Origin of the sequence: Pseudoalteromonas sp. 10-33, assembly GCF_001469195.1 — a bacterium.
In the GTDB taxonomy this organism is placed as follows: Bacteria; Pseudomonadota; Gammaproteobacteria; order Enterobacterales; family Alteromonadaceae; genus Pseudoalteromonas.
This window is the reverse complement of sequence record NZ_LOFI01000024.1, coordinates 1-57,671: the sequence shown is the minus strand read 5'-3', so window position 1 is coordinate 57,671 and position 57,671 is coordinate 1. Positions and strand designations below refer to the sequence as shown.

At 40.4% G+C, this 57,671-nt stretch carries 53 protein-coding genes, 4 tRNA genes and 1 riboswitch (1 of these 58 running past the window's edge); of the genes, 41 read left to right on the top strand and 16 right to left on the bottom strand.

What is annotated here, in order from left to right; all coding sequences use genetic code 11:
- The 7 genes from ATS76_RS12670 to rraB all read left to right on the top strand — a co-directional run.
- Positions 1-234, top strand: the end of a protein-coding gene (locus tag ATS76_RS12670) for a metallophosphoesterase (protein ID WP_058552438.1). Its footprint begins 552 nt before the window's first position; 234 of the gene's 786 nt are visible here — the last part of the coding sequence; its start codon lies off the left edge, out of view; its stop codon occupies positions 232-234.
- Positions 219-779, top strand: coding sequence for a YqiA/YcfP family alpha/beta fold hydrolase (locus ATS76_RS12665; RefSeq protein ID WP_058552437.1), 561 nt, complete (start codon positions 219-221; stop codon positions 777-779). Before ATS76_RS12670 ends, ATS76_RS12665 begins: the two co-directional genes overlap by 16 nt.
- A 42-nt stretch (positions 780-821) precedes the next feature.
- Positions 822-2,711 (top strand): DNA topoisomerase IV subunit B, encoded by a 1,890-nt coding sequence (parE, locus tag ATS76_RS12660; protein ID WP_058552436.1) that lies wholly within the window; start codon positions 822-824, stop codon positions 2,709-2,711.
- Positions 2,712-2,740: 29 nt separating this feature from the next.
- Entirely contained in the window at positions 2,741-3,835 is a 1,095-nt protein-coding gene (locus ATS76_RS12655; protein WP_058552435.1) for a PQQ-dependent sugar dehydrogenase, read from the top strand.
- 10 nt (positions 3,836-3,845) lie between these two features.
- The gene (gene parC, locus ATS76_RS12650) at positions 3,846-6,143 is read left to right on the top strand and encodes a DNA topoisomerase IV subunit A (RefSeq protein WP_058552434.1); all 2,298 of its coding nucleotides are present in this window, start codon (positions 3,846-3,848) and stop codon (positions 6,141-6,143) included.
- A 225-nt stretch (positions 6,144-6,368) separates the two neighbouring features.
- Positions 6,369-7,082: a 1-acylglycerol-3-phosphate O-acyltransferase gene (locus ATS76_RS12645; protein WP_058552433.1), complete on the top strand. Its 714-nt coding sequence runs from the start codon at positions 6,369-6,371 to the stop codon at positions 7,080-7,082.
- On the top strand, positions 7,082-7,417 hold the full coding sequence (rraB, locus tag ATS76_RS12640; RefSeq protein WP_058552432.1) for a ribonuclease E inhibitor RraB: 336 nt from the start codon (positions 7,082-7,084) through the stop codon (positions 7,415-7,417). Before ATS76_RS12645 ends, rraB begins: the two co-directional genes overlap by 1 nt.
- A gap of 218 nt (positions 7,418-7,635) precedes the next feature.
- Here rraB and ATS76_RS12635 read toward each other — a convergent pair whose 3' ends face one another.
- On the bottom strand, positions 7,636-8,607 hold the full coding sequence (locus tag ATS76_RS12635; protein ID WP_058552431.1) for a zinc transporter ZntB: 972 nt from the start codon (positions 8,605-8,607) through the stop codon (positions 7,636-7,638).
- A gap of 269 nt (positions 8,608-8,876) precedes the next feature.
- On the opposite strand from ATS76_RS12635, the gene ATS76_RS12630 reads away from it, so the two are divergent.
- The 3 genes from ATS76_RS12630 to ATS76_RS12620 all read left to right on the top strand — a co-directional run bounded on the left by ATS76_RS12630 (position 8,877) and on the right by ATS76_RS12620 (position 11,323).
- Entirely contained in the window at positions 8,877-9,299 is a 423-nt protein-coding gene (locus ATS76_RS12630; RefSeq protein ID WP_058552430.1) for an ATP-dependent zinc protease family protein, read from the top strand.
- 73 nt (positions 9,300-9,372) lie between these two features.
- A complete protein-coding gene (gene rimK, locus ATS76_RS12625; protein WP_058405848.1) occupies positions 9,373-10,278 on the top strand; it encodes a 30S ribosomal protein S6--L-glutamate ligase in 906 nt (301 codons plus the stop codon).
- Positions 10,265-11,323 (top strand): succinylglutamate desuccinylase/aspartoacylase family protein, encoded by a 1,059-nt coding sequence (locus ATS76_RS12620; protein ID WP_058405849.1) that lies wholly within the window; start codon positions 10,265-10,267, stop codon positions 11,321-11,323. The genes rimK and ATS76_RS12620 overlap by 14 nt, the downstream gene beginning before the upstream one ends.
- 60 nt (positions 11,324-11,383) lie before the next feature.
- On the opposite strand, the gene ATS76_RS12615 is transcribed toward ATS76_RS12620, so the two are convergent.
- The 4 genes from ATS76_RS12615 to recQ all read right to left on the bottom strand — a co-directional run bounded on the left by ATS76_RS12615 (position 11,384) and on the right by recQ (position 16,100).
- Complete coding sequence (locus ATS76_RS12615) at positions 11,384-11,956, bottom strand: mechanosensitive ion channel domain-containing protein (RefSeq protein ID WP_058552429.1); 573 nt, start codon at positions 11,954-11,956, stop codon at positions 11,384-11,386.
- Between the two features lie 120 nt (positions 11,957-12,076).
- Positions 12,077-13,786, bottom strand: a complete 1,710-nt coding sequence (locus ATS76_RS12610) for a BamA/TamA family outer membrane protein (RefSeq protein ID WP_058552428.1) — start codon at positions 13,784-13,786, stop codon at positions 12,077-12,079.
- Positions 13,787-13,984: 198 nt separating this feature from the next.
- Positions 13,985-14,269, bottom strand: a complete 285-nt coding sequence (locus ATS76_RS12605) for a DUF3630 family protein (protein ID WP_008128966.1) — start codon at positions 14,267-14,269, stop codon at positions 13,985-13,987.
- Between the two features lie 7 nt (positions 14,270-14,276).
- The gene (recQ, locus tag ATS76_RS12600) at positions 14,277-16,100 is read right to left on the bottom strand and encodes a DNA helicase RecQ (RefSeq protein ID WP_058552427.1); all 1,824 of its coding nucleotides are present in this window, start codon (positions 16,098-16,100) and stop codon (positions 14,277-14,279) included.
- A gap of 107 nt (positions 16,101-16,207) precedes the next feature.
- Between recQ and ATS76_RS12595 the strand changes: the two genes are divergently transcribed.
- Both ATS76_RS12595 and rarD read left to right on the top strand, forming a co-directional pair.
- Complete coding sequence (locus ATS76_RS12595) at positions 16,208-16,663, top strand: thioesterase family protein (protein WP_006793162.1); 456 nt, start codon at positions 16,208-16,210, stop codon at positions 16,661-16,663.
- Positions 16,664-16,714: 51 nt separating this feature from the next.
- Positions 16,715-17,635, top strand: coding sequence for an EamA family transporter RarD (rarD, locus tag ATS76_RS12590; protein ID WP_058552426.1), 921 nt, complete (start codon positions 16,715-16,717; stop codon positions 17,633-17,635).
- Positions 17,636-17,643: 8 nt separating this feature from the next.
- Here the strand turns inward: rarD and ATS76_RS12585 are convergent, their stop codons facing one another.
- On the bottom strand, positions 17,644-18,879 hold the full coding sequence (locus tag ATS76_RS12585; RefSeq protein ID WP_058552425.1) for a GGDEF domain-containing response regulator: 1,236 nt from the start codon (positions 18,877-18,879) through the stop codon (positions 17,644-17,646).
- A gap of 85 nt (positions 18,880-18,964) precedes the next feature.
- Positions 18,965-19,339: a DUF413 domain-containing protein gene (locus tag ATS76_RS12580; RefSeq protein ID WP_006793159.1), complete on the bottom strand. Its 375-nt coding sequence runs from the start codon at positions 19,337-19,339 to the stop codon at positions 18,965-18,967.
- A gap of 91 nt (positions 19,340-19,430) precedes the next feature.
- Here ATS76_RS12580 and ATS76_RS12575 point away from each other — a divergent pair, with 91 nt between their 5' ends.
- From ATS76_RS12575 to ung, 8 genes are all read left to right on the top strand, one after another.
- Positions 19,431-20,285 (top strand): LysR family transcriptional regulator, encoded by an 855-nt coding sequence (locus ATS76_RS12575; RefSeq protein WP_058552424.1) that lies wholly within the window; start codon positions 19,431-19,433, stop codon positions 20,283-20,285.
- A 185-nt stretch (positions 20,286-20,470) separates the two neighbouring features.
- The gene (locus tag ATS76_RS12570; protein WP_058405857.1) at positions 20,471-21,400 is read left to right on the top strand and encodes a porin; all 930 of its coding nucleotides are present in this window, start codon (positions 20,471-20,473) and stop codon (positions 21,398-21,400) included.
- Between the two features lie 47 nt (positions 21,401-21,447).
- Positions 21,448-21,586, top strand: a riboswitch (cobalamin riboswitch).
- Positions 21,587-21,662: 76 nt separating this feature from the next.
- Positions 21,663-22,463, top strand: coding sequence for an ABC transporter ATP-binding protein (locus ATS76_RS12565; protein WP_058552423.1), 801 nt, complete (start codon positions 21,663-21,665; stop codon positions 22,461-22,463).
- A 1-nt stretch (position 22,464) separates the two neighbouring features.
- Positions 22,465-23,469: a FecCD family ABC transporter permease gene (locus ATS76_RS12560; RefSeq protein ID WP_058552601.1), complete on the top strand. Its 1,005-nt coding sequence runs from the start codon at positions 22,465-22,467 to the stop codon at positions 23,467-23,469.
- A gap of 2 nt (positions 23,470-23,471) precedes the next feature.
- On the top strand, positions 23,472-24,953 hold the full coding sequence (locus ATS76_RS12555; RefSeq protein WP_058552422.1) for a cobyric acid synthase: 1,482 nt from the start codon (positions 23,472-23,474) through the stop codon (positions 24,951-24,953).
- Positions 24,946-25,545, top strand: a complete 600-nt coding sequence (gene cobO / locus ATS76_RS12550; RefSeq protein WP_058405860.1) for a cob(I)yrinic acid a,c-diamide adenosyltransferase — start codon at positions 24,946-24,948, stop codon at positions 25,543-25,545. The genes ATS76_RS12555 and cobO overlap by 8 nt, the downstream gene beginning before the upstream one ends.
- The gene (locus ATS76_RS12545; RefSeq protein WP_058552421.1) at positions 25,545-26,405 is read left to right on the top strand and encodes a cobalamin-binding protein; all 861 of its coding nucleotides are present in this window, start codon (positions 25,545-25,547) and stop codon (positions 26,403-26,405) included. The genes cobO and ATS76_RS12545 overlap by 1 nt, the downstream gene beginning before the upstream one ends.
- A complete protein-coding gene (ung, locus tag ATS76_RS12540) occupies positions 26,402-27,064 on the top strand; it encodes a uracil-DNA glycosylase (protein ID WP_058552420.1) in 663 nt (220 codons plus the stop codon). Before ATS76_RS12545 ends, ung begins: the two co-directional genes overlap by 4 nt.
- Positions 27,065-27,133: 69 nt before the next feature.
- On the opposite strand, the gene ATS76_RS12535 is transcribed toward ung, so the two are convergent.
- Both ATS76_RS12535 and tal read right to left on the bottom strand, forming a co-directional pair.
- Positions 27,134-27,322, bottom strand: coding sequence for a DUF3545 family protein (locus ATS76_RS12535; RefSeq protein ID WP_006793150.1), 189 nt, complete (start codon positions 27,320-27,322; stop codon positions 27,134-27,136).
- Positions 27,323-27,619: 297 nt separating this feature from the next.
- The gene (gene tal / locus ATS76_RS12530) at positions 27,620-28,570 is read right to left on the bottom strand and encodes a transaldolase (RefSeq protein ID WP_058552419.1); all 951 of its coding nucleotides are present in this window, start codon (positions 28,568-28,570) and stop codon (positions 27,620-27,622) included.
- A gap of 221 nt (positions 28,571-28,791) precedes the next feature.
- Between tal and yaaA the strand changes: the two genes are divergently transcribed.
- A complete protein-coding gene (yaaA, locus tag ATS76_RS12525; protein WP_058552418.1) occupies positions 28,792-29,571 on the top strand; it encodes a peroxide stress protein YaaA in 780 nt (259 codons plus the stop codon).
- 125 nt (positions 29,572-29,696) lie between these two features.
- Complete coding sequence (locus tag ATS76_RS12520; RefSeq protein ID WP_058552600.1) at positions 29,697-30,653, top strand: mechanosensitive ion channel family protein; 957 nt, start codon at positions 29,697-29,699, stop codon at positions 30,651-30,653.
- Positions 30,654-31,496: 843 nt separating this feature from the next.
- Here the strand turns inward: ATS76_RS12520 and ATS76_RS12515 are convergent.
- Positions 31,497-31,817, bottom strand: a complete 321-nt coding sequence (locus ATS76_RS12515; protein WP_006793146.1) for a BON domain-containing protein — start codon at positions 31,815-31,817, stop codon at positions 31,497-31,499.
- Positions 31,818-32,057: 240 nt separating this feature from the next.
- Positions 32,058-33,284, bottom strand: coding sequence for an ATP-dependent RNA helicase SrmB (gene srmB / locus ATS76_RS12510; RefSeq protein WP_058405865.1), 1,227 nt, complete (start codon positions 33,282-33,284; stop codon positions 32,058-32,060).
- A gap of 75 nt (positions 33,285-33,359) precedes the next feature.
- On the opposite strand from srmB, the gene ATS76_RS12505 reads away from it, so the two are divergent.
- Together ATS76_RS12505 and ATS76_RS12500 are read left to right on the top strand one after the other, a co-directional pair.
- Complete coding sequence (locus ATS76_RS12505) at positions 33,360-34,061, top strand: tRNA1(Val) (adenine(37)-N6)-methyltransferase (RefSeq protein ID WP_058552417.1); 702 nt, start codon at positions 33,360-33,362, stop codon at positions 34,059-34,061.
- Between the two features lie 151 nt (positions 34,062-34,212).
- Positions 34,213-36,222 carry an alpha-amylase gene (locus ATS76_RS12500; protein WP_058552416.1) on the top strand — a complete coding sequence of 670 codons (2,010 nt, stop codon included), beginning with the start codon at positions 34,213-34,215 and terminating at the stop codon, positions 36,220-36,222.
- A gap of 92 nt (positions 36,223-36,314) precedes the next feature.
- On the opposite strand, the gene fldB is transcribed toward ATS76_RS12500, so the two are convergent.
- On the bottom strand, positions 36,315-36,836 hold the full coding sequence (fldB, locus tag ATS76_RS12495) for a flavodoxin FldB (RefSeq protein WP_058552415.1): 522 nt from the start codon (positions 36,834-36,836) through the stop codon (positions 36,315-36,317).
- 94 nt (positions 36,837-36,930) lie between these two features.
- Between fldB and xerD the strand changes: the two genes are divergently transcribed.
- The 14 genes from xerD (at position 36,931) to ATS76_RS12425 (ending at position 53,357) form a co-directional block, all read left to right on the top strand.
- The gene (gene xerD / locus ATS76_RS12490; RefSeq protein ID WP_058552414.1) at positions 36,931-37,857 is read left to right on the top strand and encodes a site-specific tyrosine recombinase XerD; all 927 of its coding nucleotides are present in this window, start codon (positions 36,931-36,933) and stop codon (positions 37,855-37,857) included.
- 62 nt (positions 37,858-37,919) lie between these two features.
- On the top strand, positions 37,920-38,648 hold the full coding sequence (gene dsbC, locus ATS76_RS12485; RefSeq protein WP_058552413.1) for a bifunctional protein-disulfide isomerase/oxidoreductase DsbC: 729 nt from the start codon (positions 37,920-37,922) through the stop codon (positions 38,646-38,648).
- An 80-nt stretch (positions 38,649-38,728) separates the two neighbouring features.
- Positions 38,729-40,450 (top strand): single-stranded-DNA-specific exonuclease RecJ, encoded by a 1,722-nt coding sequence (gene recJ / locus ATS76_RS12480; RefSeq protein WP_058552412.1) that lies wholly within the window; start codon positions 38,729-38,731, stop codon positions 40,448-40,450.
- A 144-nt stretch (positions 40,451-40,594) separates the two neighbouring features.
- Positions 40,595-41,693 (top strand): peptide chain release factor 2 gene (gene prfB, locus ATS76_RS12475; protein ID WP_152995648.1). Its coding sequence is split into 2 segments (ribosomal slippage): positions 40,595-40,669 and positions 40,671-41,693, totalling 1,098 coding nucleotides; the frame shifts between segments, so codons are not numbered across the junction.
- Positions 41,694-41,719: 26 nt separating this feature from the next.
- Positions 41,720-43,255, top strand: coding sequence for a lysine--tRNA ligase (gene lysS, locus ATS76_RS12470; RefSeq protein ID WP_058552411.1), 1,536 nt, complete (start codon positions 41,720-41,722; stop codon positions 43,253-43,255).
- 280 nt (positions 43,256-43,535) lie between these two features.
- The gene (locus ATS76_RS12465; RefSeq protein WP_058552410.1) at positions 43,536-43,718 is read left to right on the top strand and encodes a hypothetical protein; all 183 of its coding nucleotides are present in this window, start codon (positions 43,536-43,538) and stop codon (positions 43,716-43,718) included.
- 128 nt (positions 43,719-43,846) lie between these two features.
- Positions 43,847-43,939, top strand: a tRNA-Ser gene (locus tag ATS76_RS12460).
- A gap of 35 nt (positions 43,940-43,974) precedes the next feature.
- Positions 43,975-44,051: transfer RNA gene (locus ATS76_RS12455), tRNA-Arg, on the top strand.
- Positions 44,052-44,200: 149 nt separating this feature from the next.
- Positions 44,201-44,277: transfer RNA gene (locus ATS76_RS12450), tRNA-Arg, on the top strand.
- A gap of 49 nt (positions 44,278-44,326) precedes the next feature.
- A tRNA-Arg gene (locus ATS76_RS12445) sits at positions 44,327-44,403 on the top strand.
- Positions 44,404-44,771: 368 nt separating this feature from the next.
- Positions 44,772-45,947 carry an exo-beta-N-acetylmuramidase NamZ family protein gene (locus ATS76_RS12440; protein ID WP_058552409.1) on the top strand — a complete coding sequence of 392 codons (1,176 nt, stop codon included), beginning with the start codon at positions 44,772-44,774 and terminating at the stop codon, positions 45,945-45,947.
- A 9-nt stretch (positions 45,948-45,956) separates the two neighbouring features.
- Positions 45,957-47,609, top strand: coding sequence for a penicillin binding protein PBP4B (pbp4b, locus tag ATS76_RS12435; protein ID WP_058552408.1), 1,653 nt, complete (start codon positions 45,957-45,959; stop codon positions 47,607-47,609).
- Between the two features lie 177 nt (positions 47,610-47,786).
- On the top strand, positions 47,787-49,163 hold the full coding sequence (locus tag ATS76_RS12430; protein WP_058404842.1) for a Na+/H+ antiporter NhaC family protein: 1,377 nt from the start codon (positions 47,787-47,789) through the stop codon (positions 49,161-49,163).
- 294 nt (positions 49,164-49,457) lie between these two features.
- Positions 49,458-53,357, top strand: a complete 3,900-nt coding sequence (locus ATS76_RS12425; RefSeq protein WP_058552407.1) for a YobI family P-loop NTPase — start codon at positions 49,458-49,460, stop codon at positions 53,355-53,357.
- A 53-nt stretch (positions 53,358-53,410) separates the two neighbouring features.
- Here ATS76_RS12425 and ATS76_RS12420 read toward each other — a convergent pair whose 3' ends face one another.
- The 3 genes from ATS76_RS12420 to ATS76_RS12410 are packed head-to-tail and all read right to left on the bottom strand — an operon-like array spanning position 53,411 to position 55,249.
- Positions 53,411-54,022: a hypothetical protein gene (locus ATS76_RS12420; RefSeq protein ID WP_058552406.1), complete on the bottom strand. Its 612-nt coding sequence runs from the start codon at positions 54,020-54,022 to the stop codon at positions 53,411-53,413.
- Positions 54,009-54,599 carry an RNA polymerase sigma factor gene (locus ATS76_RS12415; protein WP_058552405.1) on the bottom strand — a complete coding sequence of 197 codons (591 nt, stop codon included), beginning with the start codon at positions 54,597-54,599 and terminating at the stop codon, positions 54,009-54,011. The genes ATS76_RS12420 and ATS76_RS12415 overlap by 14 nt, the downstream gene beginning before the upstream one ends.
- Before the next feature lie 14 nt (positions 54,600-54,613).
- Positions 54,614-55,249 (bottom strand): energy transducer TonB, encoded by a 636-nt coding sequence (locus tag ATS76_RS12410; RefSeq protein ID WP_058552404.1) that lies wholly within the window; start codon positions 55,247-55,249, stop codon positions 54,614-54,616.
- 145 nt (positions 55,250-55,394) lie between these two features.
- Here ATS76_RS12410 and ATS76_RS12405 point away from each other — a divergent pair, with 145 nt between their 5' ends.
- The 3 genes from ATS76_RS12405 to ATS76_RS12395 all read left to right on the top strand — a co-directional run bounded on the left by ATS76_RS12405 (position 55,395) and on the right by ATS76_RS12395 (position 56,981).
- The gene (locus ATS76_RS12405; RefSeq protein WP_058552403.1) at positions 55,395-55,901 is read left to right on the top strand and encodes a DUF3087 domain-containing protein; all 507 of its coding nucleotides are present in this window, start codon (positions 55,395-55,397) and stop codon (positions 55,899-55,901) included.
- 21 nt (positions 55,902-55,922) lie between these two features.
- Positions 55,923-56,372: a low molecular weight protein-tyrosine-phosphatase gene (locus tag ATS76_RS12400; protein ID WP_058552402.1), complete on the top strand. Its 450-nt coding sequence runs from the start codon at positions 55,923-55,925 to the stop codon at positions 56,370-56,372.
- Positions 56,373-56,468: 96 nt separating this feature from the next.
- Positions 56,469-56,981 carry a hypothetical protein gene (locus tag ATS76_RS12395; protein WP_058552401.1) on the top strand — a complete coding sequence of 171 codons (513 nt, stop codon included), beginning with the start codon at positions 56,469-56,471 and terminating at the stop codon, positions 56,979-56,981.
- A 67-nt stretch (positions 56,982-57,048) separates the two neighbouring features.
- Here ATS76_RS12395 and ATS76_RS12390 read toward each other — a convergent pair.
- Positions 57,049-57,671: IS4 family transposase (locus ATS76_RS12390; protein ID WP_152995629.1), on the bottom strand; the 623-nt coding region annotated here is incomplete at its 5' end.

Below are 57,671 nucleotides of genomic sequence, written 5' to 3'. Positions count from 1 at the left end.
TTAGTTAATAGCGAAAACGTTTTTGGTTTGTTTCACGGCCATGTTCACAATGAATACATGCAAACATTTAGAACGCTTCCCATCTACGCGACTCCTGCCAGCTCGGTACAGTTTAAAAAACACAGTCCTGATTGGATACAACAAGACTTTGGGCCAGCATACAGGCTGATATGTATAAGCACGAAAAAAGATAATATAAGCACAGATATGGAAGTAGTATGGCTAAACGGGTAATCTATATTCATGGTTTTAATAGCTCAGATAAATCATATAAAGCTGTGCGCTTTGGCGAGCTTATGGCACACTATGACGTTGACTATTGTGTACCGTGCCTAAACCATGAGCCCATACAAGCCATCACAGCGCTTGAGCAATTACTAACACCTAATACTGTTTTATTAGGAAGCTCATTAGGTGGATTTTTTGCCACGTATTTATCGCAGCGTTATCAAATTCCTGCAGTGGTTATAAATCCCGCGGTTGCGCCATACAGTTTATTAAAGCCGTTGCTTGGTTTAAATTATAATCCGTATCAAGATTATCATTATGAATTGAATAACAGCCACATAGCGGCTTTAAAAGCATTGGCTGTTGATGACTTAAAACACCCTGAATTGCTGTATTTATTACAGCAAACAGGCGATGAAGTATTAAATTTTCAGCACGCAGTAAATTATTATTCGCAATGTAAACAAAGGATCGAGTTTGGTGGCGATCATAGCTACCTTGGTTTTGAACAAACCTTTGCAAGTATTGTAGATTTTCTTAAAATCACGTAAAACTAGTTAAGCATAGCCTTAGCGCATATAAAGACAAAAACTATGAGTGATCAAAATTATAACGCCGAAGCCATTGAGGTACTCAATGGATTAGATCCGGTAAAAAGACGCCCAGGGATGTACACAGATACTGTACGTCCAAACCATTTAGGCCAAGAGGTTATCGATAACAGTGTCGATGAGGCTATGGCGGGTCATGCAACTAAAATTGACGTAATTCTACACGAAGACAACTCGCTTGAGGTCAGTGATGACGGCCGTGGTATGCCAATCGATATTCACCCAGAAGAAGGTATTCCTGGGATAGAGCTTATTTTTACTAAGCTGCATGCCGGTGGTAAATTCTCAAACAAAAACTACCAGTTTTCAGGTGGTTTACACGGGGTAGGTATTTCGGTTGTAAATGCATTATCTACACGTGTAGAAGTAACCGTTCGCCGTGATGCACAGCAATATAGAATGGCGTTTGAAAACGGTGATAAAGTTGAGGATTTAAACGTTATAGGCACTGTCGGTAAACGCAACACCGGGACTACCGTGCGCTTTTGGGCCGATGCTAGCTATTTTGACTCTGCTAATTACTCCATAACCAAGCTTAATCATTTATTGAAGGCTAAAGCGGTACTTTGCCCTGGTTTGCGTATCAAATTTGTTAATAAACAAACAAAAGAAACCCAAGAGTGGTTTTACGAAACCGGCTTAAAAGATTATTTAATTGAAGCGGTTAAAGGTTTTGAAACGCTGCCACAAGACCCATTTGTAGGTGAGTTTAAAAGCGCTATTGAAGGCGTAGATTGGGCCGTAGTATGGCTGCCAGAGGGCGGTGAATCTATCGCTGAAAGCTACGTAAACTTAATCCCCACTGCGCAAGGCGGCACGCATGTTAATGGTTTACGCCAAGGCTTACTTGAAGCCATGCGAGAGTTTTGTGAATTTAGAAACCTATTACCTCGTGGTGTAAAGCTTACCCCAGACGATATATGGGAGCGCTGTAGTTATGTGCTTTCGGTTAAAATGCAAGACCCTCAGTTTGCAGGCCAAACAAAAGAAAAACTATCATCACGCACGTGTGCGGCACTTGTTTCAGGCGTTGTAAAAGATGCATTTAGCCTTTGGTTAAATGAACACACAGATACAGCAGAGTTGTTAGCTGAACTGTGTATATCTAATGCACAAAGTCGTTTAAAAGCCGCTAAAAAAGTAGTGCGTAAACGCGTTACAGCAGGCCCTGCATTACCGGGTAAACTTACCGACTGTAGTGCAGCCGATAACGACCGCACCGAACTATTTTTAGTAGAGGGTGACTCTGCTGGTGGCTCGGCAAAACAAGCCCGTGACCGTGAATTTCAGGCAATTATGCCTTTGCGTGGTAAAATTTTAAATACGTGGGAAGTAGAGTCTGGGCAAATACTAGCATCACAAGAGGTGCATGATATTTCGGTTGCGTTAGGTATCGACCCCGACTCAGCCGACATGAGTGGGCTACGCTATAATAAAATTTGCATTTTGGCCGATGCTGACTCCGATGGTCTTCATATTGCCACTTTGCTGTGCGCCTTGTTTGTTCGTCACTTTCCGCAGTTAGTAAAAACGGGTCATGTATACGTAGCAATGCCGCCATTATTTAGAATCGATATTGGTAAAGAGGTATATTACGCCCTTGATGAAGAGGAAAAAACAAGCATCTTAGCGCGTATTGAGGCAGAGAAAAAACGCGGTAAAGTTAACGTACAGCGATTTAAAGGATTGGGTGAAATGAACCCACTGCAGCTTCGCGAAACCACCATGGACCCAAACACCCGACGCTTAGTTCAATTAACACTGGATGAAGAGGCACAAACTATGGAAATGATGGATATGTTGCTTGCTAAAAAACGTTCACCAGACAGACGCCAATGGCTCGAAGATCATGGTAATAAGGCGCAAGTATAATTACAGGTGTTTGTCATTAGGAGATACAAATGAATAAATTACTAGCAAGTGTATTGTTGCTGTGTATAACAAGTGCCCCTGTTATGGCTAAAAATATACTCGATAAGCTCACTGTAGCACCTGGTTTTGAACTTAGCTTATTTGCAGATGACGTTGAAAATGCGCGTCAAATTGCGGTATCTAAAAAAGGTATTGTTTATGCGGGCTCTCGTAAAGCGGGTAACGTATATGCATTAATAGATCATAATAGTGATGGTGTGGCAGACAAAAAAATTGTGGTAGCGAGTGGCTTAAACATGCCATCAGGGCTCGCAATTAAAGAGGGAGATTTATACGTTGCTGAGGTGCACCGTATAATTCGATTTAAAAATATTGATACCCAATTAAAAGATCCAAAATTTGATGTGATTTACAGTGCACTTCCATCAGAGCGCCACCATGGCTGGAAGTTTTTACGCTTTACACCCACAGGGGAATTACTCATTCCGGTTGGTGTGCCCTGTAACATTTGTGCTGAGGATGAGCGTTTCGGTCGTATTTTCTCACTTAATGTAGAAACCAAACAAATTAAAACCGTAGCGCAAGGTGTTCGCAATTCGGTTGGGTTTGATTTTCATCCAAGTACTCAGGCTTTGTGGTTTAGTGATAATGGCCGCGACATGATGGGCGATGATATTCCACCCGATGAAATAAACCGCGTTAGCACTGAAGGTGAGCATTTTGGTTTTCCTTATATTCACGCCGGTGCGATTGTTGATCCTGAATTTGGTGAAGGTAAAAATATTGCTGATTACACGTCTCCTGCGCTGGCACTCCCTGCCCATGTTGCCCCATTAGGTATTCATTTTTACAATGCAAAACAATTCCCAGCAAGCTATAAAGAGCAATTGTTTGTTGCCGAGCACGGGTCGTGGAATCGTAGTAAAAAAGCAGGCTACAAAGTCGCTGTAGCAAACATAGAGCAAGGCCGTGTGACTAAATACACACCGTTTATTACCGGCTTTATGAAAGACGAAACAACATTTGGACGCCCAGTTGCATTTGCAGAGTTAGGTGACGGCAGTCTGTTAGTAAGTGACGATTACGCCAATGTAATCTACCGCGTAAGCTATAAGAAAAACTAGGTAAGCTTTAATGAGTGATACAGATACCTTGCTGATGCAAGGAATAGAGCAACAAACAATGGGGCGCTTTACTGAAGACGCCTATTTAAACTATTCCATGTACGTGATCATGGATCGTGCTTTACCCCATGTGGGTGATGGCTTAAAACCCGTGCAGCGTCGTATTATTTACGCGATGAGCGAATTAGGTTTATCGGCCGCTGCTAAATATAAAAAGTCAGCCCGTACCGTGGGTGACGTACTCGGTAAATATCACCCGCATGGAGATAGTGCCTGTTACGAAGCGATGGTACTTATGGCGCAACCGTTTTCGTATCGGTATCCACTTGTTGACGGCCAAGGAAACTGGGGCGCTGCTGATGATCCTAAATCATTTGCTGCAATGCGTTATACAGAAGCGCGTTTATCTAAATTTTCAGAAGTACTACTAAAAGAGCTTGGCCAAGGCACCGTTGATTGGACGCCAAATTTTGATGGCACAATGGATGAGCCCTTAGTATTACCTTCGCGCTTACCGCATATTTTACTTAACGGCATTACCGGTATTGCTGTTGGTATGGCGACTGATATTCCGCCGCATAACGTGCGAGAAGTTGCCAGTGCATGTTGTTTATTACTCGATAAACCAAAAACAGAACTTGATAAATTATTAGAGCTAGTACACGCACCTGACTACCCAACCGATGCAGAAATAATTACCCCAAAAGCCGACATTCATAAAATATATAAAACCGGTCGAGGCTCAATTAAAATGCGTGCGGTGTATACCGAAGAGCAAGGCGATATAGTGATCACCGCGCTTCCGCATCAGTGTTCAGGCGGTAAAGTACTTGAGCAAATAGCAGCGCAAATGAACGCGAAAAAACTGCCTATGATTGCTGATTTACGTGACGAGTCAGATCACGAAAACCCAACACGTATAGTGATTATACCGCGCTCTAATCGTATTAAAGCTGAGCCATTAATGGCTCACCTGTTTGCGACCACCGATTTAGAGAAAAACTACCGTGTTAACTTAAACATGCTCGGGCTAGATGGCCGCCCGCAAGTCAAAGACCTGCGTAGTATTTTAAGTGAATGGCTCATGTTTAGGCGCGAAACTGTTCGTCGTCGTTTGCAGTATCGTTTAGATAAAGTACTCGCACGCTTACATATTTTAGAAGGCCTATTAGCAGCTTTCTTAAATATTGATGAAGTGATTGAGATTATCCGTAGTGAAGATAAGCCAAAGCCTATTTTAATGCAGCGCTTTGATTTAACCGATATACAAGCAGAAGCTATTTTAGAGTTAAAACTTCGCCATTTAGCTAAACTAGAAGAGTTTAAAATTCGTGGCGAGCAAGATGAGCTTGCCAAAGAGCGTGATAAGTTAGAACTAACACTTGGTTCAGATCGTCGTATGTCAACGCTGCTTAAAAAAGAAATTCAAGAAGCTGCAGAAATGTATGGCGACGATCGTCGCTCACCAGTTATTGAACGTAGCGAAGCTAAAGCCCTTAACGAAAAAGATTTAATACCATCAGAGTCAGTGACTGTTGTTCTTTCAGACAAAGGGTGGGCACGTGTCGGTAAAGGCCATGACTTGGATGCAGAAGGCTTAAGTTACCGTTCGGGTGATGCCTATAGGGCTTCTGCTCGTGGTAAGAGTAACCAGCCCGCTGTATTTTTAGACTCAGCTGGGCGCGCTTTTGCTACTGACGCACATAGTTTACCGTCGGCACGTAGCCAAGGCGAGCCTATGACGGGGCGCTTTAACTTAACATCAGGTGCTAACTTTGAGCATGTTATTATGGCTGAAGATAACCAAGTGTTACTTATGGCATCAGATGCCGGTTATGGTTTTATCACTGATTTTAAAGATCTTGTGAGTAAAAACAAAAACGGTAAAGCGTTAGTGAGTGTGCCTAAAGGCGGTATTTTACTACAGCCAATTAGAGTGAGCGATGTAGCTAGCGATTACTGTATGGCTATTTCTAATGAAGGGCGAATGCTTTTATTTCCACTGCGCGATTTACCTAAGTTAGGTAAAGGTAAGGGCAATAAAATTATTTCTATTCCTGGTGCAAAGGTACAGGCTAGAGAAGAGTTTGTGAAAGTACTGGCTGTTGTTCCGCTTGGAAGTAGCGTTACATTACATGCCGGCAAACGCAAGCTAACCCTTAAACCAACAGATTTAGAGCATTACCATGGAGAGCGAGGTCGTCGAGGTAACAAATTACCGCGAGGCTTGCAACGTGTTGATGAAGCCGTTGTTGAGTTAACACCTCAAGATGAAGAGCCTGTTGAAAGTGCAACAGATGAATCATAAGCGTTGAGTTAAAGTATTACGGCCTGCAATTGCAGGCCGTTTTTGTTTATAGAACTCTATTTTTATCATCTTATTGTTTTGTGTTAGGCAATTAATTTTAGTATCGACTCTATTTCAGCGTACAGTTGTTCGCTATTGTCTCGTCTGTGTCACAAAATAACGCTATAATAGTGTCATAGTGCGTAATGACATGCGCACCGCACACAATTGATTTGGAGAACGATTTTGTTAGCTGTAATACGTGTTTTTATTATGTTTATGTTTATATTATTGAGTTGTATTTTTGGTTTATTGCTTTCATTAGTTAGGCCCTTTCACCCAAATAATGTTCACATAATTGCAGGTTGGTTTGGTTCTATGGCCAAAATGATCGGTGTTAAATTAGTGCTTACACGCCATAAAGATGCTGAAAATATTGGCCCTGCAGTGTACGTTGCTAATCATCAAAATAGCTATGATTTATTTACAGTACCAGCAATGGTACCAAAAAACTGTGTAAGCCTTGGTAAAAAGAGCCTAAAGTGGATCCCATTTTTTGGTCAGCTTTATTGGCTGTCAGGTAATATTTTAATAGATAGAGCAAATCGTTCAAAAGCGGCTGGTACTATTTCAAAAGCAGCTGAAAAAATAAAGAAAAATGGTTTATCGGTTTGGGTTTTTGCTGAAGGTACTCGCAGCTATGGGCGCGGTTTATTGCCTTTTAAAACAGGTGCTTTTCATACTGCTATGAGCGCCGATGTGCCAGTGGTTCCCGTATGTATGAATACAACGCATAAAAGCATTAAGCTAAATCGCTGGGATAATGGTACAATTTACATAGAAATGTTAGCGCCTATATCACTTGATAAAAGTATAAGTGCGCGAGAGCATGCTCAAAACGTACATACTGTTATGGCTGCTAAAATAAACGAATTAGATGCTCAAGTGAGAGAGAAATAATGGAAAACTGGCGCGAAATAAGTGAAGACATCGTAAGTTCATTACTTGAAGATGGATCAGATCCTGAAATACTTTATGAAGTAGAGCACCATTTTGTGTGTGAAGACTTCCCTAAGCTAGAGCAAGCTGCATTGGCTGCATTTAAACTAGGCTACGATGTTGAAGAGCCAGCAGAGCTTGAGCTTGAAGATGGCAGCAAAATTTGGAGCTTCGACATAGTCGTAGAAGCTGAGCTAGACGTAGACGTCATTATGGAAGACGTTGATAAACTAGCAGCGCTTGCTATTGAGTGCGACGTTGAATACGACGGTTGGGGCACTTACTTTCAAGAGTAATTAGCAGCCCTATACACATATCAAAAAAGGCGAGCATTTAACAATGCTCGCCTTTTTAGTTTTTAATTGATGGCTATATTTGGTTCATATCAATAATTAATACACTTGAAGGGCTAAACCTGGGAAGCAATGGTTTAAACTTAGGTATTTAGAAAAACTAAATACTTGCCCTGTCATCGACATAATTATTCAGCCTCCAAATAAATTATTTAATATTATTAGAGCCACTTTTTATTTTTAAAGTACACACCAATACCACCGGTAAGTATTACTAAAAACACAATAAATAACGTAAATGCGTAAGGGTTGTCTGTACCAGGAATTCCCCCAACGTTTACCCCAAGCAAACCTGTTAAAAAGCCTAGCGGTAAAAACAAGGCCGCCACTACCGACATCACATACATACGTTGGTTTAACTGCTCAGAGACATGGTTAGTGACTGTTTGTTGAATAATTTGTGCGCGCTCTATCGAGCTGTCTAGCTCTTCAAGGTAGCGAATTAGTAAGTTAGTGGTTTCGTTTAGTTTTGCCTTATCGTCATCCAAAAGCCACTCATAATTACCGTTTACCATTGTAGTGAGCGCCTCTTTTTGAGGTTTTAAATAACGTTTTAGCGCAATAGTTTGGCGGCGTAACTGCGATAGCGCTTGGTTGTCAAAGCGTTTACTTGGCTCGTCGATTTCTTCTTCAAAGCCATCGAGTGTTTCATCTAAAGAATCAATAACACTTTGCATACGTGAAGTCAGTTTTTGTGTAATAGCACACACAAGCTCAGATATAGAGCACGGGCCTTTACTGTTTTTTAGTGAAGTGAGTACATCGTCAATAGATAAAAGGCGACGCTTACGAGAAGTAATGACTATATTTTCGTTAATAAATAAACGTACCGACACCATGTCTTCTGGGCTTTGCGCCGGGTTTAAGTTTACACCGCGCAAAAACAGCAAGTGCCCATTTGCTGAATGGGTAATACGTGGGCGTGTTTCATCAGCTATAAACGATTCTAATTCGTAATCGGTTAAAAGCTCACAGTGTTTGAGCCAGTTCACAACATCGGCTTGGCTATAATCCATATGGACCCATAACTTACCTTGCTCAGGTTGCCAGTTGTGAAGGTCTTCGCTGCTTTGTATAGCGCGAGCGCCGCCTTTTTCATCAAGCACTAGGGCATGAAGCAAACCGTTAATCATAATAATGTCTCATAATAGTGTAATTTTAATACTATAAACTATAGTGTATCTAACTGACCAAAACATATTTACTTTTAATAAGTTAAGGCATTTTTTAAATTATTGATAGAGCCTAAATGCTGATTTATTCACATGCTCAGCAGGGCGGGCATTGTGTGATGAGTTTCCTTAAAAGATCAATTTAATTTACTCATCGACTAGATAAATTTATTTCGTTGGTGTTTTTTGAGCTGTAGCGTATAAACCTCTTTTTTACTAAGGGCACATTTATGACGACAAAAATAACAATAGGTTGGCGTGAGTGGTTAAGTTTACCTGAGCTTGGTATTGAGCGGATCAAGGCTAAAGTTGACACTGGAGCACGTACTTCATGTATTCATGCTATTAACATTGAAGAATACGAAGTTGATGGCGAAAAGTGGGTTAAATTTATAGCTCAACCATTACAAGATGACGAAGAAACTCAAATTACTTGTAATGCTAAAGTGAAAAAAATGAAATACGTAACCAGTTCTAGTGGTGAAAAGCAACTGCGTTATTTTATAGAAACAACATTACACGCGGGTGAACATAGCTGGCCTATTGAAGTCACCCTCACAAGCCGCGCAACCATGAAGTTTAGAATGTTGCTAGGTAGAACAGCCATGGAGAATCGTGTCGTTGTTGACACGGCATTATCTCATTTATTATAAAAAGTATTGGGCTTATGCTGCAAAAAGCAGCCACTATGCACTAATGCTGTAAAGTTTAGTTAAGGTTTTAACTATGAAAATCGGTATTTTATCTCGTAACAGAAAGTTATATTCAACACGTCGTTTAATCGAGGCTGCAGAGGCTCGTGGGCACGAAGTGAAAGTGATAGACGCACTTCGCTCTTACATGAATATAAACTCTGAACAGCCAGAAATTCACTATCGTGGTGAAAATTTAAAAGATTTTGATGCAATTGTGCCGCGTATTGGCGCATCAGTGACCTTTTACGGCTGTGCAGTTTTACGCCAATTTGAAATGATGGGGGTATACCCAGTAAACGAATCTGTGGCTATTTCTCGTTCGCGCGATAAATTACGCTCATTGCAGTTATTGTCACGCAAGGGCGTAGGCATGCCTGTTACAGGTTTTGCGAGTAAACCAGATGATGTAAAAGATTTGTTAGAAATGGTTGGTGGTGCACCGGTTGTTATTAAATTACTCGAAGGTACACAAGGCATTGGTGTAGTACTGGCTGAAACGCGTAAAGCTGCAGAGAGTGTAATTGAAGCATTTATGGGCTTAAAAGCTAACATTATGGTTCAGGAATACATTAAAGAAGCGGGTGGTGCGGATATTCGCTGTTTTGTATTAGGTGATAAAGTAATTGCAGCAATGAAGCGTCAAGCACAAGAAGGTGAGTTCCGTTCAAACCTTCATCGTGGCGGTAGCGCTACATTAGTACGTATTACGCCTGAAGAACGTAAAACCGCAGTTGCTGCAGCAAAAGCAATGGGCCTAAACGTAGCGGGTGTGGATTTACTTCGTTCATCTCGTGGGCCTTTAGTGATGGAAGTTAACTCATCACCAGGTCTTGAAGGTATTGAAATAGCAACAGGTAAAGATATTGCAGGTATGGTGATTGATTTCATCGAAAAGAATGCCTCAAGTAAAGGAACCGCAACTCGTGGCAAAGGTTAAAATTAACCGCCCTTTCACTTTACTAGGTGAAAGTATTGGTGTTGGTGAACGTAAAACGTTAGCTTTAGAAGCTGCAAAGCTTTACACCCACTCACCCCTTAATATCCCTATAGAGGTTGTTAATGGCGTAATGGAAGGCCCTGTACTGATGGTATGTGCCGCTATCCATGGCGATGAGCTAAATGGGGTAGAAGTTGTTCGTCAATTACTGGCTAAAATTGATCCAAACCAGTTACGTGGCACGCTTATCGCTGTGCCAATTGTGAATGTGTTTGGCTTTATTCATAAGTCGCGCTATTTACCTGACCGTCGCGATATGAATCGCAGTTTCCCTGGTTCTGAAAGAGGGTCGCTAGCGGGTCGTATGGCGTATATGTTTTTCAATCAAGTTGCGGTGCATTGCACGCATATTATTGATTTACATACAGGGGCTATTCACCGAACAAACTTGCCACAAATACGTGCAAATTTGGCGGATGAAGCTACTGCGCAGATGGCCAAAGCCTTTGGTACACCGGCGGTGATTGATGCCTCGCTACGCAATGGCTCACTAAGAAGTGAAGCGGCTAATTTAGGCATACCGGTTATTACTTATGAAGCGGGTGAGGCACTGCGTTTTGACCCAATTGCAATAGCCGCCGGCGTGCAAGGGGTTGACTATGTAATGCGCCATTTAAAAATGATGCGCGGCAAACGCCCTAAAAAACTACCAGAGCCTGTTATTGCAAGCTCTACAAGCTGGGTACGTGCTGAAGTAGATGGCATTGTACGTGCTCAAGTGTCCCTGGGTGAGCGCGTAACAAAAGGGCAAATACTTGCTTATATAAGTAGCCCGCTTGGTGACTCTGAACTTGAGTTACTAGCACCACGAAGTGGTATTGTAATTGGTCAGCAAACTATGCCATTGGTTAATGAAGGTGATGCAGTTTTTCATATTGCTTATTTTGCTCATGCTAATAGCTTGGTTGAGCAGCAATTAGAAACATTTATTGATGAAATAAATGATTTAGATGAAGAACTAAAAACTGCAGAGTTAAATAACTAACCCTTTAGCAGCTATTAAAAAGCCGTTTTAGTTACTAAAACGGCTTTTTTTATGCAAAATTTATGATTTTTTAGGGCCTATAATTCGCTTAATTACCGGCGCTTTTGATGGTTTAGGCTCTGCGTTTAAAACGAGTACAGGGCGCGTAACAAATAAATTATTTGGGTAAATTACGCGGTGCCCATCAATATGTTCAAGTACAACATTCATTAAGCCCATCTCGACAATTCTACCTTCAACATGATTTGCGCCGTCAATAATACGTACCCAAAAACCAACACGGCAGTCGTTTTGGATAAACATTAATAAAAATGCGGTTAGATTGCTCAGTAATGACCATGCTGCAAATAGCGCGACACCTAACATTGCAAAGAGTGACGAGCCCAGAACCAGTAGCCCTCGTAGTTCAATACCCCAAAATACTAACACTAAACATAACATGACAAAGGCGAGAATAATTTTAAGCAGTAACTCTGCGCGGTACTTACGATGTATATCTACTTTACCTTTAATGGCTTGCTCAAGTAACTTTTTAGTTAGCTTTAATAGCACTGGAAAAAGTAACAAGGCAATAACGGTCACGATGAGTTTATATTGATCGGTTAGTAATTCTAAAACATCTAAAAATTTCAAAATAGCGCCTTTTACAATTATGTGGTAGTTAAAAGTAGTAAATAAGGCAACACGTTAGGTTGAATTTCAACTAGCTTAAAGGCCTTAGTTTAGCGTGTTCTTTTGGCGCTAAGTAGCAATTTAAAAAGATTTTTTTACACTGACAAGCCACTGCACAGAGTCGACATCGTCAGCGCTATCTATGGGAGCGGCTATATCAAGATGGATCATAGTGCCTGCATTTGCTCTACTCGGCGCTAGGCGCAAACCAACGCCCACATTTTTGAGTACATGATTATTTTCGCCGTTTGTTTGGTTATTAAACCATGCTCTACCAATATCTATAAAGCCCGCGCCACCTACTTTAAATAGTTGTAGTAAATCGTACTCCCAGTAGTAGCGTTTTTCTAGGCTCACTAAAAAGCTAAGGTCGCCATGTTGGTAATCCATAGGGTAACCACGCAGGCCTGTTTCGCCACCTAAGGTAAGCTGTTGGTCGGCAGTTAAGTTTTTTGCGTATTGCACGCGGCCTTTTACATACCAAGATTGATCAACACTTGTATTTAGATAATATTGTACTTGCGATGTCGCTTTAAAGTTTTCGAGTTGCTTTTGTTCTTTGTTCCAAAATCCCTCTAAATCCGTGCTAAAACGCCAAAGCGTATTATCGCCAGAAAAATGGGCTGTTTTCACATTAAGCGAATAAACAAGGCGGCTATCATCGTTACTCAACGATTCATCTGAATAACCCAGCAATGCTTTTGCATTCCAACCTAGGTTTAAATCTTCAGTGCGATAAATGCTGTCAAAATTACGCACCTTAATAAAATTATCCTCAAACCAATGACCACTAATATAGGGATAACTGTAGCTTCTATCTTTAGCTAAAGGCTCAAATGTGGTTTGAATGGCACTGAATTTATGTTGCTCATCTACATAACCTAAGCTAATTCGCTGAGTCCAGCTATTACTAAGTGCTTTAGAGTGGCCGATGAAAATGCGATTTAGATCAGTTGTTTTATCAAACTCACTGATCTCTTTTCCTCGTCGGTATAGTGATTCTTCTCGTTGTTCTGAATAACTTAAAATACCGTAACTGTAAGGTGTGTCTATGGCATAAAATGGATAAGTAAGCTCAAGTAAATGACGCTTACCATCGCTGTTATCGGCATACTCTATGCGACCACGGTAGCGGCTAGAAAAAATATTAGGATCGTCGTAAACAAATAAGTAACCGCTGCGGTCGCTGTCGGTTGTGCGAGAAAAAGACAATCTTTTTCCCCAACCAAACAAGTTTGATTCTCTAAAACCAATACTCGATTTATTTTCTCCACCGCTGCGGCTAAAGTTTATTTCTGGCAAGAGCGTCCATAAATCACGGGTAATTACTTTAACATCTATATCGCCATCACAGTTTTCTGTTGCGCTAATTTGTGCGTCGTAAAGGTAGTTTTCTTTTCGCAGCAAGCGCTCCGATTCAGAAAGTTTTTTTGCATCGTAAAGATCGCCAGAGTTAAAAAGCAGTAGGTTTTTGATTACTTCAGGTTCGGTTTGAATGTGCGCGCGGTTAGCAAATCTAAACAGTGCGTTATTTTCTTCTTCCAGCGCAGTATTAAATACATTGAGTTGTTCAAGCGTAATAGTGGCTATTCTAGCATTTGGTTTTGTAGCAACCAGTAGCGTTTCATCGCTGAGTTGGCGACGTAATTTTTCTTCACTCAAATGTATTGATGATTCAAGTGGGCAGGTACCTGTGTTTGTAGGAAATGGCTCTGCATAAGCATTAGACATTAATAGACACAGAACAATAACCCCAACACAACAGGGTGAAAACCACGTATTACTGATCATTTAACCCCTTATTTACTGCGTAGTAAACTACACCCGTAATATTAGCTTACATCATTGTTATTTAAATGTAAGTAAAAAGCATAGGGGTTAAAAAATAATTAATTTAGTCTATTAAAAACTATTCGTTAAAAAGAGTCGTTTAGGTGTTAACTATTGCCCGATTATAAAAACAGTTTATTCATCCATCGCTAAATCGGGTTAATTTAAATAAAAAGCCAACGCTGCTAATAAATGTTCTGCTTCAGGCCCTTCGCCGTTAATCCAAATACTTTGACTGTAATGCTCGTAATTTAAATTAAACGTTTGTTGGCTATAAGAAAAGCGCACCTGATGCCTATCGGCTCCCGCCGAATACTCGCTAATAGCGATATCGTCTGAATGTAGGAATAATGTACTCCACAGCTCAAAGTCTTCATCGTGAGGTGGCTCTGTCGGGGTAATGATGATGCATTGGTGTGTGTGGTCGTAATCTATTTTGCTCATATTATGCTTATTGTGTGGCTAAGTAGTTGCGAATTGCTGTTAAAAAAGCACCGCCATATTTATTTAATTTAGTAAAACCAACTCCCGACACTTTTAAAAATTCACTGTCGTTAGTAGGCATTAGCTGCGCCATTTCGGCTAACGTTTTATCATTAAATACTACATACGGTGGTACATCGTCTGCATCGGCTAGCTCTTTGCGTAATGAACGCAAGCGAGCAAATAGTTTTTTATCATAATTAAATTGCGCAAGCTTATCTTGATATACGTGTTTTGCTTGTAAGCGAGGTTCAGCCATTTGCAACGCGTATTCGCTTTTTAATATAGCGCGGGCGGCTTCGGTTAAGCGCAAAGAAGCGCCTTGTGTTATATCTTGGCTTAGTAATCCTTGGTGGATTAATTGGCGTAAAATACTCAGCCAAAACTCACTGCTTCTGTCTTTACCTATACCGTAAGTGCTTAACTGATGGTGGTTGTTATCGCGAATACGACTCGTGTTAGCGCCACGTAATAGCTCTACAATGTATCCTAAACCAAATCGCTGTTCAGCTCTGTATACACACGAAAGCGCTTGTTGGGCAACAAGCGTACCGTCAAAGCTTTTTGGTGGGTTTAAGCAAATATCGCAGTTACCACATTGCTCGCGTTGGTATTCACTAAAGTAGTTAAGTAGTATCTGACGACGGCACGTCTGTGCCTCAGCAAAGCTTGCCATAGCATTAAAACGTTGCTCTTCTACTCTTCGGCGTTGTTCATCGTCAATGTCTTCAAAAAATCGCCTTACGCGGCCTATATCGGCAGGATCAAAGTACATGATTGCTTCTGCGGCTAAGCCATCGCGTCCTGCTCTGCCTGTTTCTTGATAGTACGCTTCTATGCTTTTAGGTATGTCGTAATGCAGTACAAAGCGTACATTGGGTTTGTTTATACCCATACCAAAAGCCACAGTAGCAACGACTATTTGGATATCATCACGGGCAAACCCTGTTTGCACAAACTGGCGTTGCTCATTGCTCATCCCTGCATGGTAAGCGGCTGCATTAAGGCCTGCATCGGCCAGCTTTTCTGCTATGTCGTCAACACGCTTTCGACTAGTGCAATAAATAATGCCACTTTGGTTTTTTTGTTCTTTTAGGTAGCGCAACAGTTGCACCATAGGTTTAAATTTCTCTTCTATGGTGTAACGAATATTAGGTCTGTCGAAACTGCCAGTGTGAATGTAAGGCTGCTGAAGTTTTAACTGTTCAACAATATCAAAGCGTGTGGCTTTATCTGCGGTGGCGGTCAGGGCCATCATAGGCACGTGAGCAAAACGCTGCTTAAGTTCGTTTAAGCGAAAATAATGCGGCCTAAAATCATGCCCCCAATGCGACACACAATGCGCTTCGTCAATGGCAAATAAGCTTATTTTTAAATGCGATAATCGCTCTAAAAAGTCACGTTGTAATACTTTTTCGGGGGCTACATATAATAATTTAATAAGCCCTTGGTGAAGTTGCTGATAAACTGACTGCTGTTCTTCGCGTGCTAGGCTGTTATTCACATAAGCCGCTTTTACACCTAAAGCTTGAAGCTGCGCAACTTGATCTTGCATAAGTGAAATAAGTGGTGAGATAACAATAGTAACCCCTTCAAGAACTAATGCCGGAATTTGATAACACACAGATTTCCCGCCCCCAGTGGGTAGCAAAACAAGTGTGTCCTGACCATTTAAAGCGGCATCAATAACGGCTTTTTGGCCATCTCGAAATTCGCTGTAACCAAACACTTGTTTGAGGACAGTCTCGGGTTTTCGCACTAAGGTGCTTGAAGGAAGCGTAGATGTATTCATTGGCGGGTATTTTAGTGTTTTTTTTATAAGATGTCTTTAGCTTTACGCTCGTAGTTTTACACAAGGTATGTTTTACTCGTTGTACCTATTAATTTCAGAGAATAATAATGAATAAAGAAATGTTAATTGAACAAGTGGGTGCGCTATTTGTAAATGGCATGCCGTTTAATCAATTTTTAAATATATCGGTAGAATCACTTAGCCCAGAACAAGCTAAAATTACATTTCCCTGGCAGGATGTTTTTATAGGTAACCCAGCTCAAAAAATTCTTCATGGTGGGATTATTTCAGCCGTACTTGATAACGTAGGCGGCATGCTTGCAGCGGCCAGTGTGATAGACAAGCTAACCGATTTAGATATGAACAGTGTGCAAAAAAAATTAGCAACACTTGGCACTATTGATTTACGCACTGATTATTTGCGCCCGGGAAAAGGGGATGTGTTTACCGCCAGTGCCACGCTTATCCGTTCAGGTAATAAAGTGTGCGTGTGCAGAATGGAATTACATAACGAGCAATCAGTGCAAATAGCTTTTGGAACAGGCACGTATTTAGTTGGATAAAACCTGTTAGGCGAGTAAACTGGCGACCTTTTAAATCACTAAGTGTTTACTATGCCAATTGTTACCGAGCAGCGTAAAGGCGCAATTTTTGCTTGTCTTGCTTTTGTTATGTGGGGTCTTGCCCCCATTTATTTCAAGTTAATCCAACATGTGACCGCATTTGAAATCTTAATGCATCGTGTGGTGTGGTCAGTCGTATTTTTAATTTTAGTGGTGAGTGTTTTAAAGTACTGGCGTAAAATTAAGCACATTATAATACAGCCTAAGCTGATGCTAATGTTAGTTATTACCTCTGGTTTACTTGGTTTTAACTGGGGTTTATTTATATGGGCGATTAACAATAACCATATGCTTGATGCAAGTTTAGGTTATTACATAAATCCGCTTTTAAATGTTTTGTTAGGCATGCTTTTTTTAGGTGAGCGCCTCCGAAAATTTCAAGGGGTTGCTGTAGGGTTGGCATTCTCTGGGGTGATACTTCAATTAGTAAGCTTTGGCTCGTTTCCTGTGGTGGCATTTTCACTTGCTATATCGTTTGCACTGTATGGCCTATTACGGAAAAAGCTGCCTGTTGAGGCGTTACCCGGTATATTACTCGAGGCATTAATATTATTGCCAGTAGCACTGGTTTACTGGTGGATGATGACACCTTCTGCTACATCAAGTTTGCCTAATAACGATTGGCTTACCAACTTATTACTTATAAGCGCAGGCATTGTTACCACACTACCGCTGCTTTGCTTTACAGGGGCGGCTAAACGCCTGCAATATACAACCCTTGGCTTTTTCCAATACATTGGGCCTAGTTTAATGTTTATACTTGCTGTGGTGTTTTACGATGAGGTATTTGATACTGAAAGGCTTATTACCTTTGCGTGTATTTGGAGTGCACTGGCTATTTTTAGTTGGGATTCTTACCATCAATCACGTAAGCGTAAAAAAGCGGCCATTACAGCCGCCGAAATTGCTTAAATTTTAGTTTAACTGACTACCTTATTTCGGCCGGATTCTTTCGCCTCGTAAAGTTTTTGGTCGGCCTGTTTTAGTAACGTATCCATTTGATAAACAGGTCCTGTAGAAAAGCCTATTGAAATAGTCAGTTTTATTTTCTCTTTACTAAATTCTTGGCTGTTATTCTCTACAAAATACCTAAACCCTTCGAGTCGTTTAAGCGCCTCTTGCGGGATTTCATCTGCAAAATAAACAGCAAATTCTTCGCCACCTAAACGCGCAACTAAATATTTTTCAAAGTATTTTTTAAAGCAAATAGCCAGTCCTTTTAAAACTTGGTCGCCCGCATCATGGCCATAAGTGTCGTTAATAGATTTAAAGTGATCTATATCAATCATGGCCAGCGCGCCGTTTACCTTTTTGAGACTGAGCTCTTTAAGAGAGTTATTTGCTTGCTCAAAGAAATAACGACGATTAGGGAGGTCAGTAAGGTAGTCTGTGTTGGCTTGGCGTTTTATTGTCGCTATTTGTTCAAGCATGCCAACGTTTTGGCTTAGCCTGCAATAAAACTCTTCGTTATTAAACGGTTTATGAAGGTAATCGTTTGCACCATTTTTTAGGAATAAGCTGGATAGCTCAGATGAATCAGCGCCAGAAATACCAATAATCGCTTTTTCATCGTTACTGTAAATTCTGCGAATTTCACTACACAACTCATCGCCGTTCATATTGGGCATCTCGTTGTCGGTAATGATCACTGAGATATCGGGTGAGTTAGCAAGAACTTCTAGGGCTTTTTTTCCATCTTCAGCTTCGGATACTTGATATTTGTGACGTAACAATAAGCTCACAACATAATGGCGGGTAGATATAGAGTCATCAACAACTAGTACTTTTACATTTTCGTTACGAGGTAAACGTTTTAACTGTTTTTCGAGGTATTGATAAGCCTGTTTATTTTCTTTTATTATATAGTCAATAATAGGGTACTTTTCTACCATGTTACGCGTTTTTTTATCTATATTTCCCGTCATAACAATGGTAGGAATTTCAGCGTCTACAGTGCAGGGAATCGCTTCACCCATTGGTGCGTCAGGCAAAATAAAATCAACAACCGCACAAAAATAATCGTTTTGGCTAATCAACACTTTTGTTTGTGCTAACGTTTCTGCTACATCTACCTCGTAGCCTACCTTTAGCGCTATGTGTTTTTGCACAAGCGCTATAGCAGGTGTATCTTCAACTATTAATATCTTTCGCTTCACGGAACACCTAAATCATATTATGCAAAAATGCTGCTTAATACATGTTGTAACCGTAAAAGCGCCAAAAAGCAAATTGGTTACGTGTTTATAAGCTGTCAGATTCTGAATAACTTTCATGATTTATTGGCGCAGGGCTCGATATTTTAGAGCGCCCAAACAAGGTATGAAACTTCGTTTTACATGTCGTAAGCTTTAGGTATTTTAGCCATGCTCGCTCAATCGGATTAGTTGGTTCTTGTGAGCCAGTTACTACGGCTACAAAATTTTCTTGGTGCTCATTTTGTGGTTCAATCGTCTTACTATATAAACCTTTTAAAACAATGCCATGTTGTTCTAGTATACTGGCTTCTAATAAGGTGAAATTTCCGCTGCGGCTAAAACCACGTGGAAAATTTTGATCATCATAAAATTGACGTTGGCTAACAAATGCTTGGCGTAGTAATGAAATGTTAATGCTCATAGCTATATCCTCATACCCTATTAATTAGTTGGAGTATGATGCAAGTTTGGCAATTTTTTAAACAAGTTATTTTTATCGTGAGGATAAAAAAGTGGATATCGATTTATTAAAAACATTTGTTGAAGTAGTGCGCACGCGTCATTTCGGTAAAGCCGCAGAAAACCTATATATAACGCAGTCGGCGGTAAGCTTTCGTATTCGCCAATTAGAGCAAGGGCTTGGCGTTAATTTATTTATTCGCCAGCGCAATAATATTCAATTAACGGCGCCTGGTGAGCGGTTATTACCTCACGCGCAAATGATCATAACTGGTATGCAGCGGGCGAAGGTAGATGTGGCCCTTGCCGACAACATGCATAAACAAATTAGTTTAGCGGGCACCCCTAATATCTGGGATGCTTTTTTGCAGTTTGGTATTACTAATATCGTGTCGGCTATGCCGGGAGTGTCTTTGGTGGCTGAAGTTAAAGCCCAACAAGAAAGTACGCGATTATTGCTTGAGCGCACGCTTGATTTGGCCATTTTATTCGATCCACCAAAAGTAGATGAGTTAGTTGTTGAGCGTATTTGTGAACTACCTATTATTCCTGTGAGTGGGTATGACACGGCAACAAACGAGAATTTTTTTGATAATCAGTACGTGTATGTTGACTGGGGGACGACATTTTCGCTTTGGCATGCACGCCAGTTTACCGGTAAAACCCCTCCTTACTTTAGAACAAGCACCGGCCGAATTGCACTCGATTTAATTTTGCAATGTGGTGGTAGTGCATTTATTCCTCATGTTTTAGTAGAGCAACATTTAGAAAATGGTGAATTATTTCATGTAAAAAACGTAGAAAATACGTCAAGAGATATATTTGTAGCCTACCATAGAGATAACGAGCAAAAGGAACTAATAGAAACACTAATAAACTTACTTCCTACTATTGATCCTAACGCTTAAACGTTGGAGGTTAGGTGGGTACATATTTGCTTGATTAGTGTTCGTGTCCTTTTGATTTCAAAAATAATGCAGTTTTATTAACTTTAAAAGTCAAAAATATTTCATTTGTAATATTTCTGTCATTTAGTGGTGACAAACTGCAGTCGTTTTAAAAATTAGTCTTTTGTGATTATCGAGGAAATAACATGAAATTTGTAAAATCGAGCTTATGTGTCGCTTTGCTAAGTGGTTTATCTTTTAATGTACTTGCAGACGTGGATGTTTACGGTAAAGCAAATGTAACTGTGCAGTCTACAGATGACGGTGAAGGGTCGTTTACTGAAATTAAAAGTAACGCATCTCGCTTTGGTCTTAAAGGTTCTGAAAAAATTACCGATGGCTTAGAAGCAGTTTATAAGTTTGAGTTTCAAGTTGATGTAACTGATGCAGACTCAAAAGGCGACGACGATAATATTTCTGCGCGTAACCAATACGTTGGTGTTAAAGGCTCATTTGGTCAGGTAGTAGTGGGTCGTAACGACACGGCGTTTAAACAAGCGCAAGGTAAACTCGATTTATTTAATGACCTTGAAGGCGATATTAAAAACGTATTCAAAGGTGAAAACCGTTTAGGTGATTCAATTTCTTATGCGTCAAACTCATACGAAGGCTTTAAAGTACTTGCTACTTTTATTGCTGAAGACGATGTAGATGCAGATAACGGTTATTCAATGGCTGTAACATACGGTGATTCAGCGCTTAAAAAGAGTGCTATTTATGCCTCAATTGCAGCTGACAGCGAAGTAAACGGCTATGATGTAGTGCGCGCATCAATCCAAGGTAAAGTTGAAGACTTTAAACTAGGTGCTATGTACCAAACTCAAGAAAAAGTAGACGGTTCAGCTGAAGGTGACGGTTACTTATTAAATGCGGCATACAGCATGGGTAAAAATACATTTAAAGTTCAGTATCAGGCAATGGACTTTGACGATAGCGATGATAAAACAGCTATTTCGGTTGGTGTTGATCATAAGCTTAACAAAAACATTAAAGTATTTGGCTTTTACTCAAGCTTTGATATGGACAACAACGTAGACCAAGATTACTTAGGTTTAGGTATGGAATATAAGTTTTAACGATTAGTTAAAACACTCCCTTTTTAACCGCGCTGTTATTAGCGCGGTTTTTTTTGCTTTAAATTATTTACTTACCCGCCCATAATAGAGCTTCATTTGGAATGAGGTGCAATTCCTCAACTGTTCCCGCAACTGTAATTAGCACTTTGCTTTAAGTCAGATACAAATCAATTTTTAATGAGCGGGCCTACTCATGCTAATTTTAATGTACTCCTTTTTGGTAGTTGCATTACAAGTGGGTACTCGTGTCTAGGACAGAGTATTGCAAACTAAAGCACCATTATTAAACGTTCAAAACCTTTCGTGGGGAATAGCAAATAAATCTATTCTCAAACATATTAATGTGCAAATACCCGCAGGTAAATTTGTGGGCTTAATAGGGCCCAATGGTGCAGGTAAATCGAGTTTACTGCGTTGTTTATATCGTTTTAATAAGCCAAGCGAAGGGGTTGTAGAGTTTAATAACCGAGATATTTGGCAGCTCAAAAGTGACGAATATGCAAAGTGCGTTGCTGTTGTTTTGCAAGAAGCACCATCGCATTTTAACTTGTCGTTATTTGATGTTGTGGCGCTTGGCCTCACTCCTCATAAATCGTTATTTAGCTCTACATCGCAAAGCGAAAAAACACAGATCACTCAAGCTATAAAAACGGTAGGGCTTGAGCAGCACACCAATCAAAATTTTGAATCGCTCTCTGGAGGAGAAAAACAACGCTCACTCATTGCACGTGCTATTGTTCAGCAACCTCAACTGTTAATAATGGATGAACCCACTAGCCACCTTGATGTTAAGTACCAAATACAGGTTATGGAATTGGCAAAGTCTCTAGGTGTTACGGTGTTTGCTTCATTTCATGATCTTAATTTAGCCGCGGCTCTTTGCGATGAGCTCGTAGTCATTAAAAACGGAGAAATAACGCATACCGGTTCGCCCGCAGAGGTACTCACTGAGCACATGCTTGATGATGTATTTGGTGTATGCGCACAGATAAATAGCCACCCACAAGAATCTCAGCTTGGCAAAAGCACACCTCATATTACTTATTTTTATGGTTATAAATAACATGCTGACCTCTCGATTTCGCCATTCTGCGGCGCTATTTATGTTTATTGTCATTGCTACAGTAAGTCTGTTTTTAGCTTTGAGCTTTGGCGCAACAGATACGTCAATAAACGATGTATTTAACAGTCTTGTGCATTTTAATGATTCGTCACTGACCAGCCGTATTATTTTTGAATTAAGAGTGCCGCGCACATTATTGGCGTTTTTGGCCGGTGCAGGTTTAGCTATTGCGGGGCTAATTTTACAAACTGTGACACGTAACCCATTAGCCGATCCCTATTTATTTGGTATATCGTCAGGTGCTTCGTTTGGTGTAGTTATCCTTATGGCATTTGTGGGTATTAGCGCGGGCGTTGCCCTTTCTGCGGCGGCGCTACTAGGCAGTTTATTAGCAATGAGCTTGCTTATATTAATAGCCACAAGGCAACAAGGTGGGCAGGTTGAATCGATGTTGTTAGCTGGTGTTGCACTCTCATTTTTATTTAGTGCATTTACTAGTTTGTTACTTTATTGGAGTGAGCCGCAAGCCGTTGCCGCTATTTTATTTTGGACCTTGGGTAGTTTTGCACGTGCGCAGTGGGCAACTCTATGGGTACCATTTTTAGTGATTACACTGTGTACCTGCGTAATGATTAGCTTTAGGCGCCAACTTAATGCCATGTTATTAGGTGATGAAAGTGCCATAACTCTTGGTGTTAAAGTGAAACGATTTAGGTTACTGATGCTAATTTTAAGCTCATTAATAACCGCTGTGCTGGTGGCAATGTGTGGTGGTATTGGTTTTGTTGGGTTAATGGTGCCACACATTGTGCGCTTTTTTATCTCGCAGGGAACCGTCGCAGGGCTATTAATAACAAGCTTAGCAGGAGGCACATTTATGGTATGGGTCGATGTACTGTCACGTTCTTTACTACAAAATCAAGAGCTACCTGTTGGGGTGATCACGGCTGCTGTGGGAAGTGCGTTTTTCTTAAGTTTACTCTTTTTTAGAAAGTCAAAGGTATAGCCATGAAAACGCTTATGGTACAAGGCACGACTTCTGATGCAGGAAAAAGCACCCTGGTGGCTGCGCTTTGTCGAGTATTTGCAAATCAAGGTATAAAAGTCGCACCGTTTAAGCCACAAAATATGGCACTTAATAGCGCAGTGACAAACGACGGTGGCGAAATTGGCCGAGCACAAGCTTTGCAAGCTATTGCTGCTAGAGTCGAGCCCGAAACTGACTTTAATCCCATATTACTTAAACCCAATAGCGACACTGGCGCGCAAGTTATTATTCATGGTAAAGCGATTAGCAACATGGAAGCGGGTAAATACCACGATTATAAAAAAGTCGCTATGGATGCCGTCATTACATCACACGAGCGTTTAGCAAAACGGTTTGAGTTGTTATTGGTGGAAGGTGCGGGAAGCCCCGCGGAGATAAATTTGCGTGAAAACGACATCGCTAACATGGGCTACGCTGAAAAAGTAGACTGCCCGGTGATCATCATTGCCGATATAGATAAAGGTGGTGTATTTGCTCATCTAGTGGGAACATTGGCATTACTTAGCGAGTCAGAGCAAGCACGTGTAAAAGGGTTTGTAATTAACCGTTTTAGAGGAGATATAAGTTTACTGCAAGGAGGGCTTGATTGGTTAGAGAACTATACAAATAAGCCTATTTTAGGTGTACTGCCATACCTCCATGATTTGACTCTCGACGCGGAGGACGCTGTTGCAATAGGCAATAACGTCACCCATGCAACTATCAATATTGCAATATTATTAGTGCCACATATTAGTAACCATACCGATTTTGACGCACTGCGTTTACACCCAAATATTAATGTTAATTATGTACGCCATACGCAGGTAATTCCTGATGTTGATCTTATTATTTTACCAGGCAGTAAAAACGTACTTGGCGATTTAACTTTCTTAATAAATGAAGGGTGGGATAGGCAAATAAAACGCCACTTACGCTATGGGGGTAAAGTGCTTGGAATTTGTGGTGGCATGCAAATGCTGGGTAATATTATCTACGATCCAGAGGGTGTTGAATCGTCATTAAAAAGGGTGAATGGGTTGGCCTTATGTGATTTTGAAACCACACTGAGCACGCAAAAAGTACTCTCTAAATTATCAGCGACGATGCAGTTAAATGATTTACAAACACCGTGTAGTGGCTACGAAATACATGCAGGTATTAGTAAAGGGGCCGCGCTTAATAAGCCATTTTTAACTTTTAATGAGCATCCAAATGGGTTTGAAACAGATGGTTTTATAAGTGACGATAACGCAATTGCGGGCACTTATTTACACGGTTTATTTGATGAGCCCAACGCCACTATGGAAATTTTAAAATGGGTAAAACCAACTTTACAGCTTGACCCAATAAGTATTAATACACACCGCGAACAACAGTTAGCGCGTTTAGCAACTATGTGCGAAACACATTTAGATATAGCGCAAATTATCTCGATTTATAAAGGACACAATAATGACTGAACAGACAAACGACAAGCATAAACAGCGCCAGCAAAAAGTAAAAGAACACGTAGATGCCCGTGTTGAAGCTGCGCAAGAGGTTAAAGGTATTTTTCAGGTTATTACTGGTAATGGGAAAGGTAAATCGACCTCTGGTTTTGGTGTGGTAGCACGCTGTGTAGGCCATGGTCAAAAAGCCGCTGTGTGTCAATTTATAAAAGGGACATGGGAGTGTGGTGAGCGTAATTTATTACAAGGCGCAGGTGTTGAATTTGCTGTAATGAATACTGGTTTTACGTGGGATACACAAAATAAAGAGGCTGATACTTTAGCAGCGCAAGCAACATGGCAAGAAGCAAAGCGCATGCTTGCCGACAGCAGTATTAACTTAGTACTACTTGATGAGCTCACTTACATGGTGACTTATGGCTACATCGACTTAGACGAAGTAGTGAGCGCACTTAATAATCGCCCGGCTATGCAATCGGTTATTATCACAGGGCGCGCAGCGCACAGAACATTGACTGACCTTGCCGATACAGTCAGCGAAGTGCGTAATGTAAAACACGCATTCGATTCAGGTGTAAAAGCACTAGAAGGGTTTGATTACTAGTGATTAAATTGCTTTTTATAGGGTTAATGCTGTTTAGTTTACAGAGCAATGCAGTGGCGAAGGCAGAGCCTGAGCCTAAAAAACTACGTATAGTTGCACTTGCCCCACACATAGTTGAAAACCTATTTGCTATTGGTGCAGGCAGCAATATTGTGGGTACCGTTGACTATGCCGATTACCCACATGAAGCAAAAAATATAGCTCGCATTGGCGGGTACTATGGCATTTCTCTTGAGAAATTATTAGCTTTAAAACCTGATTTAGTGATTGCCTGGAAAAGCGGAAATCAACAGGAAGATATTGCACAAATAGAGCGCTTGGGTATCAAAGTGCATTTAAGCAACCCTACAACCATAGAAGGCGTGCAAACTGAACTACTCACTCTTGGTAAATTAACAGGGTACGAAAAGCAAAGCCAACAGGTTGCCAAAGTGTTTAAGCACAAGTTAACCGCTATTATAAAAAACCAGCAAGGGAAGCTGCCTATATCTGGCTTTTATCAGTTATGGGCCGAGCCAATGATGACCACCAGTGAAAGCACATGGATTGGCCAACTAGTAAGTACCTGTCATGTAACTAATGTGTTTGCTAATAGCACGACCCAGTACCCACAAATCAGTATTGAAAATGTCATTGTTACTAAGCCTCAGGTGATTATTATTCCAGACGAAAAGTCTAATACCCCGCAGCCAAATGTTAATTGGCAGGCATGGCCAGAGGTACCTGCGGTTAAAAATAATCAGTTTATTCGCGTTAACGCCGATTTACTTCACCGTTTTACACCGCGTATGCTAGATGGACTGGCGGATATGTGTGATAAAATAGACGCGTCACGAAAACAAATAAAGAGTATGCAATGAGCGACTGGGATACATTTTTACACAACGAGTTACAGCAACCTTATATGCAGAAAACCTTAAACGCAGTCGAAAACCGCCGAGCGCAAGGTGTTGCTGTTTATCCCCCTGAATCGCTCGTATTTAATGCATTTAATGTCACGCCTCTAAACGATATTCGTGTGGTCATTTTAGGGCAAGATCCTTATCACGGTGAAGGGCAAGCTCACGGGTTATGTTTTTCTGTTCTGCCAGAGGTAAAAAAATTACCACCCTCGCTTAAAAATATGTACAAAGAGCTGGCTACAGATATTGAGGGTTTTGTTATTCCTGAACATGGTTACTTGCAAACCTGGGCGGAGCAAGGTGTATTTTTACTAAATACTGTTTTAACGGTAGAACAAGGACAAGCACATTCGCATAAACATTTAGGCTGGGAGCAATTTACCGATAATGTTATTGCACACATTAACGCGAACTGTGATGGGGTTGTGTTTATTTTGTGGGGAGCGCATGCGCAAAAAAAAGGAAAAGGCATAGATAGCACTCGCCACTCTATTTTGAGTGGTCCGCATCCGTCGCCGCTGTCGGCTCATCGAGGCTTTTTTGGTTGTAAGCACTTTTCGCGAACTAACGAACTACTGTTAGCGCAAGGTAAAAAGCCCATAAATTGGCAGGTTTAGTTAAATAAGTTTGAGCATTAAAAAAGCCCTCATAAATGAGGGCTTTTGTGTAATTGGTGGGTATAGAAATTAAAAATCTAGCTCATCAATTGCAATTGTGTCTGCAAAGTAATCAAATTCCTCTAATTCTTTACGTAGACGTTGTTTATCTTTTATTGCTTCTATTTCGCGCCATTTTCTTTTTTTGTTCTTCTGAGAGGTTTTTCTTTTTTCATCAGGACCTTCTAGTATCTCTAATATATCGTTTAGGCTATCCATGAACTTCTCCTATTGATTTTATTGACCTCAAGAGTACCTATACCACAGGCCCAGCTAAAATAGAATAAAAAAGTGACAGAGATGTTACAAAGTTGTGATGGTTAAATGAAGGTTTATACAAGTAAAGTATTGTTTTTAAATATGAACACTTGAAATACAGTTTACGAAAAAATTTAAGCCGATGAGAGTTATTTTTCTATAGATAAAAGATGTGAGGGAGGTGGGTTTATTAGCCCGTATTTTACAGACATAAAAAACGCCGTAAATAATACGGCGCTTTTTATTTTTGTCAGCAAATTACATTGCCTTGAAGCGTTCTTCTAATTGCTCTTGTGCTTGTGCAAATGAACGAATACCTTCAGCTAGCTTTTCAGTGGCCATTGCGTCTTGGTTATGTAACCAACGGAATTGCGCTTCTGTAAGCGGCTCAGGTTTTGGCTCTTTAGGAATATCACTTTCTAGTAAATATTCTTGTGCGCCTTCAAGGTTACCTAAATCTTCTAAAAGGTTAGGGCTAATAGTTAGCTTGTCACAACCTGTAAGGGCAATAATTTCACCCGTGTTACGGAAACTTGCACCCATAACCACTGTTTTGTAATTATGGCGTTTGTAAAATTCAAAAATGCTGCGTACTGATTGCACACCAGGATCTTGTAGTGGATCCGTTGGTTTTTCCATACCGTTGGCAACGTGCCAATCTAAAATACGGCCAACAAATGGCGAGATTAGAAATACATTTGCATCAGCACATGCACGGGCTTGGGCGTCGCTAAATAGTAAAGTAAGGTTACATTTAGTCCCTTCTTTTTCTAACTGCTCAGCGGCTTTAATACCTTCCCATGTAGACGCAACTTTAATTAAAATTTTGTCTTTGCTTACACCTTCTTTTTCGTAAAGGCTAAGTAGAGTGTGTGCTTTAGCAATGGTTGCTTGAGTATCAAACGATAAACGAGCATCTACTTCTGTAGAAATATAACCTGGTACAATTTCACTAATTTCTTTACCAAGTAATACAGCAAAATAGTCACATGCAAGTTCTAGTTGTTTAGCTGGCTCTTGCTCGGTTTCTTTTGCATAGCTCCAAGCTTTATCTAGGTAAGGCTTATAAGCTTCAATCTCGCTCGCTTTTAATAAAAGCGACGGGTTTGTGGTTGCATCTTCTGGTTGATGCTTTTTGATCGCTTCAATATCGCCAGTGTCGGCTACGATAGATGAATGTTGTTTTAGCCTTTGTAGAGCTGAAGTCATTTGCTTTCCTCATTCCAAGCAAGTTAAAAGAATAATCTACCCTTAATATATAACATTCATACTGCAACAGTGTGACAATGCTTGATAGGTCTTATGTCCTTATCAATTAAAAAACGGCAATGTATGAATTTTTAAGGGAGGATTTATTTAAACAAAACGTGCTTTTCGTTTCATTTAATGTTGAAATTGACATTAAATAATTTACAAGTCAATAGCTAACCATGATAACTGTTATTTCACCTGCAAAAAATCTTGATTACGACACGCCACCGGCAACCGATAAGTTCACTCAGCCTGAATTACTCGAGCATAGCGAGGAACTCATAAAAGTATGCCGTGAACTAACACCTGCGCAAATTGGCAGTTTAATGAAAATTAGCGACAAGCTTTCAGGCCTTAACGCAGCGCGTTTTAGCGAATGGTCGCAACCTTTTACCTCTGATAACGCCAAGCAAGCCGCACTTGCTTTTAATGGTGACGTATACGGTGGGTTAGAGGCGAGCACGTTAACTGCAAGTGACCTTGATTACGCGCAAAGCCATTTGCGTATATTATCTGGATTATATGGTTTATTAAAACCGCTTGATTTAATGCAAGCGTATCGACTAGAAATGGGCACTAAGCTTGAAAACTCGCGAGGTAAAAACCTGTATGAGTTTTGGGGCAGTATTATTGCTGACAAACTAAACGAAGTAATAAAAGCACAAGATGCACAATATCTTGTTAACCTTGCCTCTAACGAATACTTTAAAGCGGTAGATAAAAAAGCGCTTAACGCGCAAATTATTACGCCGCACTTTAAAGACTGTAAAAATGGGCAATATAAGGTCATTAGTTTCTACGCTAAAAAAGCACGTGGCATGATGGCGCGTTACATTATAGAAAACCAAGTAACGCAGTTAAGTCAGCTAAAAGAATTTACCGTTGCAGGTTATTACTTTAGCGCTGAGGCAACAACTAAAGAGTTAGAGCCTGTATTTATGCGCGACGAACAAAGCTAACGTGTTAAATACAGCTAAACATATATTTAAAAAGCCATGCAATGCATGGCTTTTTATACGCTGGCGCTAAACTTGCACCTATGAGTAAAGTATTCACATTATTATTTACTCATAGGTGCACAAAAATGATCAGCATACCCTCGATAACAGAAGCCGAAAAACTTATCGAAGAAAAACTCGGCGGTTGGTTTGATGTTGTTATAAGTCACATCCCTAATTTTATAGTGGCGGTTATTATTGCCATTATATTTTCAATGCTAGCGCGCTTTGCTGGCACCCTAATGAAAAACATATTGCGCCGTTCACTCGACTCACAACAAATAGCCGATTTAATGGCCTCCATATTTAAGGTTATTGTACTGTGTGTTGGGGTGTTTATAGCGCTGGATTTTGTGGGGTTAAAAGGTACGGTTACCTCTTTATTAGCCGGTGCGGGTATTGTTGGTTTAGCCATAGGTTTTGCGTTTCAAGATATGACCGAAAACTTGATTGCGGGTATCGCAATGGGTATACGCAAACCCTTTAAAACAGGTGACGTAATTGAAACCGACGACGTGTTTGGCTCAGTTCACTCAATAAACCTACGTAACACGTTAATAGAAAGCTTTTACGGGCAGTTAATCTTAGTACCTAACAAGGTGTTGTTTAGAAATGTGTTAAAAAACTACACGACACTCGGGGTTAGACGTATAGAAGTACCTGTAGGTATTTCGTACGCCGACGACATAGAAAAAGCCAAAGAAGTTATTGTAGATAAGATTAACGACTTTGACTTTGTTATTCGTAAAAACGAAACCGATGTTTATGCCGAAGGCTTTGGTGACAGTAGCATTAATTTACTGGTCTGGTTTTGGATTAAATACCCAGGTGAACCAGATTTTATGACAGTACGCCACAAAGGGGTTGTAGCAGTGAAGCAAGCGCTGGATGAAGCTGATATTAGTATTCCATTTCCTATTCGTACGCTTGATTTTGGTATTAAAGGCGGGGAAAAGCTTGATGCTATGATCAGCGATAAAATTAGCCAGCAATCATCTAACAAAGGGGATGCTGATGGTTCAGGTTCAAGCCAAAATGAATAAATGAGCCAACAATACCATTGGGAATTATTTACTCACTCTTAGCGCACTTTTACATTTATATGCGCCGTTAGCTAAAGAAAAAATGACTTACGAGTCACAACAACTAAATGCAGCTTTATAAAGCTGCATTTTTTATGGCTACTTAAATGTTTGAGAAGGTGAGAACAACGTTAACTAATTATAAATTTATGTCTACTTACCTTTTGAGATGAAATTGGAAGCGGGCTATGTAATATATCGATAAGGCTAAGCCTATTGTGTAGTTACTTCCCGAAACCGACGATAACGCAGCATAAATATAAAACATGCAGTAACCTTTGAGGTCCCCTCATAGGTTGCTTCTCCTTGTTGCTTAAAGAATAGGTCATAAAGAGCAAGTAGGGCATATGAGCTGTATACGACTTTAAGTTATACGTACATAGGCGTAGTCATTAAAATAATGCAGAAGTAGGGACTGAGCTTACTGGGTCACAAATCGCGCACCTTAGTTATGTTACGCCTAGATAGGACACGCTTTAATAATGGCAGTTAAACAGGCCTCTTCTTAATATAAGTCTGTTATTTTAGGAGTAGGTTATTTTGTCAAATATTAGGTTGTAATGCACACAACTTATCACTGTGTATCAAACGGTAAATAAAGGTAGTTAGAGTGGGGTTATTCTTTGCTGTTAGTGTTTTTTGAAACTAATACAGGTATAAAAAAGCGCAGCATGTGTTGGAGTAACATACTGCGCCTAGGATCAATTTGAGTTAACCTGAACTCTGTCTAAAGAATTAAATTTAAATATTATTCAATATGTTTGTAAGTCTCTTAACCATGGGGCAGGTCAATAAAAGTATGATTTAAATAACACTAATTTTGTTACGAATGATTTTAACCCCATCCATATTTTCTAAAAATTTTTGTGCAAGCGCACGTTCAAAACCTGTTTGCGCTTGACCATGTAATACTACCTCGCCATCTTTAACCTGAACACGAATATTGCTTAATGCAAAGTTAGGGTTAGTACGAAGCGTGCTGGTAATGGTTTGTTGTAGGTTAGGTTGAGTTGCTACGCTGCTCACTACGGCTAGGTGTGTTGCTGCACTCACTTTGGTAGCGCACGCTAGCAAAAATAAACAACAAAACGAAACTAAAGCAATAGTTAACTTTAAGCGGTTCATAACTCAATCCTTTTATATAAATTAAATATTCAGCCAAATCATTAATTACTCTGGCCATTCTGTATTTAATATTACAAGTTCAATGCCAATATTAATTAATTGAAATGTAAGGATATTTTATTAAGTAAGAATTCAGGTGGGCAATAATTACATTTAAATGAGTAGGTGTTACATGCACTGGTTACATTTGTTACGCGCATTAAAAAGCCGGCATGCGCCGGCTTTGGTAAAAATGCTAAGTTATTTTTTCTTTTTAACTTTCGCTTTTTTCTTCGCTTTCATTTTTACCGGATCTTTACGCTTTTTAGCGGGTGGCTTAGCCTCTTTATGCTGAGGCTCTATACCTTTAATTACACGGCGTTTAAGCTTTTGTTCAATGTAGCGTTCTACTTTGTACAAAATACCAATATCGTGCGCTTCCACTAATGATATAGCGATACCTTTTTTACCTGCACGACCCGTACGGCCAATTCGGTGTACATATACGTCAGCTGTTCGTGGCATGTCAAAGTTAATAACATGGCTAATGTCAGATACGTCAATACCGCGGGCGGCTACATCTGTTGCAATCAATATTTTAGTGCGGCCGCTATGAAAGTTTTCCATTGCTTTCATGCGCTTGTCTTGGGGCATTTCACCACGCAGCCAGGCGGCTTTTACGCCGTTATTAGTTAATTCACCAATGAGTGTTTCTAAACGCTCACGGGTTTTAACAAACACAATAGCTTTACTAACGTCTGGGCCGTTAAGGGTGTTGACTAAAAGCTCTAGTTTATGGTGGTAATCATCAGCAAGGTGAACCCATTGGTGAATTTTAGCTTTTTCTTTACGAGACGACTCAGCTTCTAATAGAGCCGGGTCGTTTAATGTAGTTTCTGCAAATCGCTCTACGCTGTCGCCCTCAAGGGTAGCAGAGAACAAAAAGCACTGACGGCGGTTTTTAGCTTCGTCACAAATACGGCTCATTTCTTTTTTGAAACCCATGTCTAGCATGCGGTCGGCTTCATCAATAATAAGCATTTCGACGTGTTCAGCATGAAAGTTTTCAGTTTCAAGGTATTCCATTAATCGCCCTGGAGTGGCAATTAACACGTCGTTATTTTTTTCAAAAATTTCTTTATGCGTTCCGTAGTTAATACCGCCGGTTACTACACCTATTTTCAGGTGCGTACGTTTTGCTAGTAACTCACATTGCTCATGAATTTGATAAGCCAGCTCACGTGTTGGGGTCATTATTAATACGCGGGCAAAACCAGGTTCACGGCGCGGAAAATCTAATAAGTATTGAATAGCAGGAATTAAAAATGCCGCTGTTTTACCTGTGCCTGTTGGCGCAGACGCTAAAATATCACGTCCCTGAAGGGCTTCAGGAATAGCTTGCTGTTGAATACTGGTCGGCGTTTCGTAACCCATTTTATTAATGGCGTCGAGTAATTTGGTATCAAGATCAAATTCAGAAAATTGCATAGAGTGTCTAAAATAGTGGACAATTACCTTGATTATACGCGCTATGCTGCGCTTGGTGAATGAAAAGGTGAAAAAATGTCTGGTTTTGCATTTAAACAATTTAAGGTTGAACACGACCATTGCGCAATGAAGGTTTCAACCGACGGCATTTTGCTTGGCGCGTGGGCAAACTTAACGGATGCAAACACGTTATTAGATATTGGTACAGGCACAGGGTTATTGGCGTTAATGTGTAAACAGCGCAGGCCAACATTGAGTATTACCGCGGTTGAAATAGATAAAAACGCATACAATCAAGCAATCCAAAACGTAGCTAATAGTCCGTGGCCCAATATAACTATTAAGCACCAAACTATTCAAAGCTTTAATAGTGATACTCCCTTTGATGTAATCATTTCTAATCCGCCATATTTTAATCATAGTCTAAAAGGTAATAATGCCGCCCGAAATACTGCACGCCACACTGATGGATTAAGCTTTGAGGAGTTAATTAACGCGTTTAGGCAACTAAGTCATTCACAGTCACGATTTTGTTTAATACTGCCAAGCACTGAGGCTGAGGTATTTATTGAACTTGCCGTTAAAAATGGACTTTATTTAAATGCACACTGCCAAGTGCAAGCGACACCTAGCAAACCTATAAGCCGCAGTTTAATGACATTTAGCTACCTACAATCACAAACCGACAATTCAACGCTATGCATTAGAGAGTTAAACAACAATTACACCACTGATTACGTTGCTTTGTGCAAGACGTTTTATTTAAAAATGGCGTAACTGTGTGGGCAATTATCTAATAATAAAGGATAGTTTACCCGTAATGCATACGTATTCAGTTGTTATTTAATCAATCTCAAGACTAGTGTTAACCACTTGTAAATAACGAAGAGCATGTTGTTTAGCTCGCCAACATTTGGAAACACACACTATGAAGCTGAATAAAATTGTCACCACCGCCGGTTTAAGCCTAGGTTTGCTTGTACCTAACCTTGCAGCTGCTGCACCCACTACGTTTGTTCATTTATTTGAATGGAGTTGGCCCGATGTCGCACAAGAGTGTGAGCAGTTTTTAGGACCAAAAGGGTACGCTGCTGTACAGGTTTCTCCACCTAACGAACATATTACAGGCAACCAATGGTGGACTCGCTATCAACCTGTGAGCTACCAACTGCAAAGCCGGGGCGGTAACCGAACGCAGTTTGTAGATATGGTTAACCGTTGTAAAAGTGCAGGGGTCGATATATATGTAGATACCCTAATTAACCACATGGCAGCTGGGAGTGGGAATGGCGTAGCGGGAAGCACGTTTGGGAATAAACAATACCCAATTTATAGCCCACAAGATTTTCACGAAAGCTGCTCAATTAACCCAGAAGATTACGGTAATAACCGTTATCGCGTTCAAAACTGTGAGCTGGTAGGGCTTGCCGACTTAAACACATCTTCAAATTACGTGCAAAATACCATAGCGGCTTATATTAATGACCTTCAAGCTATTGGAGTAAAAGGCTTTAGGTTTGACGCGGCTAAACACGTAGCCGCTAGCGATATTCAAAGCCTTATGGCTAAAATAAACGGCTCGCCGCTAGTGTTTCATGAAGTGATTGATCAGGGAACAGAAGCCGTTGATGCCTCTGAGTATTTAAGTACAGGGCTCGTTACCGAGTTTAAATACAGTACACAACTCGGTAATACATTTAGAAACGGCTCACTTGCGTGGCTAAGTAATTTTGGTGAAGGGTGGGGCTTTATGCCAAGCTCATCGGCGGTCGTATTTGTAGATAATCACGATAACCAGCGCGGGCACGGTGGTGCGGGTAATGTAATTACTTTTGAAGATGGTCGTTTATACGACCTAGCCAACGTATTTATGTTGGCGTATCCGTATGGTTACCCAAAAGTGATGTCGAGCTACGATTTCCATGGTGATACCGATGCGGGCGGGCCAAGTGTTCCCGTTCATAACAGTGGTAATTTAGAATGTTTTGCAAGCAATTGGAAGTGTGAACACCGGTGGTCATATATTGCTGGTGGCGTTGATTTTAGAAATAACACTGCCGACAACTGGGCTGTGACAAATTGGTGGGATAACACGAATAATCAGATTTCATTTGGTCGCGGTAGCTCAGGTCATATGGCCATTAACAAAGAAGACTCAACGCTCAATGCTACTGTGCAAACAGACATGGCGCCTGGCCAATATTGTAATGTATTAAAAGGTGAATTGTCGGGCGATGCTAAAAGTTGTGGCGGTGAGGTTATAACCGTTAATAGTAACAGCACTATTAATCTAAATGTGGCGCCGTGGGATGCCATGGCAATTCATAAAAACGCTAAGTTATCACAAGGTTCGACTTCAACCCCGAATGATGATTGGCAGCGTACCGTTATTTTTATTAACGCACAAACCCAAAGTGGGCAAGATATGTTTGTACGCGGCGGAATAGATCATACCTATGCCAATACAAATTTAGGAAGAAACTGCCAAACAACCAATGTTGAATGCGCGATGCCTATTCGTCATAACAATTTAAAAAATGCCACTACAAGTGCATGGAAAGCAAACGATAACTTCCTAGATTGGTACGGTATTGAAAGTGGGCAAAGCGCCCAAGCAGAGGGTACAGCAGCCGATTGGACTACAAACGTGTGGCCAAGTACGTATGGTACACAAAAAACAGTGACCAACGACGGTTTTGGCGTTACGCCGCTTAATATTTGGGGCGAACACTATTGGATGCTAGATGTAGACATGGATTGCAGCAAAGCAGTAAATGGGTGGTTTGAGGTAAAAGCATTTGTAAAAAATGGCCAAGGTTGGGAAAGCGATATAAACCAAGCCAATACACCCTTTGCCAGCACTAACCATGTGGCACAATGTGGAAAAATAAATATGTTTAAATTTAATAGCTCAAATGTAGATATTCGTAGCTTTTAAATCTATTCGTTAAATTTAGCCTTGTACATTATTACTAAAGCCAAACACCAGAGCGTGTTTGGCTTTTTACTGCAACCATTGCGCTTAAGCAGTTAAAGCGTTTCACCGTACTCGGTCATTACTTGTTCAACCCAAGTCGCAATGCGCTCATCGCTCAGCTCGTACTGGCTGTCTTCGTCAAGGGCGAGCCCTACAAACTGTTTGTCATCGGGGGTGAGTGCCTTTGAGGCTTCAAACTCATAACTGCTGTCGTTTGGCCAAAAGCCAAGCTGTGTAAATGTTTGTGTGTTTATTTCGTCGTGCAGCATACCCAGAGCGTCTTGAAACCACTGTCCGTAACCTTGTTGGTCGCCCATGCCAAATAAAGCAATGGTTTTACCATTTAGGTTTACATCTTTTATGTCGTCCCATTTAGACTCCCAGTCTTCTTGTATTTCGCCAAAGTCCCATGTTGAAATACCAAAGATGATAAAGTCGTATTGCTCTGCATTTTTTAGTGGTTCGTCTTTAATATTGTGAAGGCTGACTATATCGTCACCAATAAGGTCACGAATTTTTTCTGCTGCCATTTCGGTGTAGCACGTAGTAGAGCCAAAAAATAAACCAATTTGCATCGTATTTATCACTGTGTAATTGCCTGATATGATAGGCTCAAGTTTACCGTAAGGTATTTTTAATTGATACCTTAGCAAAGCATGAGAGCATAATGTGACAACGCTATCTGACGATTTATCAGAAAATAAAAGCAGTATGAGCAGCAATAGCGACTACCTAGAAACCTTTTTAGATAGCCTTTATTTAGAGCAAGGTGTAAGCGAAAACACATTAAGTGCTTACCGCAGCGATTTAGATAAGTTTTGCCAGTTTTTAAAAGGCGAAAACTTAATGACGGTAACAAGGCACGACATTGAAAGCTACTTAGCGCATCGGGTCGACTTAGGCCTAAAGCCGCGCAGTACAGCGCGCAGTATTAGTGCGCTAAAACGGTTTTATCAGTACTTTGTGCGTGAAAAACTAATTACCGACACACCTATGTTAAACATTGCTCAACCCAAAGCGGGGCAATCGTTACCTAAAACACTTTCTGAAGCCGAAGTAGAAGCGCTTCTTAACGCCCCCAATACTGAAGAGCCAATGGGACTGCGCGATAAGGCGATGCTTGAGTTACTTTACGCCACAGGCCTGCGTGTCAGTGAGTTGGTTGGGCTACGCATGGAGCAAATTAACTTACGCCAAGCGGTTGTGTTTGTAAAAGGTAAAGGCAACAAAGAACGTTTAGTGCCGCTGGGCGAAGAAGCCATGCATTGGCTTGAGCTTTTTTTAAAAGTGGGCCGCGCGCAAATGATCAAACACGCCACCGATTTTGTATTTCCGTCAAAGCGTGGTGTAGGCATGACTCGACAAACCTTTTGGCATAGAATCAAACACTATGCTATTTTGGCATCGGTTGAATCGCCATTATCACCCCACACATTGCGCCATGCATTTGCTACGCATTTATTAAATCACGGGGCCGATTTACGTGTTGTGCAAATGATGCTGGGACACAGCGACCTATCAACAACGCAAATTTATACTCATGTTGCTAATGAACGGTTAAAATCGGTACACGCGCAGCATCATCCGCGCGCTTAATTTGAAATTAAATAGTATTAAGCCGGTCAATATATTAAGTATTTTTAGGATAGAGAGAAGTTATGAAAAAATTAATGTTAGCAGGTGCCATGTTGTGCACAAGTATGAGTGCATTGGCAAATGACGTTGCAGTAACGCCAAATGCTAATGATCCTATTGTTACTAAGTTTGCGGCACTTGGCGTTACGGTTAAGCAAATAAATCCAAGCCCAGTGGCTGGTTTAAAAGAGCTAATTACAAATAAAGGCGTGTTATACGCAAGCCCAGACGGCCAGTTTTTAATGCAAGGCACGTTAATCGATTTAGACAACCGTAATAACCTAACAGAACAAGCTTTAAATAGCGTACGTGCTGAAGGTATTACAGAATACGAAGAGTCGATGATTGTGTACAAAGCACCAAACGAAAAACACAGCATTACTGTATTTACTGATATTAGCTGTGGTTATTGTCGTAAATTACACCGTGAACTAAACGATTTACTTGATGCGGGTATTACCGTTAAGTATTTAGCGTTTCCACGTGGTGGCTTACAAGGTTCGGGCTACGCAGATTTAATGAACGTATGGTGTGCGAAAGATCAACAAGAGGCGTTAACAGAAGCTAAAGCAGGTGAAAGTACCACGGTAGTTGCAGGTTGTAGTGCGCCTATTGCTGAGCATTATCAGCTAGGTCAAAGCTTTGGCATTAGTGGCACGCCAGCCATTATTTTAGATGACGGCACAATGATCCCAGGTTACCAACCTGCTGCTGCATTAAAAGCAGCGTTAGATGCTAACAAAGCATCTTAATAACGTGTTTACGTTTATAAAAAGGCCTTAATGGCCTTTTTTTGTCTTTTTAATACGACTCAATAAGTTAAAAAACCTGCATGAAAAAACTGATCATTGCGCGCGAAAACGTTAACGACTCGCACTTACCGAGTCATTTGCATCCGGTTATAAAACAAATTTACGCGACTCGTCGTGTAGTTGATGCCCAAGAGCTCGATAACGGTGTTGCTACGCTTCACGATTATAAATTGTTTAAAGACATCGACAAAGCAAGTGCATTACTAGTCGATGCGCTTAATGCGCAAAGCCACATTTTAATTGTGGGCGACTTTGATGCCGATGGCGCAACCAGTACTGCAACCTTAATGCAGGGGTTGCAAATGTTTGGTTTTCAAAATTTAGATTACCTTATTCCAGACCGCTTTAGTTTAGGTTATGGCTTAAGCCCCGCACTGGCCGAACAAATAGTACAAATAAAACCCGATTTAGTGATCACCGTAGATAACGGTATATCCTGTATTGCCGGTATTGATATTTTAAAATCGGTAGGTATAAAAGTGCTGGTTACAGATCACCATTTACAAGGTGAACAGCTTCCCAATGCCGATGCCATTGTAAATCCAAACAGACACGAATGTAACTTTCCGTCAAAGTCTATTGCTGGTGTAGGCGTTGCGTTTTACTTATTAATTGCACTAAGAAGCCTAATGCGCGAACAAGGTTACTTTACGCAACAAACACCGCCTAACTTAGCAAACTTATTAGACATAGTTGCACTGGGCACAGTCGCTGATGTAGTTGCACTTGATGCAAATAACCGAACATTAGTACACCAAGGCTTAGCGCGTATTCGCAGTGGTAAAACACGCCCAGGTATTACAGCACTTATTGAAGTGGCCAACAGAAATGCAGCGCGTTTAAGCGCCAGCGATTTTGGTTTTTCACTTGCGCCACGTTTAAACGCAGCAGGGCGACTAGACGACATGAGTTTGGGCATAGCGTGTTTACTGAGTAACGATATAAACCAAGCAAGGCGTATCGCAAGCGAACTCGACAGCTTAAACCATGCAAGGCGTGAAATAGAGCAAGGTATGCAAGCTGAAGCACAAGCAGTGCTTGATAGGCTCGCCTTTACCGATGATAACATTCCTGATGCTATTTGTTTGTTTCAAGATGACTGGCACCAAGGCGTAATTGGTATTTTGGCTGGCCGTTTAAAAGAAAAGTACCACCGCCCAACCGTTATTTTTGCCGGTGGTGAAAATGGCGAAATTAAAGGCTCGTGCCGCTCTATTGAAGGGCTACACATGCGCGACCTACTCGAAGGGTTAAATACCGCGGATCCCCACCTAATTAATAAGTTTGGTGGCCATGCCATGGCGGCGGGTTTAAGTATTAACGAGCAAAACTTTAACGACTTTAAAAAAGCGTTTGATGCAGCGGTAACAGCTCAGCTTAGCGAAGAAAGCAAGCGTTGTATTGTGTTTACCGACGGTGAACTGCCAAACGACTGCTTTACCATGGAGTTTGCCCAATTATTAAAGCAATCAGGTCCATGGGGGCAGCAGTTCCCAGAGCCGGTGTTTGAACATACCTTTGAATTAATTCAGCAACGAATTGTTGGCGAAAAGCATTTAAAACTGGTGCTTAAACATCAATCAGGGCGATTAGTTGACGCTATTGCTTTTGGTATAGACGTAAAAGAGTGGCCAGATACCGAAGCACGCTTTGTTAAAGTGGCTTATCAACTTGATATAAACGAGTTTAGAGGTAAATTTAGCTTGCAGCTAATTGTACGAGAGCTTGAAAAAGTGCACTAAAAAATATGCACAATACATGCATAAAAGGCTAATAAAGCGCGCGATTTTTTGTTAAAATCGGGCGTTTTTATCATTTGACGATAATTTATTGCGGATATTCCTTAAGTCGGGCCGTAATAATCTAGCCATTTTGGAGTAATGTACATGTTTGAAGTGAATCCTGTGATTAATCAAATCAAGGAAATTCGCGATCGTACTGAACTGCTTCGGGGGTACCTTTGACTACGCTCTTAAACAAGAGCGCCTAGAAGAAGTTAACGCCGAACTTGAAGATTCAGCTGTATGGAATGAACCTGAACGCGCACAGGCACTTGGCCGTGAAAAGTCAGCATTAGAGGCGGTTGTTGAAACTATCGACAACCTAGTTGCCGGCGCCGACGACGTTGAAGGCTTGCTTGAGCTTGCAATAGAAGCGGAAGACGAAGACACCTTTGACGAAGCAAATGCAGAGCTTGAAGGCCTAAACGCGCAATTAGAAGGTTTAGAGTTTCGTCGCATGTTTTCGGGCACGCACGACGCAAACGATGCATACCTTGATTTACAATCAGGTTCAGGCGGCACTGAAGCTCAAGACTGGTGTAACATGCTACTGCGTATGTATTTACGCTGGGGCGAAGCAAAAGGCTTTAAAGTTGAGCTAGTAGAAGCAACCGATGGCGATGTGGCCGGAATAAAAGGCGCAACAGTTCGCTTTGTTGGTGAATACGCTTACGGTTGGTTACGTACAGAAACAGGCGTACACCGTTTAGTTCGTAAAAGCCCATTTGACTCAAGTGGCCGTCGTCATACATCGTTTGCCTCTGCGTTTGTATACCCAGAGATAGACGACAATATTGAAATTGATATTAATCCGTCTGACTTACGTATAGACGTGTACCGTGCATCGGGCGCAGGTGGTCAGCACGTTAACACCACCGAATCGGCAGTACGTATTACTCACGTGCCTACAAACACGGTAGTGCAATGTCAAAACGAGCGTTCGCAGCATAAAAATAAAGCCCAAGCAATGAAGCAATTAAAAGCTAAATTATTTGAGCTTGAGCTACAGCAGCAAAATGCTGAAAAACAAACGCAAGAAGATGCAAAATCAGATATTGGTTGGGGCAGTCAAATTCGTTCATACGTTCTTGATGACTCGCGTATTAAAGATTTACGCACCGGCGTTGAAAACCGCAATACCCAATCGGTACTTGACGGTAACCTAGACAAATTTATTGAAGCCAGCCTTAAATCTGGCCTATAACCACCAAGCTAATAAAGAGCTAAAAAATGACTGATAAAATCCAAGACGAAAACAAGTTAATCGCTGAGCGTCGCGGCAAGTTAGATGCTATTCGCGAAAATTGCCCAGCCAACGGTCATCCAAACCAATTCCGTCGTGAACATTACACGGCCGATTTGCAAGCTGAGTTTGGTGATAAAACAAAAGAAGAATTAATTGAGCTACAACATGTAGTGTCAATTGCTGGTCGTATTCTTGCTAAGCGTGGCCCGTTTATGTCTATCCAAGATATGAAAGGCCGTGTACAAGTTTACGCATCAAAAGACGTACAAAAAGACTTAAAAGCAAAATATGGTCAGCTTGATATTGGCGATATTATTGGCGTTAAAGGTCCACTTAATAAATCAGGCAAAGGCGATTTATACGTTGATATGGCCGAGTACGAATTACTTACTAAGTCACTACGCCCATTACCAGAAAAATTTCATGGCTTATCAGATCAAGAAACTAAGTACCGCCAACGTTATGTTGATTTAATTACTAACGAAGCAACGCGCGAAACTTTCCGTATTCGTTCACAAGTAGTTGAAGGTATTCGTCGCTTTTTAGCAGAGCGCGACTTTATGGAAGTAGAAACGCCAATGCTACAGGTTATTCCTGGCGGCGCATCTGCGCGTCCATTTGTGACTCATCATAACGCGCTTGATATCGACATGTACTTACGTATTGCGCCAGAGCTTTACTTAAAGCGTTTAGTGGTAGGTGGTTTTGACCGCGTATTTGAAATTAACCGTAACTTCCGTAACGAAGGGTTATCAACGCGTCACAACCCAGAATTCACTATGATTGAGTTCTACCAAGCGTACGCTGATTACATCGACCTGATGAATATCACCGAAGACATGCTACGTACTGTTGCAACTAACGTATTGGGCAGCCCAATTGTTATTAATACAACAAAAGACGAAAACGGCGAAGTAACCGACTCAGTCGAGTACGACTTTGGCCAACCGTTTACACGTTTAAGCATGGCTGACGCTATCTTAAAATATAACCCAGAGTTTGATGCTGCGGTATTTAACGACCCAGAAAACCACTTTGAAGAATTAAAAGCGTACGCTAAACAAGTACACGTAAAAATTCCTGAAAACTGTGTGTGGGGCCCAGGTAAGTTTTTATGTGAAATATTTGAAGAAACGGCTGAGCACATGCTTATCCAACCTACATTTATTACAGGTTACCCATGGGAAGTATCGCCACTGGCGCGTCGTAACGACGAAAACCCATTTGTTACCGACCGTTTTGAGTTTTTTGTTGGCGGCCGTGAGCTTGCAAATGGTTTCTCGGAGCTTAACGATGCACAAGACCAAGCAGAACGCTTTACCCGCCAAGTTGAAGAGAAAGACGCCGGTGATGATGAAGCAATGCACTACGATGAAGACTACATACGCGCACTAGAGTACGGTTTACCACCTACCGCTGGTGAAGGTATTGGTATTGACCGATTAGTCATGCTGTTTACTGACTCTTCTACAATTAAAGACGTTATTTTATTCCCGCACATGCGCCCGCAAGCTGACTAAGCTTAATTTAAAATAACCCCCTGAAACGCCGCTTAATTGCGGCGTTTTAGTTTTAATTTTGTTTATTCATAGCTAATAAGACCATTATTCATATATTAAGCTGTTGATATTTAGTTGTAATTTCTTATGAAAATTTTTATGTGCATATAACAAATTAATGAGTAACTTTTAAACATTATGTTGTATTTTTGTAACTTTGTTAGCTACAATACGGCCAAATTTTAAACGGCCTAACTTTTAGGTGCTGTAAATAATAAAAACGGATTTATAAAATAATAAAATGACAGATAAAACTATCGAAGAGTCGGAAGAACTCAGTCAAACCGAGCGAGAGCGAGAAGCGTTTTACCGAGCATGCATTGCCGAGTTTCAACAACTAGGTTATCAAGAGCAGTACCTGGCTAGTTTAAAAGATAAATGTGCACCAACCGACGACACACTTACGCCTAGCGAAGAGAGTTGATTAGCTTAAAAATTAGGCTTCTTTCATATAAAAACATAACATATGTGTGTTCTGTAACCATATAGACACTTTTGATAGAAAAGTGTTTGACATATTTTCTGAAATCTTTATTATACGCCCCACAAGACGGAGAGGTGTCCGAGTGGCCGAAGGAGCTCCCCTGCTAAGGGAGTATAGAGTTTGTAGCTCTATCGAGGGTTCGAATCCCTCCCTCTCCACCATTTTTTAAATGGCGAAATCTTGTAAACGTAAAGATGGGCGCATAGCTCAGCTGGATAGAGTACCTGGCTACGAACCAGGCGGTCGGAGGTTCGAATCCTCCTGCGCCCACCATTCTTTACACACTCTGCTTAGAGTATAAATAAGTTAAAGTGTTTGGTTTGTAACCAAATTGGTCGGAGGTTCATTCTTACAAGATACGTCCTGCTTCCAGCACTTTTTACACACTCTGCTCAGAGTATAAACTAGCAAATAGTAAAAGTGGGCGCATAGCTCAGCTGGATAGAGTACCTGGCTACGAACCAGGCGGTCGGAGGTTCGAATCCTCCTGCGCCCACCACTTTTACAACACTCTACTTCGAGTATAAACAAGTAAAAAGAATGAAAGTGGGCGCATAGCTCAGCTGGATAGAGTACCTGGCTACGAACCAGGCGGTCGGAGGTTCGAATCCTCCTGCGCCCACCACTTTCATACATAAGCCGACGCTAAGTCGGTTTTTTTGTGCCTGAAATAAAGTGATTATGGGAAAGTAGCAAACTACGAACCAAGCAGTCGGAGGTTCACTCTTACAAGATACGTCCTGCGCCCACCACTTTCATACATAAACCGACACTAAGTCGGTTTTTTTGTGTCTGAAATTTGAGAAAGCTTTCAGATATCAGATTTCAGTTAAGCCAAACAAACACCCCTGTTAAAAACTTCAGCGTAGACGCAGAACTTGTTCGCGTGAGAAACGCAGCTTCTAATTACTTATGTATCTACTCAAAACCATTCACTGCTCTTTAACCTAAGCTGTGTTATTTTAAACGCCTTGTTTAAAAGGATCTTGCTGTATGTTTAAAACCGTATTTTTTATATTCTTATTTATTTTAAGCGCACTTTTTACTATTAACGGACCCGCAAATGAAGCAAAGCATTCAATAACCGTCGGGGCTGAGCAACCTGCTTTATACTTACCGCAATTAAAAAATAAACGTGTTGGGTTGGTGGTAAATCAAACCTCTTTAGTTGGGCCTATCCATTTAGTCGACAGCCTGCTGGCTAAAAATATAAACATAACCAAAATTTTTGCACCCGAACACGGCTTTAGGGGCGATCACGATGCTGGTGCCCATGTTAAAAATGCAGTTGATAGCAAAACCGGTATCCCGCTTATTTCTATTTATGGCAAAAACAAAAAACCAAGTGCAGAGGCACTTAGCAATGTAGATGTTATTGTTTTTGATATCCAAGATGTGGGCGTACGTTTTTATACCTACATAAGCTCTATGCATTACATGATGGAAGCCGCAGCCGAGCAAGGTATTGAATTTATGGTACTTGATAGGCCAAACCCGAATATTGCCTATGTTGATGGGCCAATTCTTGAGCGCGAATTTAAGTCGTTTGTAGGCATGCACCCAATCCCCGTGCTGCACGGCATGACGGTAGGCGAACTTGCTAACATGATCAAAGGAGAGGGCTGGATCAATAAAGCGGTCGATCTACAGCTCACCGTGATCCCCGTTGATCGTTACACACGCACAACCCGTTATAGCTTACCTGTAAAGCCCAGCCCTAATTTACCGAATGATCAATCAATCGCGCTTTATCCGTCGCTTTGCTTTTTTGAAGCCACACCTATAAGTATTGGCAGAGGCACCGACTTTGCGTTTCAGGTTATTGGTTATTCGCCGGTAAAATTAGGAGATTTTAATTTTACACCGCGTGCTATTAAAGGCGCCGCTTTAAACCCTAAATTTAAAAATACAACGGTACATGGCCTTGATTTAAGGCAAGTAAACAGCGCAGGACTAAATTTAACGTACTTAATAAGCGCCTACGCCACCCTTAATAAACATAACGTCGACTTTTTTGAACGCGCTGATTTTATGGATAAACTAGCAGGTACTAATAAGTTACGTTTAGCTATTGAAGCAGGGCAGTCGGCTGAGCAAATAAAGCAAGGCTGGCAAAGCGGCCTTGTACAATTTAAAGCGCAACGAGCGCCTTATTTGCTATATGAGTAAGGCCTAACCATGCTATTTACTGTAAAAAATACTTCCTTAATTCAAAACACATGGTTAGTTGCTTTGAGTTTAATTATTGTGGGCTGTGGTAGTACACATAACCCATTAAAATCGCGGCCGGTGCTGACTAAAAGCCAGTTAGTACAGCTGCCAAATGCGCAAGTTGTAGCCCGCTTTCCTGATCCAAACCCAAGTAGCCGGTTTTATGTAAACAACCGCGGCACATTTAAAGCGTATAAAGGGCGTGGCCAATTATTAATACAAAACCACAGTGCCGAAAGCGCCGATATTTATATTAACAACCAAAAACTTAATACCAATACATTAACCGCTAATACGCTTTATAATTACAGTTTAGCGGCGCATACCCATAATGGTATAAACACATTTAAGGTAGAAAATATTTTACCTAAAGGCACAAGCTTAACGCTGCGCTTTGCATTTCCCACTTTAAATTTAATGCCTACTAAGCCTATTGATTTTACAGACGTTGATGAACTTATTGAGCGCGATATTAAAGCGGGGTTTCCTGGTGCAGTACTGGCAGTTGTTAAAAATGGCGAGCTAATAAAGCTCAGTGCCTATGGCGATGCCAAGCAGTACCAACAAAACGATTTAATGCTCCTGCGCCCAGAGCCAATGCAAACAAGTACCCTATTCGACTTAGCCTCAAACACCAAAATATTTGCTACTAATTTTGCACTTATGAAATTAATAAGCGAAGGGCAACTAAATATAAACAAACCTGTGCAAAGCTATGTGCCCGAATACACCGGCGATGGGCGAGAACAACGCACAGTAAAAGAGTTACTCACGCATACCGCCGGTTACCCACCCGTGTTTGATTTTCACCGAAAAGATACACAGCAAGGCAATACATTTTATTCTCAAAATAGCCAAACCACTAAACAGCTTTTGTTAACAAAAGTACCGCTTAATAACAAAAGCCCAGTGCAACATGTTTATTCTGATATTGATTACATGATTTTAGGTGTACTGGTTGAGCGCATAACAGGGCAGCCACTAGACGAGTATTTAGAGCAGCACATTTATGCGCCCCTTGAACTGAGTAACACGCTATTTAATCCACTTAAAAAAGGGTTTGAACGCAATCAATTTGCAGCCACTGAGCTTAGCGGTAACACCCGCGATGGGCGTATTACTTTTGATAATATTCGTACTCATGTTTTGCAAGGTCAAGTTCATGACGAACGCGCATTTTACTCGTTTGGCGGCGTTGCAGGGCATGCAGGATTGTTTAGTAACGCTCACGATTTGGCTGTGCTGTGCCAGTTATTACTAAATAATGGCGGTTATGGTAACGAGCAATTATTTAGCGCAAGTGCCTTGGCGCAGTTTTTAACGCCGCAAAGCACTAACGAAACGTATGGTCTAGGTTTTAGGCTTGCAGGCAATAATCAAGCACGGCGTTGGCATTTTGGCCCTTATGCCAGCGCACAAGCTTATGGCCATACCGGTTGGACAGGCACCGTAACGGTGATCGATCCCGCTTACGACTTAGCGATTGTTTTGCTTACTAACGCGCGCCACACTGCAATTAAAGGCACACAAAAACGTTATGAATTTACAGGCAAACAATTCGAAACCGCTCAGTACGGATCTGTGGTATCGCTTATTTACGAAGCGCTGTTAAATCAATAAATTATCGTATAGGTTAAAATGGGCTAATACAGTTATACCCAATGGCTTATTTGCAGGTGACTTGGCAACATCAATCCATTAAGCTAGGCGGTTTACTCCATTAAGCTACTTTTTAAGTATTGGGCTTAACATATACGCGTTTAAGCGCGGGTTGTTAATAATTAAGGTTAACTTTTTATGCATTGGTATTCTATTTTACCGCCGCTAATTGCGATAGCTATCGTGTTTTGGCGCAAAGAAGTCATTATGGCGCTGTTAGTTGCCGTGGCGTCTTCTGAGTTTTTACTTGCCTTACAAGGTGAAGGAAATAGCGTATTTACAACGTTTTTAAATACCATAGAGCGTATTATTTCGGTGGCAAGCTCGCCGGGTAATAGCCGCATACTCATATTTAGTATTTTAATAGGTGCCTTACTTGCCTACATACGCGAATCAGGCGGTGTAGCAGCAACAGTTAACTTGTTAATGAACAAAGGGGTCGCAAAAGGTAAGCGCCAAGTTGGCTTTTTAACTATGTTTACCGGCGTTGCAGTGTTTATAGAGTCAAACCTAAGCGTGCTTACGTCGGGTATTTTGTCACGCGGCCTGTTCGACAAATTTAAAATGAGCCGTGCTCGCCTTGCCTACATTATTGATAGTACCAGCGCACCTGTGTGTATTTTAATACTCCTTAACGGCTGGGGCGCATTTGTGCTGGGTTTATTAGGTAATTACGAATTGGGCGAATCGGCCGTATCGGTACTGTGGGGCAGCGTAGGTTATAACTTTTACGCCATAATCACCCTGGTTATTGTTTTTTACACCATTGCGTTTGATAAAGTACATGGCCCAATGAAAGAGGCCGAACAAAAATTAGAACTACAAACAAACGAGCTAAAAGAAGAAGTAAAAGGTTCTAAAGCACGCTTTATGCTAGTGCCACTCATCACGCTAATTGCCAGCATGGTAGGCTTTATGTTTTACACTGGTAATGGTGTTTTAGCAGAGGGTAGCGGCTCTAAATCGGTATTATACGCAACCGTGCTTGCTATTGTGGTTGCTTACTTATTAATGATTAGTTCGCGCCAATTCACTCACCATCAACTAGTTGATACTGGCTTTAAGGGCATGGGTGAGTTACTTCCGCTGGTAAGTATTGTTTTGCTTTCACTCACACTGGGCGCAAGCTTAAAAGATCTAGGAACGGGTGTGTTTGTTGCCTCCTTAGTAGGCGACTACTTACCTATTTATTTAATAGTGCCCGTGCTGTTTTTAACAGGGGCGGTTATGTCGTTTACTACGGGGACATCGTGGGGCACGTTTGCCATACTTATCCCTATTGGCGTACCGCTAATACAAGCATTAGGTTTACCACCTTCATTGGTTGTAGGCGCTATTTTGGGTGGCGGTATATTTGGCGATCACTGCTCGCCTATATCCGACACCAGCGCGGTATCAGCACTTGCATCGGGGTGTGACCTACTCACTCACGTTAAAACGCAGTTACCGTATGCGTTATTTGGTGGCGCACTGACCTTTATTGCTTATTTGGTTATTAGCATTATTGTGCTGTAAAAACTCGGAATTTAAATATTTAAAAGCTTGCTTAATCGCAGGCTTTTTTGTTTTCACTTAGGTTGGATTGAGTTATACGAAGCCCAACGGAACGCCAATTTATTTCACAGCTTTAAAGCCGAGTAGATACACTGTTTTGTAGGCGCTTAGCTTGCTAGCGCGTCGGGTTAGATTATTTTTACGCATTTAATCAATATGTTATTAATTTTAATTAAATAACTATAGTTTTGTTATATTAAAAACTGAGATATGCTGGGTTTGGATTTTTAAGCTATTTTAAAAGGATTTTATTCGATGATTGCTGAAGATATTCCAGCTGAAAAAAAGAGTGATGGATATACGCCATACTTCCTAAGTGCAACAGATGATGTTGAGATAGATTGTGATGTCTCAAATGTTTTTGGCCAAGTTATTGCATCTGATAAAGCATACAATATTGCTATCACAGGCCCGTATTCATCTGGTAAATCTAGCTTTGTGAGCTCTTATAAAAAGAAGAACACTGAGTTTTCTAATACATCAATTGATGTTTCACTAGCTGCTTTTCAGGTTGATGAAGTGGGAGGTGGGAATAATAAATCAAGTAAGCCAGAGGTTTTTGACTTTGCAAATATAGAAAAAAGCATTGTTCAACAAATTATTTATAAAGTGCCTTCTTCAACAATTCCAAAATCTCGCTTTAGTAAATTAGCTACTTCCAAAGATACTACCAAGTGGAAGAGCTACATACTTGCTTCGCTTTGGCTTCTGTCTATTTTTTATATTTTTAATCCAAAAAGTTATATTTTTATTGATCCTATTAGGCCAATACTTGGGAAATATTTAGAGTTTTTTAACATTGCTTTATCTTTAGCTATGCTTTCAGGTTGCCTGTTTGGTATTGCATCTATAATCAAATATTTGAAAAACAATCTACCACTATCCAAAATAAGTTATTTAAATCCCACAAATGTGGAAGTAAGTTTCTTTTCAGAATCAGATTCAGTTTTGAATAGAACTCTGGATGAACTAGTATACTTTTTTTCTAGCTCAAATTATAACAAGGTAATATTTGAAGACTTAGAGAGGTTAAATAAGCCTGAGATATTCACGAAACTCCGTGAAATAAACATCATCTTGAATAATAGTGATGCAGTGAAAGGTAAGCATAAGAATGGAATTAAGTTTATTTATGTAACTAAAGATGATTGCTTCTCAGCAACAGAAAGAACTAAGTTTTTCGACTTTATACTACCCATAATTCCAGTTATTCACTCAAATAATTCATATGAAAAAATACGAGAGTTAATTTCCACAATTAAAGGTGTAAACCTATCTCATAATTTTTTAAGGGATGTAACTGTTTTTATTTCAGATATGAGGGTTTTGCAAAACATAGTTAACGAATTCTACTTCTACAGAAAGCTAGTTAATCATGATCAAAGTTTATCCGACGATAACTTATTTTCACTAGTTTTATCTAAAAACATGTTCCCCGATGAATTTGAGCTTCTTCAACAAAATAGTGGGAGTATATTTTCTGCTTTTGATACATCAAAAATAAAAAAAGAAGTAGTTGAATGTAAAAAAGCAATCATTCGTGGGTGCGAAGAGCAAATTGAAAAAATTCAAAATGCGATAAAATTTACTGATGTTGAGTATGAAGCCCTCATAAGATGGAAGCTTCAAATAATTACAAGTCAATACCCTGGGCTGCGTGGTTGGAAATTTGGACAAAAGACTATTGATAATAGCGATTATGATTCTGTTTTAGTAAGTTTACGAGAAGGTCTTGAATTAAAGCTCTCTGACTATGGCACATTAGTATCATTAGCTGAAAATGATGAATATTTGGAGATTCAAAGTTACTTAGAAAAGCTAAATGTGCTAGATGAGCCGAATGAAAAAGTTGAGCAACTTAATCGTAAAATAAATGAAATTTCAATATTAATAAGTAAAGTTGAGAGTGCTTCACTCAAGGAAATGTGCTCTCTTTTTGAGGGCGAAAGAGAAAGTCTTACAGGCTATAAATCAGATCATATTATTCACTACTTGTTGCGTGAAGGATATATCTATGAGGGCTATCAAAAATATATTTCAATATTCTATGAAGGCAAATTAACTCGTAATGACTTTACCTTTAGAAACAATATTGTTTATGGAAAGAAACCTAATTTTGAATATCCCCTAAATAATCCAGCAGGCATTGCTGAATTACTGGATGAAAATAGCTTTTCGCAAACCGCTATTTTAAACTTTGATCTTTTTGAATATTTAATATCCGAAAAGCACTCATTTTTAAAACAAATCTGCAGCATATTAGATAACAACCCTAAGCTTCTTATTGAGTTTATCGATAAGTTAGAAAGTAGTAAGTTAATTGATATATCATCAATGCTCGAAATTTTAGTATTCAATAGGCTTAACTTTTTAGAGTTAAGCAAGAGTTATACCGATAAGTTTGGGGAGTGGTGCTTTAAACTATGTAAGAGTAAAGGTTTTTCTGATGTAGATTTTAATCATTATCTTTTTTTGGCGAATCATTTAAATGAAAATCCCCAAATTGTTGTTGAAATAGCAGGCGAACCAAAGGGGCTGAGAGAAGTGATTTTAGAAAATATACTTTCTCTTGACCCTTTGTTCGAGTATGTCGAATTTGATCATAAAAACGATGACCAGATTGAAGTTTATACAACTATGTTTAAAGCTAGGTGCATAAGACTTAACTCAGGTAGCTTATATAGTTATTTTAAATGTGTTTATAAAAGAAAGAAATTTTCTTTAGCTTTTATCCTTAAAACTGAAGATGAACTGCTAAACATAGGTATTGCTGATACTGACACACTCCAGCTGTTAGTTGAAAAGTATTGGATAGAGACTACTAAAGAGGATATTGAGGACGAGAACTCAATAATTCAGGTGCTAAAGTCTGATATCGCCTTTGAAATAAAAGAGCAGTTAATAAGCAATATACCTTTTCAACTTCAACATATAATTAGCTCTAAACTAGATGACACAACTCATTTGGAACTCTCAAGACAAGATAAAGTCATACCTTCTATTGAGAATTTAGTCACTATTTTTGCTTATATTGATCATGATAGTGATTTCTTCGAAGATTTTAATATAGAAGCAGATAGAGTAGTTTCAGCTAATCTTGAAGATTTACTTTTAGCGGTTAAAAACTTGTACAATGACGAGCTACTCTTTGATTTTACAGGTGTTATTTTATTTAATGTTAAAAAACAAGCTACATTCCAGTCATTAATAGATCTTCTGAGTGAGCATATAAGCGGTTATGATTTAGATAATTTAACTGATGAGAAGTATAAGTACTTAATTAAAGAACGTTTAGTAATTTACTCTGATTCACTTAAAAGTGAATTTGAGGAAAATAGACAAGCTCTTCTTCCATTATTAATTTCGTGCAATAAGGATAAGTTTGAAGAAACAAATTACTTTTCTGACCTTGAAGACGAAATGCTTTGCTCCATTGCTAAATTAGAGATTCTTAGTAATGCTGAGATACTGGCCATTTTTGAAAGCTTAAATGAAAGTAGTTTCTTTTCTTCTGATGAATTATCTTCTTGTTTTGCTGATTTACTAATAATTCAGCCTTCTGATAAGGTGTCTGAGAAGTTGTTTAGGCATTTAGTTGAGTATGTAGAACCCAAATCAAAGAAAGGTCAGGCCTTAATTCGTGCAATGCATAATAAGTTTGATGCAATCTATCTTGTAGAAAATATGACTTTTGATTGTATTCCTTTTTTCTCCCTAGAAGGCAGAATACTTATTTTTGAAAGTGCTGAAGTCAGCGATGAAAACAAGGTGTCAGCAATTGCTAGTTTAAATGATGAAGAATTTAAAAGTCCTAAAATAGATACTATTTATTTAAGCTCCTTAGCTTGTGAGATGCAGTTTGATGGAGTCACAGAAGTTAACATAATTAAGTTAGCTTCAGAACTAGATACTGATTATGATTTAATAAAGTTTCTATCCTGTCAAATAGATTTATTATCTGAGAGTGGTGTGAAAGAAATCTGTGGTTTTTCTACAGAGCAGATTGCAAAAATTAATACAGCTAAAACCCACTTTGAATTACCAAACTCTGAAGAGTATGATGTTTTTGCTTCATTGGTCTTAGATAAAAAATTGATTAAAAGAAAAAAAATCACTACAGCAGATAAAATTAGAGTTTATTTAAATAATTCATAAAATAACAAGCTACTTGGTGGTAATAATTTTTAAATTACCACCGCACAAACCACCTAAGCCTTGCACTGACTCACCCCAACTCCTGCATGCTTCAGGGCAATAATTTGCCCTTTGCCGTTATGCGCCATAGCGAGCATATCACCGGTATTGATATTACTTTCAACTGCGTGCCTTCCCTTTAAATCACTCAATAGCGACTGCTTAATTTGCACTAGCACCTCGTCATTACAACTGGCTATGTACCAGTCGTTGTCGACCTTTACGAGCGTGCCGTATTCTATGTGGCGTTGCTGGTGGCGGCGTAAATCGTTTGCTAATTGGGTGTCGAGCGCGCGTTTTTGTTGCGTTATGGCGCTTGCGTAGCTGCCTGTTTGATCTATTTCATGCGTTGTTATAAACGAGTAGTCGTGAATGTCTATTGTGTTTAGTACGGTTTTAGGGGCGGTATTTATGACGTTGTTGCTGTTGAGCACTATAAAGGCCAGTAAGCCCAGAGCGCAGGTAAGGCTTGTGAGTTGCAGGGCAAAACCTAACTTTTTAGGTTGTTTTTGAGCTACGCTGTGTTTTAACGCCAGTTGTTGAGCATGCGAAAGGGTGGTACGTGCTTTACGCGCTTTAAAGTGGTTTGACAGCTTTTCATCAAACTGCTCATCAGGCTTGTTCATTATAATCTCCTAATAATTGTTTTAGGTTTTGTTTGGCGTAGCGTAGCCTTGTTTTTATGGTTTGGGCGTTGCTTTGCGTTATAAGCTCTATGTCGGCAAGGCTAAAACCTTCTTGTTGTAAGGTGATGGCTTCGCGCTGCACAAAGCTCAGTTCCTTGAGCGCCGTGTTGAATGCTTCGTAGCTTATGTGTGTGTCACCTATGTGCGAGTCACTATGTGTTAATTCGCTTTGATTGGCACTTTGCAAAGGTTGTAGGCTGTTTTCGTCTAGCTCCACAAAATGTTGCTGTTTGCGGTATTCGTCTATTAGCGTGTTACGTGCGAGTTTAAATAACCACGCTTTAGGCGTGGTTTGTGCTTGGTAAAGGTGGCGCTTTTCAATTACTTTTAGCCATGTTTGTTGGCTTACGTCGTATGCTAAGTGAGTATTAGACTGCGTAACAAGGTAGTGGTACAAATCGTTACTGTAAAGCGCAATAAGCTGCTCTAGGTGACGGTTTTCTCCACTTTTTGCATAACGCGCCATGCAGTCTTTGCTGGGCGTTTCAAATAACCAGGTTTTAATACTCATTAGCATAGGCGTTTAGTCCGTTAAATAGAGTTATCTAATTTAAAATCAAGTTGAACTGTTTGATCTGTTTGTAATTGTGCCACACCTTCAATTACTTTTGGGCGGTATTTCCAACGTTTAATAGCGCGCAGTGCTTCGCGGTTAAAAATACGTTTTGGTTCGGCGTTTAAAACTACCGCGTCTATTACTTCGCCAGTGGGCGAAATATTAAAGCTAAGTTGTACCCAGCCTTCTATGCCATCACGCGCAGCAGTGGTTGGGTACTTTGGGTTTATGCGCACTATGGGTGAGGCATCTCCCGTTGGGCGATTAAGTGTATTGTTAATGCCGTCACCAAAGTTATCCATTATTAATGGCGGCGCCGTGTTGATTGCCATAACTGGGTCGGCACTCGGTGTTACCCGTGGTGGCGCTTTAGGCGGCATTTTTGGTGTAGGTGGTGGTGGCATTTTATCTATGTGCCTTACTTTTGAATCTTCGGGCACTTTAAATATTTCAACCGTTATTTTATTACCAGGGTCTAGTGGTGCACGTTGGTCGCCACTGATTAGGTATTGCATAAATGCAAAGGCAGCAAAGGTCATTGCTGCACCACCAATAACGGCGGTTGATGTTTTTATAAATGTTGGGTTGTTTGGGGTTTCAATTGTGTGCATAAGCCGCTCCTAGTTAACTCATTATGGTGTTTTCAGAGCTATAACGGGTGGTAAATCAAAAAGGGGTGAAATATTTTTATAAAAAATGCGGGTTTAGTTACAATAGCGCTTCGCATTCTTTTACTTATTAACTTTTTAGGCTGTTATGCAACTCATTGAAATAAATAAAGCGCGTTACCGTAAGCATTTAAACCGGGTAATTGCAGGCTGTGCGGCTTCGCTTGCGGCGGGGAGCTTAGCTATATCGCAAACGCTAATTGCGTTGTTTCCGGATGAAAGCGGAAGCCATTTTCATTGGAACTTAACCGGTGTGGTTATTACAAGTTTAGCCATAGGGTGGTTGTTAAATAAATACCGTACTCATCCTTACATGACCGAGGTGGTTTATGTATGGGAGCTAAAACAGGCACTTAATAAAATAACCCGTAAAATGCCAAAGTTAAAAGCGGCTGGGCGCGAGGGTAACCCCGCTGCACTATTAGCCATTCATTACAGTTATGCGGGCTCGCGTTTATTGTGGCAGCTAGACGACAACCTTATAACAATGGAGGACCTAGCCATTAAGCAAGCTGAGTTAGATTCGGTTGCTGCACAGTTTAATTTAACGCTTAATGCTGACGATTACGAAGAGAGCATACTAAAACAGTTTTAAAGCCCAATTTAAAGAGCCGCAATGAAAAAGGTATTGATTGTATGTTTAGGTAATATTTGCCGTTCACCTACTGCCGAGGCGGTACTAAAAGCGCGTGCAAAAGCCTTGGGTGTAAAGGTGGTGGTCGATTCTGCAGGTACAATTGGCTATCACGAAGGTAATCCGCCCGATAGCCGCTCAATGGCGGCGGGTGAAAAACGCGGCTATAGCTTTAAAGGAATACACTCGCGTAAAGTTCGCACTAGCGACTTTACCGAGTTTGATTTAATTTTAGCGGCCGACAAACAAAATTTAGCTGATTTACAAGAGCAGTGCCCAGCGCATTTACATTATAAATTAGCGTTGTTTTTAGAGTACGGGGAGCAAATCACAAGTGCTATACCTGATCCCTATTACGGTGGTGACGACGGCTTTGAAAGCGTACTTGATTTAATAGAAGCGGCCAGCGATAACATACTTGCTAAAATGTAAGCGCCTTTTATCAGCTTTGTTACATTAACGAACATTTGTTTTATTGCCCTATGTTCCTTAATTAAGTACGATTTATGCTTACTTAAAAGGAATGTTATGAATACAAAAATATTACTACTGGCTTTATCACTTAGTTCGGGTTCTGCTTTTGCCAATGATGTGAGCTTTTCGATTGGTGGTGGCTACCCTTATTTGCTTGTTCCTGAAGCGTCTTTATCGGCAGACAACAATACCCAGCGCTGGTATGCAAACTATAAAATTGGCCTAGATGATGGCTTTTCAGTGGGCTTTGAACAAGCTGTAAGTAATAACAATAAACATGCATTTGGTGTATTAGTTGGGGCTATTGGCGCACGTGATACCGATCAACCATGTGAAAGTACAAACACTGACGACATTGCTAGCGAGCTGGGTAATATTTTTGGTTGTGCGCTTGGGCAAATATTTGATGATGAAACCACACATGGTGTTGGGCTTACATACAGTTATAACTTTAACGGCTTAAATAGTCGTGGTTTTAGACTAATACTTGATGCGGGCTACGGTAAAACAAGCGACAGCAACGAAAAAAGAGCCGATGGGGCTATTCGTATTAGTTACGAGTTTTAGGACGCCGTAAACTAAAACAACACTAAAACAATACAAAAATAAAAGGCGCTAAATAGCTGTCTCTTGATCACAAGTCTGACTCAAGAGATTTTGCTAAATCGTAGCCTTCAAGGATGGCTTGTAATTTAAGCCATCCTTGCCATAACACTTTCACAGATGCACGCCCTGTGCGCTTGGTATCTTTCCACCCCCCTAACTTTGCCAGTTCTCGATACGCCCATGACATATTTGGAGCGGTTTCAGGCAATGGTGTTTTTATTCTCTTTAACCACAATAACTTCCATGCTTTCGGAGGTAGCAGTTGTTCACAACTTGGAGAATCAGGCTGCTCATTGGTGAACTTTAGTTGCAATATTCGCGTCGCAATAAACCCATTAATCGTCACCAACCTTTCCATGTTATCTTGGCTTTGAAGGCGTAAACTTTCGATATTCGTGCCATCACTTTTCCAGACTTTATGGTATTCCTCAACAAGCCAACGGTGCTCATAGTAGGTGATGATGGCTAAGGCGTCTTCTTTGCTGGTGACTGGTTCACTAGTTAATAAGTGCCAGCTTAAATCGTTCTCAGCGTTTCCTCGCTCTGCACAGCCGACATAGTAAACTGGGAGAGAGTGTCCTTTTTTATTGTAAGGCACTTTCAGTGTCACTGGCGCATAGGTGATATCCAGTGTTGCGCTTCGGGCTTTTC

Excerpts from the sequence above, each read along its gene's own strand:
- ATS76_RS12560 (WP_058552601.1), top strand. The coding sequence starts at position 22,465 with ATGCTGACCTCTCGATTTCGCCATTCTGCGGCGCTATTTATGTTTATT.
- cobO (WP_058405860.1), top strand. The coding sequence starts at position 24,946 with ATGACTGAACAGACAAACGACAAGCATAAACAGCGCCAGCAAAAAGTA.
- rarD (WP_058552426.1), top strand. The coding sequence starts at position 16,715 with ATGCCAATTGTTACCGAGCAGCGTAAAGGCGCAATTTTTGCTTGTCTT.
- ATS76_RS12665 (WP_058552437.1), top strand. The coding sequence starts at position 219 with ATGGCTAAACGGGTAATCTATATTCATGGTTTTAATAGCTCAGATAAA.
- tal (WP_058552419.1), bottom strand. The coding sequence starts at position 28,570 with ATGACTTCAGCTCTACAAAGGCTAAAACAACATTCATCTATCGTAGCC.
- ATS76_RS12655 (WP_058552435.1), top strand. The coding sequence starts at position 2,741 with ATGAATAAATTACTAGCAAGTGTATTGTTGCTGTGTATAACAAGTGCC.
- ATS76_RS12425 (WP_058552407.1), top strand. The coding sequence starts at position 49,458 with ATGATTGCTGAAGATATTCCAGCTGAAAAAAAGAGTGATGGATATACG.
- ATS76_RS12635 (WP_058552431.1), bottom strand. The coding sequence starts at position 8,607 with ATGATTAACGGTTTGCTTCATGCCCTAGTGCTTGATGAAAAAGGCGGC.
- ATS76_RS12420 (WP_058552406.1), bottom strand. The coding sequence starts at position 54,022 with ATGAACAAGCCTGATGAGCAGTTTGATGAAAAGCTGTCAAACCACTTT.
- ATS76_RS12570 (WP_058405857.1), top strand. The coding sequence starts at position 20,471 with ATGAAATTTGTAAAATCGAGCTTATGTGTCGCTTTGCTAAGTGGTTTA.
- pbp4b (WP_058552408.1), top strand. The coding sequence starts at position 45,957 with ATGCTATTTACTGTAAAAAATACTTCCTTAATTCAAAACACATGGTTA.
- recQ (WP_058552427.1), bottom strand. The coding sequence starts at position 16,100 with ATGAATACATCTACGCTTCCTTCAAGCACCTTAGTGCGAAAACCCGAG.
- dsbC (WP_058552413.1), top strand. The coding sequence starts at position 37,920 with ATGAAAAAATTAATGTTAGCAGGTGCCATGTTGTGCACAAGTATGAGT.
- ATS76_RS12465 (WP_058552410.1), top strand. The coding sequence starts at position 43,536 with ATGACAGATAAAACTATCGAAGAGTCGGAAGAACTCAGTCAAACCGAG.
- ATS76_RS12515 (WP_006793146.1), bottom strand. The coding sequence starts at position 31,817 with ATGAACCGCTTAAAGTTAACTATTGCTTTAGTTTCGTTTTGTTGTTTA.
- ATS76_RS12595 (WP_006793162.1), top strand. The coding sequence starts at position 16,208 with ATGAATAAAGAAATGTTAATTGAACAAGTGGGTGCGCTATTTGTAAAT.
- ATS76_RS12440 (WP_058552409.1), top strand. The coding sequence starts at position 44,772 with ATGTTTAAAACCGTATTTTTTATATTCTTATTTATTTTAAGCGCACTT.
- recJ (WP_058552412.1), top strand. The coding sequence starts at position 38,729 with ATGAAAAAACTGATCATTGCGCGCGAAAACGTTAACGACTCGCACTTA.
- ATS76_RS12400 (WP_058552402.1), top strand. The coding sequence starts at position 55,923 with ATGAAAAAGGTATTGATTGTATGTTTAGGTAATATTTGCCGTTCACCT.
- ATS76_RS12410 (WP_058552404.1), bottom strand. The coding sequence starts at position 55,249 with ATGCACACAATTGAAACCCCAAACAACCCAACATTTATAAAAACATCA.
- ATS76_RS12610 (WP_058552428.1), bottom strand. The coding sequence starts at position 13,786 with ATGATCAGTAATACGTGGTTTTCACCCTGTTGTGTTGGGGTTATTGTT.
- rraB (WP_058552432.1), top strand. The coding sequence starts at position 7,082 with ATGGAAAACTGGCGCGAAATAAGTGAAGACATCGTAAGTTCATTACTT.
- parE (WP_058552436.1), top strand. The coding sequence starts at position 822 with ATGAGTGATCAAAATTATAACGCCGAAGCCATTGAGGTACTCAATGGA.
- srmB (WP_058405865.1), bottom strand. The coding sequence starts at position 33,284 with ATGCAATTTTCTGAATTTGATCTTGATACCAAATTACTCGACGCCATT.
- ATS76_RS12505 (WP_058552417.1), top strand. The coding sequence starts at position 33,360 with ATGTCTGGTTTTGCATTTAAACAATTTAAGGTTGAACACGACCATTGC.
- ung (WP_058552420.1), top strand. The coding sequence starts at position 26,402 with ATGAGCGACTGGGATACATTTTTACACAACGAGTTACAGCAACCTTAT.
- ATS76_RS12520 (WP_058552600.1), top strand. The coding sequence starts at position 29,697 with ATGATCAGCATACCCTCGATAACAGAAGCCGAAAAACTTATCGAAGAA.
- ATS76_RS12535 (WP_006793150.1), bottom strand. The coding sequence starts at position 27,322 with ATGGATAGCCTAAACGATATATTAGAGATACTAGAAGGTCCTGATGAA.
- ATS76_RS12430 (WP_058404842.1), top strand. The coding sequence starts at position 47,787 with ATGCATTGGTATTCTATTTTACCGCCGCTAATTGCGATAGCTATCGTG.
- yaaA (WP_058552418.1), top strand. The coding sequence starts at position 28,792 with ATGATAACTGTTATTTCACCTGCAAAAAATCTTGATTACGACACGCCA.
- ATS76_RS12630 (WP_058552430.1), top strand. The coding sequence starts at position 8,877 with ATGACGACAAAAATAACAATAGGTTGGCGTGAGTGGTTAAGTTTACCT.
- rimK (WP_058405848.1), top strand. The coding sequence starts at position 9,373 with ATGAAAATCGGTATTTTATCTCGTAACAGAAAGTTATATTCAACACGT.
- ATS76_RS12415 (WP_058552405.1), bottom strand. The coding sequence starts at position 54,599 with ATGCTAATGAGTATTAAAACCTGGTTATTTGAAACGCCCAGCAAAGAC.
- parC (WP_058552434.1), top strand. The coding sequence starts at position 3,846 with ATGAGTGATACAGATACCTTGCTGATGCAAGGAATAGAGCAACAAACA.
- ATS76_RS12395 (WP_058552401.1), top strand. The coding sequence starts at position 56,469 with ATGAATACAAAAATATTACTACTGGCTTTATCACTTAGTTCGGGTTCT.
- fldB (WP_058552415.1), bottom strand. The coding sequence starts at position 36,836 with ATGCAAATTGGTTTATTTTTTGGCTCTACTACGTGCTACACCGAAATG.
- lysS (WP_058552411.1), top strand. The coding sequence starts at position 41,720 with ATGACTGATAAAATCCAAGACGAAAACAAGTTAATCGCTGAGCGTCGC.
- ATS76_RS12605 (WP_008128966.1), bottom strand. The coding sequence starts at position 14,269 with ATGAGCAAAATAGATTACGACCACACACACCAATGCATCATCATTACC.
- ATS76_RS12405 (WP_058552403.1), top strand. The coding sequence starts at position 55,395 with ATGCAACTCATTGAAATAAATAAAGCGCGTTACCGTAAGCATTTAAAC.
- ATS76_RS12580 (WP_006793159.1), bottom strand. The coding sequence starts at position 19,339 with ATGAGCATTAACATTTCATTACTACGCCAAGCATTTGTTAGCCAACGT.
- ATS76_RS12500 (WP_058552416.1), top strand. The coding sequence starts at position 34,213 with ATGAAGCTGAATAAAATTGTCACCACCGCCGGTTTAAGCCTAGGTTTG.
- ATS76_RS12555 (WP_058552422.1), top strand. The coding sequence starts at position 23,472 with ATGAAAACGCTTATGGTACAAGGCACGACTTCTGATGCAGGAAAAAGC.